The following is a 57,196-nucleotide window of genomic DNA, read 5'->3' as shown; positions in this document are numbered from 1 at the left end:
TGTTCCGCTGTACCCGTCTTTACAATTGCAATTTTAACACTTACATGTTCCTTCTCAGGCTTGACTGTCACCTCTTTAATTGCATTTGTTTCTTTTAACGTTTTATGTATAAACGGATCTACAATCCCTTCCAATGCTTCCACTACCTGCTCTTTTGTTACCATAATTAGCCCAGCCCCCTGTATGAAAAATAACGTATTGTTAATTAAATTTATCTATCTTTATTTTTGAAATAAATGCGTTTACATTTCCAGTATAACATATTTTCGGAAAACTTCGTTAACGAGAGAAACTCGAAAAAATCCTCCTTATTCTGGAGGATTTCCTTTTTCCGTAAAATAACGTAATATACCACGATATATTGCAGCAGCTACTTTTTGTTGGTATTTCTCCGAATTTAACATATATCTTTCATTCACATTCGATAAAAAGCCAGCCTCAATTAAAGCACCTGGTGTTTTGGCATACTTCAATAAATACACGTGAGGAATTGTTTTAGCAGAACGATTCGTATTTTCTAAGCTTGTTCTCAATTCAGCTTGTATAAATTTCGCAGCCCGTTCATTTTCAATCGAAGAACGATAGTAGAAAGTTTGTGCGCCCTTAGATCCACTACTAGTTAGGGCATTTAAATGAATACTCGCAAAAAAGTCTACATCAGGCTTATTAATGATCTCAACACGCTTTTTTAAATCCTCTGCTTTACGTCTACTATATGACTTTGTATCTTTATTAGCTAAATCATAATCTCCTTCACGCGTTAAAATAACTAAAGCACCTTGTTCTTGTAAATAATCTTGTACCTTTTTTGTAATCTCAAGTGTAATATCTTTTTCTACAATATCCTTTCCACCAACAGCCCCTCCGTCTGGCCCACCATGCCCAGCATCTAGTACAATCACTTTCCCTGATAAGGGTAAATTCCAAGCTCGCCACGATTTTGTAATTTGAAATTCTTGTTTAACTAAAAAAAACAAAACAACCGCAGCGAGCGCAAAAGAGATAATTCGAATTCTCTTCATACCTTTCCTCCTCCAGCTAGTCCCTCTAATTACTTATATGGGACAAGAGGAAAGTTTATGCTTGTCTTAGTGTAGCTTTAATCGATATCTTCTTTCGCCTTTTTCATAGCCTTCCTGCCACCACAAGCCGATAAACTGCTGGCAAGATTCAAAAAGCAATTCCTCGTCTTGCAACTTAATTTCACGTATAGTCATACTCGTTAAAAATTGAAATAACGTTTCAGTTAATTGTTGTTCTTCTTCTAAAGCCCTATATTTCACATCAAAGAATGATTCGCCATGATAACCAAATTTACTGTATCTCGCTCCTAATAAATAAGATTCTATCCCTAGTTCAATGCAATAATCTTCATACTGACGATGAAGTTCTTGCATTTGAAAGGCATCACGAATATTTAAACGCAATGTTTTTAATGATAATTCTCGCAGCATCTTCCGCTCGTATTTTAACTGCTTTTCTTTTTGTTTTTCTTGTAAGCTGACAATGACATTCATAGTACTTATAAACCTCCCTAATACGTATTAGTCTAAACTTCTAAAGAAGAAGCATACGTAGGACGGTAGCACTAAAATATTCCAAGCTAAAAAAATTACAAAAGAAGAATTAAACATAAAAAAACCCCAACCAAAATGGTTGGGGTTTGTAGTTCGCAAAAATTAACGTTTTGAGAACTGAGGTGCACGACGTGCGCCTTTAAGACCGTATTTTTTACGCTCTTTCATACGTGCGTCACGAGTTAATAGACCCGCACGTTTTAATGTTAGACGGTATTCTGGATCAGCTTTTAATAAAGCGCGAGAAATACCGTGACGAATAGCACCAGCTTGACCAGTGTATCCACCACCATTTACGTTTACAAGTACATTGTAGTTACCTAAAGTTTCTGTTGCAACTAGAGGTTGTTTCACTACTTCACGTAATGCAGCAAATGGGATATAGTTTTCAAAATCACGACCGTTAATAATAACGCGTCCTTCGCCTGGAACTAGGCGTACGCGCGCTACTGAACTCTTACGACGTCCAGTGCCATAGTATTGAACCTGTGCCAAAGTAAGCCCTCCTTTAATTAATTATCCGCGAAGTTCGTAAACTTCTGGTTGTTGTGCTTGGTGTGGATGCTCTGCTCCAGCATACACGTTTAATTTCTTAGACACTTGACGTCCTAAACGTCCTTTTGGAAGCATGCCTTTAATTGCAAGCTCTAACATTTGTACAGGGTAGTTTGTACGCATTTCTAGAGCTGTTCTTTGCTTAAGTCCACCTGGGTGGTTAGTGTGACGGTAGTAAATTTTATCGTTTAATTTATTACCTGTTAAATGAATTTTCTCAGCGTTAATAATAATTACATGATCACCCGTGTCAACGTGTGGTGTAAATGTTGGTTTGTGTTTACCACGTAAAATGGATGCTACTTCAGTAGATAGGCGACCTAAAGTTTGACCTTCAGCATCAACCACATACCATTTACGCTCAACTTCGTTAGCTTTTGCCATAAAAGTCGTACGCATGTGTTTCCCTCCTCGTTATCTTTTCCATAGAAAAAATCTATTGTTTATCTTAAACACGATTTCCTTCCGGGGCTAATCGTGGTTTTAGAAACAATACCATATGTTATGATATACTTTTGAGTTTCTAATGTCAAGCAAATGTTACACCAGGATTAGTTGTTATAGTTTACCTGCCATAAGTAAAGTCCATGACCTGGAGCCATCTTTCCAGCAAACTGGCGATTTTGTTTCGCTAAAATCTCTGGAATACTATCCGGATCAAGCTTTCCTTGACCTACGCTAAGTAACGTACCAACAATAATTCTGACCATATTATATAAAAATCCATTACCTACAAAGCGAAAAATTAATTCATCGTCTTGCTCAATTAATTCGATTTCATAAATTGTTCGTACTTTATCTTTTTTGTCAGTTTTTGCCGAACAAAAAGAAGTAAAGTCATGCGTTCCAATAAAATAAGGAATCGCTTTTCTTATAGAGTTTATTTCGAGTGGATATGGATATTGATATACGTAATTTCTACGGAATACATCCGCAGTCTTTGATAATAATACACGATAGCGATATTCTTTTTTCTCGACACCGTAACGTGCATGAAATTCTTCTGTTTTCTTCTCTACCTGCCTGATAATAATATCATCCGGCAACATTGTATTTAAAGCATTACTCCATTGCCACTCTTCAAGAGACAAAGGTGTATCAAAGTGTATCACTTGTCCTTTGGCGTGAACGGTAGAATCCGTTCTGCCTGATGCCTGCACACGAACAAGTTCTCCTTTATGCAACTTCTGCAATGCTTTCTCTATTTCTTGTTGAACAGTCCGATGCTGTGGTTGAATTTGGTAACCACAAAAATGAATGCCATCATATGCAACTGTACATTTTATTCTTTCCATTTCTCTATTCTCCATTACGACCGCACCCATGCCAAAATACAAGCTAAACAAAGTAAGCTTACAATTGTTACTGTATCACTTATTTTCCAGCGTAGTTGCCTAAATTTAGTACGTCCTTCGCCACTTTTATATCCACGAGATTCCATCGCAATCGCTAAGTCCTCTGCACGCTTAAAAGCACTGATAAATAATGGAACGAGTAGTGAGATAATAGCTTTCATCCTATCTTTTATCGGTCCCCCGGCGAAATCAATGCCACGTGACGCTTGTGCTTTCATAATTTTACTCGTTTCATCCATTAATGTCGGGATAAAACGTAGTGAAATTGACATCATTAATGCGATTTCATGAACAGGAACTTTTATACGCTTGAACGGCTTTAATAACGTCTCCAACCCATCTGTAATTTCAATAGGTGTCGTCGTTAACGTTAATAATGTCGTCATTAAAATAATAACGAAGAATCGTATAGAAATGTATATCCCTTGCTCTAATCCTTTTTCATGTATCGAAAACCAACCAAGCTGGAATAGTACTTCCCCTTCTTTATTTGTAAAAATATGCAGGAAAAATGTAAAAAGAAAAATCCACAGAATTGGTTTTAAGCCCGAAAGTACATAACGAATCGGCACTTTTGCAAAAAATAAAGCAATGAGTGCATATAAAAATAAAAATCCATATGAAATCGCATTATTTGCTAAGAAAACAACAAATACATATAAAAAGACAATCAACAGCTTCGTACGAGGATCAAGTTGATGAATGAGTGACTGACCTGGAATATATCTCCCAATAATCAACTGCTGCATGATTCATGACCACCTTTTCGTAACACCTGTACAACTTCATGAGTAAGATCCTCTAAAGATAAGGTAGCCTTCGAAATTGAAATACCAAACTTCTCTTCAATTGCACGTTTATACTTTAAAGACATTGGAAGATCCACACCGATTTGTTCTAATTCATCAGCATATGAAAATACTTCCTCTGCTCTTCCTTGCAAAAAGACCGTTCCTTTATGCATGACCACTATTTGATCTGCATACTTAGCGGCATCCTCCATATTATGGGTAACAAGAATGACTGTAAGCCCCTGTTCCTTATGCAAATTGTAAAACATCTCCATGAGCTCGTGCTGTCCTTTTGGATCAAGCCCTGCTGTAGGTTCATCTAATACAAGCACTTCGGGTTCCATCGCAAGTACGCCTGCTATTGCAACACGCCTCATTTGCCCACCGCTTAATTCAAACGGAGAACGTGCTAATAACTCTATGTCCAATCCAACAAGCTGGATTGCATCTTTCGCCTTTTGTTTTGCCTCTTCTTCAGATACACCAAAATTAGTCGGTCCAAAACAAATGTCCTTTTCAACTGTTTCTTCAAATAGTTGATGTTCTGGAAACTGAAAGACAACCCCTACTTTTTTTCGTAGCGGCTTAAGCTTTTTCTCTTTCTTCCCTGCTGAAATTAAATGTTCACCAATTTGAACCGTACCATTTGTCGGCTGCAATAAACCATTTAAATGTTGAATCATCGTCGACTTACCTGAACCAGTATGACCGATAATGGCATAATAGCCCCCACTTGGAAACGACACGTCTACATCATAAAGTGCGCGTCTTTCAAATGGAGTTTTATATTGATAACGATGTTCTACTTTTTGGAATGTAATCTCCAAAGTTCGTTCACCAAGCTTTCCATTGTAAGATGCGTATTTTGCAAGTGAATTTCATTTCTTTTTAATAATTCTGCTATTTTCACCGAAAAAGGTACATCTAATCCAATCTCTTGGAGCATATGAGAGGATTTGAAAATTTGCTCTGGAGTACCTTCCTCTAATATTTCTCCCTTGTTCAAAATAATAATACGGTCTGACTGTGCCGCTTCTTCTAAATCGTGCGTAATCGATAATACCGTAATACCCTTTTGATCAACAAGTTGTCTGACCGTTTCTACTACTTCACGTCTCCCCTGAGGGTCTAACATTGAAGTTGCTTCATCTAGTATTAAAATAGATGGTTGAAGTGCTAAAACACCTGCTATTGCGACTCGCTGCTTTTGTCCACCAGATAACGAATGGGGTTCTTCATTTAAAAAATCTTCCATACGGACAAGTTGCAGAGCTTGTTCTAGTCTTTCTATCATCTGCTCCCTTGGCATTCCGATGTTCTCTAGGCCGAATACAACGTCATCTTGTACTGTCGTTCCAACAAATTGATTATCTGGATTTTGAAATACCATGCCAATTTGCTTTCGAACATCCCATACTGTTTCCTCTGATAAAATCATTGTATCATTTAAAGTAATTTTCCCTGATTCCGGTAAAAATAAGCCATTCAATAATTTTGCAAGTGTAGACTTCCCTGAACCATTTTGTCCAATAACAGATACCCATTCTCCTTCATATAAGGAAAACGAAACATCTTTTAATGCATAAGAGGCTGCCCCAGGATATTGAAATGATATATTTTCTGTCCGAAGTTTCTCTTTTTTCAATACAAGGCACCCTTTCTTTCGTCAAGTTAGCCTATTTTTATACTTAAAAAAAAAGGGCCATGACCAGTTACTTGAAAAGAACTGTCCTGCCCTTTTAATCATCATTATACTAACTCGATAATTACCATTGGTGCTGCGTCTCCGCGACGTGGACCAATTTTTGCAATACGAGTGTATCCGCCTTGGCGCTCAGCATAGCGTGGAGCTACATCAGCGAATAATTTTTGAAGTGCATCTTGACCAGTCTCAGCGTTAGCAACCTCATTACGGATGAAAGCTGCTGCTTGACGACGAGCATGAAGATCTCCGCGTTTACCTAAAGTGATCATTTTTTCCACTACAGAACGAAGTTCTTTTGCACGAGTTTCTGTCGTTTGGATGCGCTCGTTGATAATTAAATCAGTAGCTAAATCACGTAACATAGCTTTACGTTGCGCACTTGTACGGCCTAATTTTCTGTATGCCATTCGTAGTTCCCTCCTTTGTTGATGGGTTTAAATCCTCAGTCGTCTTTACGTAAACCTAAACCTAATTCCTCAAGTTTATGTTTAACTTCTTCTAAGGATTTACGTCCTAAGTTACGAACTTTCATCATATCTTCTTCTGTTTTGTTCGCAAGCTCTTGTACAGTATTAATTCCTGCACGTTTTAGGCAATTATAAGAACGAACAGAAAGATCTAGTTCTTCGATAGTCATCTCAAGAACTTTTTCTTTTTGATCTTCTTCCTTCTCGACCATAATCTCAGCATTTTGTGCTTCGTCAGTTAAACCAACAAAGATATTTAAATGCTCAGTTAAGATTTTGGCACCTAAAGAGATAGCTTCTTTTGGCCCGATGCTTCCATCCGTCCATACATCAAGCGTAAGCTTATCATAATTAGCCACTTGTCCGACACGTGTCTTTTCCACTTGGTAAGTCACACGTGATACTGGAGTATAAATAGAATCAATAGGAATTACTCCTATTGGTTGATCTTCGCTTTTATTTGCATCAGCTGGCGTATACCCACGGCCACGCTTTGCAGTTAAACGCATGCGGAAATGCGCATTTTTTGCTAACGTCGCAATGTGTAAATCTGGATTTAAGATTTCAACATCACTATCGTGAGTAATATCAGCAGCTGTGACAATACCTTCGCCCTGTACATCGATTTCCAACGTCTTCTCTTCATCAGAGTAGATTTTAAGAGCTAACTTTTTCAAGTTTAAGATCATCGTCGTAACGTCTTCTACTACGCCCTCAACTGTTGAAAATTCGTGTAAAACGCCATCGATTTGGATAGCAGTTACAGCGGCACCAGGGAGTGAGGATAAAAGAATACGACGTAAGGAGTTACCCAAAGTAGTACCATATCCACGCTCAAGCGGTTCAATCACGAATTTGCCATACTTAGCATCTTCGTTAAGTTCAACCGTTTCGATTTTCGGTTTTTCGATTTCAATCATTAACTAAACCCTCCTTCAAAACGTCGAAACCCCGGTTAAACAAAGGAAGAACCTCTGTTTAACCGAAAGTCCCCCTTAGGCAGTTCCCGATTGTGCACAACAAGCGATGTTTCTGTACGAAATTTCTCGATAATGCATCATATCCATTATAGACAAAAGGGAAAATTCTATACAGAAAAATTACACACGACGACGTTTTGGTGGACGACATCCATTATGAGGAACTGGAGTAACATCTCTAATTGCTGTTACTTCTAGACCTGCCGCTTGAAGAGCACGAATTGCAGCTTCACGACCAGCACCAGGACCTTTAACAGTAACCTCTAAAGTTTTTAAACCATGCTCCATTGCAACTTTAGAAGCAGCTTCAGCAGCCATTTGCGCAGCGAATGGAGTAGATTTACGAGATCCACGGAAACCAAGTGCACCAGCACTAGACCAAGAAAGTGCGTTACCATGAGTATCTGTAAGTGTTACGATTGTGTTGTTGAAAGTAGAACGAATATGAGCTATACCAGCTTCAATATTCTTTTTCACACGTTTTTTACGAGTGTTTGTTTTACGTGCCATTGTTAGTTCAACCTCCTTTACTTATTATTTCTTTTTATTTGCTACTGTACGACGTGGACCTTTACGTGTACGAGCATTGTTTTTAGAGTTTTGACCACGAACTGGTAAACCACGACGGTGACGAAGACCACGGTAAGAACCGATCTCCATTAGACGTTTAATGTTAAGAGATACTTCACGACGAAGGTCTCCCTCAACTTTAATACGATCGATGATATCACGGATACGTCCTAATTCATCTTCCGATAAATCACGAACTCGTGTTTCCGAAGAAATACCAGCTTCTGTAAGAATTTTTTCAGCAGTTGTGCGACCAATGCCGAATACGTAAGTTAAAGAAATAACAACGCGCTTGTCACGAGGAATATCTACACCTGCGATACGTGCCATTTTGAATGCACCTCCTTCTGATTAACCTTGTTTTTGTTTATGTTTAGGGTTTTCACAAATAACCATTACTTTTCCACGTCTACGAATAACTTTACATTTTTCGCAGATTGGTTTAACTGACGGTCTTACTTTCATGTCTCGAACCTCCTTAAAGATTACGGAGTGCTATATTATTTAAAACGGTACGTAATACGACCACGATTTAAATCGTACGGAGATAATTCTACCGTAACTTTGTCTCCTGGTAAAATACGAATGAAGTTCATACGGATTTTACCAGAAACGTGAGCCAATACGACATGCCCATTCTCTAATTCTACTTTGAACATAGCATTTGGCAACGTTTCAAGAACGGTACCTTCGACTTCAATTACATCATCTTTAGCCATTCAATAGTTCTCCCTTCTTCAAATCAGTAACATTTTACACTGCTCTGAAATCCCGGAGAGCCAGCTACTTATAAAGTGGTAAGGATTTCGTATCCTGCTTCTGTAAGAGCAATCGTGTGCTCAAAATGGGCACACCATTTACCATCTACCGTTACCACTGTCCAGTCATCAGATAGTGTTTTTACATATCGTCTTCCTTGATTCACCATCGGCTCAACACAGATGACCATTCCCGGCTTTAATCTAGGGCCTCTATTTGGTGGACCATAGTGCGGGATTTGAGGGTCCTCATGTAAGTCTTGCCCGATTCCGTGACCAACATACTCCCTAACGATCGAGAACCCATTCTCTTCAGCATGTGTTTGAACCGCATGCGAGATATTTGATAATCTTTCGCCTGGTTTTACTTGTTCTAGACCAAGATACAACGATTTTTCTGTGACATCAAGTAGCTTTTGAACAGATTCAGAAATGTTTCCAACTGGATACGTCCATGCAGAATCACCATGGTACCCATTGTATTTCGCACCAATATCGATACTGATGATATCGCCCTCTTCGAGCTTACGCTTCCCTGGAATCCCGTGTACAAGCTCTTCATTTACAGAAGCACAAATGCTCCCCGGAAATCCGTTGTATCCTTTAAAAGATGGCGTAGCACCATATTTTCGAATCGTCTTTTCCGCTATTTGATCGAGCTCTTTCGTTGTAATTCCTGGAGTAATATGTTGTTTCAACTCTTGATGAGTTAAAGCAACGATCCTGCCAGCTTCTCGCATGATTTCTATCTCGCGAGGAGTTTTGCAGATGATCATTACGCTAAGTCTCCGATGAGAACATCGATATCAGCAAATACTTTATTGATATCTTGCTCACCATTAATGCTTTGTAAGTAGCCAAGCTCCTCGTAGAAATCAAGCAAAGGTTTTGTTTGCTTAATATTTACATCTAAACGATTTGCTACAGTTTCTTCATTGTCATCAGAGCGTTGATATAATTCGCCACCACATTTATCGCACACATCAGCTTTTGCTGGCGGATTGAATTCTAAGTGGTAAGTCGCACCGCATTCTTTACAAATGCGACGGCCTGTAAGGCGTTTTAATAACAACCCTGAATCCACATTAATGTTTAAAACATAGTCGATTTTTTTGCCAAGATCTTTCATAATCTCTTCAAGAGCTGATGCTTGTGCAACAGTTCGTGGGAAACCATCTAATAAGAAGCCTTTAATACAGTCTTCTTGGCTTAAACGTTCACGAACAATTCCAATTGTAACTTCATCTGGAACAAGCGCACCTTTATCAATAAAAGATTTTGCTTGTAAACCAAGTTCAGTTTCAGCCTTCATAGCTGCACGGAACATATCTCCTGTTGAGATGTGAGGGATGTTATACTTGGCAATAATCTGTTCGGCTTGTGTACCTTTACCAGCACCAGGAAGCCCCATTAAAATCAAGTTCATCCTTGTTCCCCCTCAGTACATGAGCATGTAGGGAAGACAGTTCTTCCCACTTACTCACTGCTTGATAAACCCTTTGTAATGGCGTTTTACCAATTGGCTTTCTAGCTGCTTCATTGTTTCTAAAGCAACGCCGACAACGATTAACATACTCGTTCCACCAATCTGTGCAGATGGAGGAAGATTTCCCAATTTCGTAAAGATAACTGGTAAGATTGCAATCGCTGCTAGGAAAATTGATCCCACAAAGGTCAAACGATACAAGATTTTTGTTAGATATTGTTCTGTATTCTTACCCGGACGAATACCTGGAACATATCCACCTTGCTTGTTTAGATTCTCTGACATTTGCTCTGGATTAACCTGAACAAATGCATAGAAATATGTGAAGGCTACAATGAGCGCAACATATATGATCATTCCCACTGGGTGAGAATAGTTAAAGTTTGCAATAATCCACTGCGACACATCATGTTTCGGGAAGAACTGTGCAATAGTTGGAGGCGTAATTAAGAATGAAACAGCAAAAATGACTGGAATAACACCCGCACTATTTACCTTAAGTGGTAAATGAGTGTTTTGTGCTCCAGCATGATTCCCATTCCCTCCTGTTACACGCTTCGCGTATTGAATTGGGATCTTTCTAACAGCCTGTTGAATGAAAATAACACCAACAATAACCGCTAGCACAGCTAGTAAAATCAATGCAACTTTAACGATACTCATGAACAATTGATCTCCGATATTTTGAAACTGTTGTTGATACACTTGAGATATAACACTTGGGATCGCTGCGGCAATACCACCAAAGATAAGAATGGAAATACCATTACCTACACCTTTAGCTGTAATCTGTTCACCTAACCACATTAAAAATGCAGTACCAGCAGTCAGTACCGTAGCAATGTATAAATAAGTGCTCCAACCTGGATTCAAAATTAATTGCCCACCTACCATACCGTTAAAACCGATTGACATACCAAACCCCTGAATAAACGCAAGAACAATTGTAAAGTAACGCGTGAATTGCGTTAGTTTACGACGGCCCATTTCGCCTTGCTTCGACCATTCCGAAAATTTAGGAACAACATCCATCTGCAATAATTGCACGATGATGGATGCTGTAATATACGGCATGATTCCCATCGCGAAGATGGAGAAGTTTTTCAAGGCGCCACCGCCAAATGTATTTAGGATACCTAAGGCATTTAATTGATCTTGTGCTTTCAGTACGTCTCCATTTGTAAATGGCACTGGGATAAACGTGCCAATCCTGAATACGACTAACATCGCTAAAGTGAATAATATTTTACGTCTTATCTCAGCAACGCGCATAAAGTTGGAGATTGTACGAAACATTAGATCACCTCAACTGATCCGCCAGCTGCTTCAATTGCTTCTTTAGCACTTGAAGAGAACTTGTGCGCTTTAACAGTTAATTTTTTCTCTACTGCTCCGCTTGCAAGAATTTTAACACCGTCGTTTAATTTGCTGATAACGCCAGTTTCCAGCAATAATTCAGGTGTTACTTCTGTACCATCTTCAAAACGATTTAACGTTGATAAGTTTACAATAGTAAACTCTTTACGGTTAATGTTTGTGAAGCCGCGTTTTGGTAAACGACGGAATAGTGGAGTTTGACCACCTTCGAAGCCAAGACGAACACCGCCGCCAGAACGTGCGTTTTGTCCTTTATGACCTCTACCAGCAGTTTTACCGTTACCAGAACCGATACCACGACCGACACGGTTACGTACTTTACGAGAACCTTCTGCAGGTTTTAATTCATGAAGTTTCATTCCCAGGCACCTCCTTATATTAATGAGTTATCCTTAAGCTTCTTTTACAGAGATAAGGTGAGAAACTTTGTTGATCATACCAAGAATAGCAGGAGTTTCTTCCTTAACTACAGTTGAATTCAACTTTTTAAGACCTAAAGCTTCTACCGTCGCACGTTGATCTTGTGGACGACCAATTACACTACGAGTGAGGGTAATTTCTAACTTTTTCGCCATTTGTTTTCCCTCCTTAACCTAGTAGCTCTTCTACAGATTTACCGCGTAATTTTGCAACATCTTCAGCGCGCTTAAGTTCGCTTAATCCGTTCACAGTAGCGCGAATCATGTTGATTGGTGTGTTAGAACCAAGAGATTTCGAAAGAATATCTTGTACACCAGCTAATTCTAGTACCGCACGAACAGGTCCACCAGCAATAACACCAGTACCCTCAGCAGCAGGTTTTAAGAATACTTCACCAGCTCCAAAATGACCGTTGATTGTGTGAGGAATTGTTGTACCAACTAATGGTACAGCGATTAGGTTTTTCTTAGCGTCTTCGATAGCTTTGCGGATTGCGTCTGGTACCTCTTGTGCTTTACCAGTACCGAATCCAACATGACCGTTTTTATCGCCAACTACAACTAGTGCAGCAAAGCGGAAACGACGACCACCCTTAACAACTTTCGCGACACGATTTATCGTAACTACACGTTCTTCAAGTTCTAATTTACTTGGGTCAATGCGTTGCATCAATTTTCCCTCCTTTGACCATTAAAATTGTAATCCAGCCTCACGAGCAGCTTCAGCTAGAGCTTTAACACGGCCATGGTATAAGTAACCACCGCGATCAAATACTACTTCTTTAACGCCTTTCTCTACAGCACGCTTAGCAACTGATTCTCCAACTTTCGTAGCAGCTTCAGTATTGCTAGTACCGTTAAGAGCAAGGTCTTTATCAAGAGTAGATGCACTTACTAATGTTACACCATTTACATCATCAATAACTTGAGCGTAAATATGTTGGTTAGAACGGTACACGTTTAAACGTGGACGTTCTGCAGTACCAGTAAGTTTAGCACGTACACGTGCATGTCTTTTCTTACGAGTCGCATTTTTAGCAGCTTTAGTGATCATTCTTGTCACTCCTTTCTTTCACCTAACGGGTTTACTTAGCAGTTTTACCTTCTTTACGACGAACAACTTCGCCTTCGTAACGAATACCTTTACCTTTATATGGTTCAGGAGCACGTACAGCGCGGATGTTAGCAGCAAATTCGCCAACACGTTGCTTGTCGATACCTTTAATTACGATTTTAGTTGGTACAGGTACTTCAACTTCAAGTCCTGCTTCTGGAGTCATTTCTACTGGATGAGAATAACCTACGCTTAAAACAAGTTTATCTCCTTGTTTTTGAGCACGGTAACCAACACCGACTAATTCAAGTCCGCGTACGAAACCTGTAGTTACACCTTCAACCATGTTTCCGATTAAAGCACGAGTTGTACCGTGTAATGCACGGTGTTCCTTCTGTTCAGATGGACGCTCAACTGTTAGTGTATTTTCTTCAATTTTGATAGACATATCAGTTTTGAAAGTACGAGTTAATTCACCTTTAGGGCCTTTTACTGTTACAGTATTGTCTTCTGCAACTGTAATAGTAACACCTGCAGGGATTTCAAGAATCTTTTTACCAATACGAGACATGTGGTCACACCTCCGTTCGTTTTAAATATATATTACCAAACGTATGCTACTACTTCTCCACCAGTTTGTAATTGACGAGCGTCTTTGTCTGTCATTACTCCCTTAGATGTAGAAACAAGAGCGATACCTAATCCGTTAAGTACACGTGGTACTTCATCAGCTTTTGCGTAAACGCGTAAGCCAGGTTTACTGATACGTTTTAATCCAGTGATTACACGTTCATTGTTTGCACCATATTTCAGGAAAATACGAAGGATACCTTGTTTGTTATCCCCAATGTATTCTACATCACGAATGAAACCTTCACGTTTTAAAAGTTCAGCGATCTCTTTTTTGATTTTAGAAGCAGGAACCTCTAATTTCTCATGACGTACCATGTTCGCATTACGGATGCGAGTAAGCATGTCTGCAATTGGATCTGTCATCACCATGTGTTTTACCTCCTTCCCATTTGTGGGTTTTACCAACTAGCTTTTTTAACACCAGGAATTTGACCTTTATATGCAAGTTCACGGAAACAAATACGGCAAAGCTTAAATTTGCGGTATACAGAATGCGGACGACCGCAGCGTTCGCAACGTGTATACTCTTGTACTTTAAACTTAGGAGTACGCTTTTGTTTCGCGATCATAGATTTTTTAGCCACGTTTTCGCCTCCTCTACTTAGCGTTGGCTTCCATTATTTTTGGAATGGCATACCGAATTGTGTTAAAAGTTCACGAGCTTCTTCATCAGTTTTCGCTGTAGTAACGATTACGATGTCCATACCGCGGACTTTACTTACTTTATCATAATCAATCTCAGGGAAAATTAGTTGCTCTTTAACACCTAATGTGTAGTTCCCACGACCATCGAATGATTTCTTAGAAACACCACGGAAATCACGTACACGTGGTAAAGAAACTGATACTAATTTGTCGAAGAACTCATACATTTGTTGTCCGCGTAAAGTTACTTTCGCACCGATTGGCATACCTTCACGAAGACGGAAACCAGCGATTGATTTTTTAGCGCGAGTTACAACAGGTTTTTGACCTGCGATTTGCGTTAATTCTTCTACTGCATTGTCTAAAGCTTTTGAGTTAGATACCGCGTCACCAACACCAGTGTTGATTACGATCTTTTCGATTTTCGGTACTTCCATCACAGATTTATAGTTAAACTTGCTCATTAGAGCAGGAGTAATTTCCTTTTGGAACTTCTCTTTAAGGCGATTCAATGAAGTGACCTCCTTTCTTAAGAAAATTATTTATCTAATAATTCACCAGATTTTTTTGCAATACGAACTTTTTTACCATCTTCTACTTTGAAGCCTACGCGAGTAGGTTCGCCTGTTTTCGGATCTAATACCATAACATTAGAAACGTGAATAGGTGCTTCTTTCGTAATAATTCCACCTTGTGGATTTAATTGAGATGGCTTAGAGTGTTTTTTAACGATGTTAACACCCTCAACGATAACACGGTTTTGCTTTGGGAAAGCCACAAGGATAACGCCTTGTTTTCCTTTGTCTTTACCAGTGATTACCTGAACTTTATCACCTTTTTTTACATGCATCTTAATTCTGCACCTCCTTAGCAAGGCAATACCTTAAATTATAGAACTTCTGGAGCTAAAGAAACGATCTTCATGAAGTTGCTATCACGTAATTCACGAGCTACTGGTCCGAAGATACGAGTACCACGTGGGCTCTTATCGTCTTTGATGATAACCGCTGCGTTTTCATCAAATTTAATATAAGAACCGTCCGGACGACGAGCTCCGCTCTTCGTACGTACCACTACTGCCTTAACAACGTCACCTTTTTTAACAACGCCACCTGGTGTTGCTTGTTTTACCGTAGCAACGATAATATCACCAATATTAGCATATTTACGACCAGAGCCGCCTAATACTTTAATTGTTAAAAGTTCACGTGCACCAGAGTTGTCAGCAACTTTCAAACGAGATTCTTGTTGGATCATGTTATGAAACCTCCCTTCGGACTAAAAATTCCGATTCGTCTATTTAGATAACAACCGCTTCTTCAACGATTTCAACTAAACGGAAACGCTTAGTAGCAGAAAGCGGGCGAGTTTCCATGATTTTAACGATATCGCCAAGTTTTGCTTGGTTTTGCTCATCATGGGCTTTGTACTTTTTAGAATACTTAACACGTTTTCCGTACAAGGAATGAGTTTTGTAAGTTTCAACTAAAACTGTAATCGTTTTGTCCATTTTATCAGACACAACACGACCAGTATAAACTTTGCGTTGGTTACGTTCGCTCACTATGCAAACCTCCCCTCAATTTATCGATTAATTCCGATCTCTCTTTCACAAACTACAGTTTTCATACGAGCAATCGCTTTACGCACTTCACGGATGCGAGTTGGATTCTCTAATTGTCCTGTAGCAAGTTGGAAGCGAAGATTGAACAATTCTTCCTTTAAAGCTTTAACTTTTGTTTCGATTTCGGCAGTGGTTAATTCACGAATATCATTAGTTTTCATTAGATTCACCACCATTTTCTTCACGTTTTACGAACTTACATTTCACAGGTAGTTTGTGAGCTGCAAGACGTAATGCTTCGCGTGCTACCTCTTCAGATACACCCGCGATTTCAAACATAATTTTCCCAGGTTTTACTACTGCTACCCAGCCTTCTGGTGCCCCTTTACCGGAACCCATACGTACTTCTAGAGGTTTTGCAGTGTAAGGTTTAGAAGGGAAAATTTTAATCCATACTTTACCGCCACGTTTCATGTAACGAGTCATTGCACGACGAGCAGCTTCGATTTGACGGTTTGTAATCCATGAAGCAGCTTGTGCTTGTAAACCGAATTCACCGAAAGCAATTTCAGTTCCACCTTTTGCACGACCACGCATTTTACCACGATGCTCTCTACGATATTTTACGCGTTTTGGCATTAACATATTATTTTCCTCCTTCCTCAGAAGCTTTCTTTTTTGTAGGAAGGACTTCTCCACGGTAGATCCATACTTTTACGCCTAATTTACCGTATGTTGTATCAGCTTCAACTGCTGCATAGTCAATATCAGCGCGAAGTGTATGAAGTGGAACAGTTCCTTCACTGTAAGATTCTGCACGAGCGATATCAGCCCCGCCAAGACGACCAGAAACCTGTGTTTTAATACCTTTTGCTCCTGCACGCATAGCACGTTGAATAACTTGCTTTTGTGCACGACGGAATGATACACGGTTTTCTAATTGACGAGCGATGTTTTCGCCCACTAATTTAGCGTTAAGATCAGCTCTCTTAACTTCTAAAATGTTAATGTGTACACGCTTGCCTGTTAATTGGTTAAGAGCTTTACGAAGTGCTTCAACTTCAGTACCACCTTTACCAATTACCATACCAGGTTTTGCAGTGTGAATTGTAACATTTACACGATTTGCTGCACGTTCGATTTCTACTTTAGCAACAGCAGAATCTTTTAAGCGTACAGTAATGTACTCACGGATTTTGATGTCTTCATGTAATAACGTAGCATAATCTTTCTCAGCGAACCAACGAGATTCCCAGTCGCGGATAATACCGACACGAAGACCAATTGGATTAACCTTCTGACCCATCGATTATCCCTCCTTCTTTTCTGATACCACAACTGTGATGTGGCTTGTGCGTTTGTTAATTTGGCTTGCACGACCCATTGCACGTGGACGGAAACGTTTCAACGTTGGACCTTCGTCAACGAAGACTTTTTCAACAACTAGGTTGTTAATATCCATCTCATAATTGTGCTCTGCATTTGCGATTGCAGATTTTAAAACTTTTTCTACAACTGGAGAAGCAGTTTTTGGTGTGTGGTTAAGGATAGCAATCGCTTCACCCACTTGCTTACCTCGGATTAAGTCTACTACTAAACGAACCTTACGAGGAGCAATACGAACTGTTCTCACTACTGCTTTAGCTTGCATTGAAGTGCCTCCTCTCATTATCTTCTAGTTTTCTTATCGTCAGCAAGGTGACCTTTATACGTACGAGTTGGTGCGAATTCACCTAACTTATGGCCAACCATATCCTCAGTGATGTACACAGGTACGTGTTTACGACCATCATATACAGCAATTGTATGTCCGATGAACTGAGGGAAGATTGTTGAACGGCGAGACCAAGTTTTAACAACTTGTTTTTGCTCAGATGCAACTAATTTTTCCATTTTGTTCATTAAGTGATCATCGACAAATGGTCCTTTTTTTAAGCTACGAGCCATTTTGGTGCCTCCCTTCGTGATTGGCGTACGGTTCTTGAAATGAACCGTACTACAATCCCATTATTTTTTACGACGACGAACGATAAATTTATCAGACGCTTTGTTTTTCTTACGAGTCTTGAATCCAAGAGTTGGTTTACCCCATGGAGACATTGGAGACTTACGTCCGATTGGAGAGCGTCCTTCACCACCACCGTGTGGGTGATCAACCGGGTTCATTACAGAACCACGAACTGTTGGGCGCTTACCTAACCAGCGAGAGCGACCTGCTTTACCGATTTTGATAAGTTCGTGTTGTTCGTTACCAACTTGACCGATTGAAGCGCGACAAGCAGATAATACTAAACGTACTTCACCAGAAGTTAAACGTACAAGTACGTATTTTCCTTCTTTACCAAGTACTTGAGCAGACGTACCAGCAGAACGGACTAATTGTCCTCCACGACCAGGCTTAAGCTCGATATTATGAACAACAGTACCTACTGGAATGTTGATTAATGGTAATGCGTTACCGATTTTAATGTCAGCTTCAGGGCCAGACATAACTTCCATACCTACTTCTAAAGTTTTAGGAGCAAGAATGTAACGTTTTTCACCGTCAACGTAGTTAATTAATGCGATATTCGCAGAGCGGTTTGGATCGTATTCGATCGTAGCAACGCGTCCTGGAATTCCATCTTTGTTACGCTTAAAGTCGATGATACGGTATTGACGCTTATGTCCGCCACCTTGATGACGTACAGTAATTTTACCTTGGTTATTACGACCAGCCTTTTTGCTTAAAGGAGCAAGTAAAGACTTTTCTGGTCTGTCAGTCGTGATTTCAGCGAAATCATTCGTAGTCATGTTACGACGACCGTTAGTAGTTGGATTATACTTTTTAATTCCCATCTCAATTTCCCTCCTTCTTTAGTAAGAATTAAACGCCTTGGAAGATTTCGATTTCTTTGCTGTCAGCAGTTAGCTTAACGATTGCTTTACGACGACGGCTAGTAAAACCAGCGTGACGACCAACACGTTTTGCTTTCGGCTTGTAGTTCATGATATTTACTTTGTCTACATTAACACCAAAGATCGCTTCTATAGCGTCTTTAACCTCTGTTTTATTAGATTTAACGTCCACGTCGAACGTGTATTTTTTTTCAGCCATCATTTCCATAGAACGTTCAGTGATAACTGGGCGCTTAATGATATCACGAGGATCTCTCATTATGCAAGCACCTCCTCTACTTTTTCCACTGCCGCTTTTGTCATGATTAGCTTATCATGATGAAGCACATCTAGCACGTTTACGCCATCAGCAGTGATTACTGTTACTCCAGGGATATTGCGAGCAGATAACTCTACAGATTCGTTTGCATCAGCAGTTACGATAAGAGCTTTCTTCTCAACAGTTAATCCTTTAAGTACTGCTACCATGTCTTTTGTTTTTGGTGCATTTAACACTAGGTCCTCAAGAACTACAATGTTGTTCTCAACTACTTTAGTAGCTAATGCAGATTTGATTGCTAAACGACGAACTTTCTTAGGAAGTTTGTACGCATAGCTTCTTGGTGTAGGTCCGAATACCGTACCACCACCACGCCATTGAGGAGAGCGGATAGAACCTTGACGAGCACGTCCAGTTCCTTTTTGACGCCATGGTTTACGACCACCACCACGAACTTCAGAGCGAGTTTTTACTTTGTGTGTACCTTGACGTAAAGATGCACGTTGCATCATTACAGCTTCAAATAGTACAGCTTCATTTGGTTCGATACCGAAAATAGCTTCAGCTAATTCGATTTCACCAACCTGTGAACCAGTTTGGTTATATACAGTAACTTTTGGCATTGGAATTCCTCCTTCCTATTGTGAATTATTTGCTAACCTTCACAGCGCCTTGAACAACTACAAGAGATTTCTTAGCACCTGGAACGTTACCTTTTACTAGTAATAAGTTGCGCTCAGTGTCAACTTGAACGATTTCTAAGTTTTGGATAGTAACTTGGTCTCCACCCATACGTCCAGCAAGTTTTTTGCCTTTGAATACACGGTTCGGAGCAACTGGCCCCATTGAACCTGGACGACGGTGATAGCGAGAACCATGAGACATAGGTCCGCGAGATTGTCCGTGGCGTTTAATAACACCTTGGAAACCTTTACCTTTAGAAATTCCTGTTACGTCAACGATTTCACCTGCAGCGAAAACTTCAACTTTTACCTCTTGACCAACCTCTAATCCGTCCACGTCTGCATCGCGGATTTCGCGAATGAAGCGCTTAGGAGTTGTAGATGCTTTAGCAGTGTGGCCTTGTTCAGGTTTGTTAGTTAACTTTTCACGTTTATCTTCAAATCCTAACTGAATTGCGTTGTAGCCATCAGTTTCAGTTGTTTTCTTTTGAAGAACAACGTTTGGATTAGCAGCGATTACCGTTACTGGGATTAACTCACCGTTCTCAGCAAATACTTGAGTCATACCGATCTTTCTTCCTAAGATTCCTTTGGTCATGAGTTACACCTCCTACATTTTTAAGTTATATGAATTATAGTTTGATTTCGATATCTACACCAGATGGTAAATCTAAACGCATTAATGAATCTACTGTTTGCGGAGTAGGACTCACGATGTCGATTAGACGTTTGTGTGTGCGCATTTCGAATTGTTCACGAGAATCTTTGTACTTATGAACAGCACGAAGAATTGTGTAAATAGTCTTCTCAGTTGGTAATGGGATCGGACCAGAAACTGTTGCCCCAGAACGCTTAGCTGTTTCTACAATTTTCTCAGCTGATTGATCAAGAATACGGTGATCATAAGCTTTTAAACGGATACGAATTTTTTCTTTTGCCATTATTTTCCCTCCTTCGTTCGCCTATTTCTAAAATAGACCTTCTCCATGGAAATTTCCCCACACCATGCCATGGCAAAGCGGCCGGGTGTGTCAGCAACCTTCCACTTCATCGCAGTCAAAGACCAACATTGTCTATTATACAATGTTATTCGTCTAGATGCAAGCATCTTTTTGTTCGCATCTGCTTTTCTCTACTTTTGCTATTATACATGGCACTTTAAAGAATATCAAGTTTTCATCTACTCTTATTCAACTTACAGTTTTTGGGTGTTATTTTCGTTTTATATACTATAGAAGAAACTCATCCAAAAATAGAAAATACATCTCTTTCTTCTATAGTAATAAGCAATAAAAAAACTCAAGGGAGAATCCCTTGAGTTTTTAATAATCTAATTAAAGACTACTCAGCAACGATTGTAGCAACTACACCGTAACCTACTGTACGTCCACCTTCACGAATAGAGAATTTAGTTCCCTCTTCGATAGCGATTGGAGCGATAAGTTCGATAGTCATTTCGATGTTGTCACCAGGCATTACCATTTCAGTACCTTCTGGTAATTGGATGATACCAGTTACGTCAGTTGTACGGAAGTAGAACTGTGGACGGTAGTTAGCGAAGAATGGAGTATGACGTCCACCTTCTTCTTTAGATAATACGAAAACCTCAGCTTTGAATTTAGCGTGTGCTTTTACAGAGCCAGTTTTAGCAAGAACTTGTCCACGTTGGATGTCTTCACGAGCAACCCCACGAAGTAGAGCACCGATGTTGTCTCCAGCTTGAGCTTGGTCAAGAAGCTTACGGAACATTTCTACACCAGTTACAGTTGTAGTAGCATTCTCTTCAGCAAGACCGATGATTTCTACTACGTCACCAACTTTAACGATTCCACGCTCAACACGACCAGTTGCAACTGTACCACGACCTGTGATAGAGAATACATCCTCGATAGGCATTAAGAATGGTTTGTCAGTTTCACGTTCTGGAGTTGGGATGTAAGCATCAACTTCAGTCATTAATTCGATGATTTTTTCTTCCCACTCAGCTTCTCCTTGAAGAGCTTTAAGAGCAGAACCTTTAATTACAGGAATATCGTCGCCTGGGAATCCGTATTCAGATAATAGGTCGCGAACTTCCATTTCTACTAATTCTAATAATTCTTCGTCATCTACCATGTCGCATTTGTTTAAGAATACAACGATGTAAGGAACACCTACTTGACGAGAAAGAAGGATATGCTCACGTGTTTGAGGCATTGGACCATCAGCAGCAGATACTACTAAGATACCGCCGTCCATTTGAGCAGCACCAGTGATCATGTTTTTAACATAGTCAGCATGACCTGGGCAGTCAACGTGTGCATAGTGACGAGTTTCAGTTTCGTACTCAACGTGTGCAGTTGAGATTGTGATTCCGCGCTCTCTTTCTTCTGGAGCAGCGTCGATTTGATCGTATCCGCGTGCTTCAGCACCACCAGCTTTTGCAAGAACTGTAGTGATCGCAGCAGTTAATGTAGTTTTACCATGGTCAACGTGGCCGATTGTACCGATGTTAACATGGGGTTTAGAACGTTCGAATTTAGCTTTAGCCATTCTAAATTCCTCCTTAGTTTATATGGGTTATTTTATATTTAGACTAGAAAGTGAAACTTGCGTCTCACTTTCTAAGCTTACATAAGTAGTTATACTTGAACAATCGATAAAAATCAATTATTCACCTTTATTTTTTTTAATAATTTCTTCAGAAACAGACTTCGGTACTTCTTCATAATGATCAAATGTCATTGAGAATGTTCCGCGTCCTTGAGTGTTAGAACGTAATGCCGTTGCATAACCGAACATTTCAGAAAGTGGAACCATAGCGCGAACAACTTGAGCGTTACCGCGAGCTTCCATACCTTCTACACGTCCACGACGAGATGTTACGTCGCCCATAATGTCACCCATGTACTCTTCAGGAATTACAACTTCAACTTTCATCATTGGCTCAAGAATTACTGGGCTACATTTAGAAACCGCAGCTTTAAGCGCCATAGATGCAGCGATTTTGAACGCCATCTCAGATGAATCGACATCATGGTAAGATCCGTCAACTAACGCAGCTTTGATGTCAACTAGTGGGTAACCAGCTAGTACACCATTTTTAAGTGAGTCTTCAAGACCCGCTCCAACAGCTGGGATGTATTCACGTGGAACTACACCGCCGACGATTTTGTTTTGGAATTCAAAACCTTTACCTTCTTCATTAGGTTCAAACTCAATCCAAACGTGACCGAATTGTCCACGACCACCAGATTGACGAGCGAACTTACCTTCAACTTTCGCAGCAGCGCGGAAAGTCTCACGGTATGCTACCTGAGGAGCACCAACGTTTGCTTCCACTTTGAATTCACGGCGCATACGGTCAACGATGATATCAAGGTGAAGTTCACCCATACCAGCGATGATTGTTTGGCCAGTTTCTTGGTCAGTGTGAGCACGGAATGTTGGATCTTCTTCAGAAAGCTTAGATAATGCTGTACCCATTTTATCTTGGTCAGCTTTAGATTTTGGTTCGATAGCTACAGAGATAACTGGTTCTGGGAATTCCATAGACTCAAGGATAACAAGGCTCTTCTCGTCACAAAGAGTATCACCAGTAGTAGTATCTTTTAAACCTACAGCAGCAGCGATATCACCAGCGTAAACTGTTGAAATCTCTTCACGGCTGTTAGCGTGCATTTGTAGGATACGACCTACACGCTCACGCTTACCTTTAGTTGAGTTTTTCACGTATGATCCAGAGTTTAACACACCAGAGTACACACGGAAGAACGTTAACTTACCAACATAAGGATCAGTCATGATTTTGAATGCTAAAGCTGCGAATGGTTCTTCATCGCTAGACTTACGCTCGATAGCTTCATCTGTATCCGGAAGAGTACCTTTAATAGCAGGTACATCTAATGGAGATGGTAGGTAGTCGATAACTGCGTCTAACAGAATTTGAACACCTTTATTTTTGAATGCAGAACCACAGATTACTGGGAAGAATTCTACAGAAGTTGTAGCCTTACGGATACCAGCTTTAAGCTCTTCTACAGTGATTTCTTCACCTTCTAGGTACTTCATCATCATTTCTTCATCAAGCTCAGCTACCGCTTCAATAAGTTTTCCACGGTATTCTTCAGCTAATTCTTTATGCTCTTCAGGAATTTCGACACGCTCGATGTCTGTTCCTAAATCGTTAGCGTACATGTAAGCACACTCTTCAACAAGGTCAATGATACCATTGAACTCATCTTCAGCACCGATTGGTAACTGAATTGGATGTGCGTTTGCTTGTAAACGATCGTGGATTGTTCCTACAGAGTATAAGAAATCTGCACCAATCTTATCCATTTTGTTAACGAATACGATACGAGGTACACCATAAGTAGTAGCCTGACGCCAAACAGTTTCTGTTTGTGGTTCTACACCAGATTGTGCATCAAGTACTGCTACTGCGCCATCAAGTACGCGTAAAGAACGTTCTACTTCTACTGTGAAATCTACGTGTCCTGGAGTGTCAATGATATTTACACGGTGACCTTTCCATTGTGCTGTAGTTGCAGCAGAAGTAATTGTGATACCACGTTCTTGCTCTTGCTCCATCCAGTCCATCTGAGATGCACCTTCATGAGTTTCACCGATTTTATGAATACGTCCTGTGTAATACAGAATACGCTCAGTTGCTGTTGTTTTACCAGCATCGATGTGAGCCATGATACCAATATTACGAGTGTTTTCTAAAGAGAACTCTCTAGTCATTTGGTGTCTTGCTCCTTCCATATATGGATTGGATTATTTTATTTTAAGTAGCAAAAAAGCCACTTTATATTGTTACATATGCCAGTGTCCAGTACCCTCATTATGTAAAACGAGCGCCCAACGAAAGGGAGAGGCATTCTCCCTCTCCACACTTCCATAAGCGACAAATAAAGCGGTTTATGCTTACATTTATTTTACGTTGAATCCTACCAACGGTAATGAGCAAATGCTTTGTTAGCTTCTGCCATTTTATGAGTGTCTTCACGTTTCTTAACAGATGCACCAGCGTTGTTAGCTGCATCTAAGATTTCGTAAGCTAGACGCTCTTCCATAGTTTTTTCACCACGAAGACGAGCATAGTTTACTAACCAGCGAAGACCTAAAGTTGTACGGCGTTCTGGACGAACCTCAACTGGAACTTGGTAGTTAGCACCACCAACACGACGAGCGCGTACTTCAAGAACAGGCATGATGTTCTTAAGAGCTTGCTCGAATACTTCCATTGGTTCTTTATCTGAACGTTCACGAACGATATCGAAAGCGTTATAAAGAATTGTTTGAGATTTACCTTTTTTACCGTCAACCATCATTTTGTTGATTAGGCGTGTTACAAGTTTAGAATTGTACATTGGATCTGGTAACACGTCACGTTTCGCAACAGGTCCTTTACGAGGCATATTGAGTTCCTCCTTTCATTATAAGTTTATTATTTTTTAGCAGGTTTTGGTCGCTTAGTACCATATTTAGAACGTCCTTGCATACGTTTGTCAACACCAGCTGTATCAAGCGCACCACGAACGATGTGGTAACGTACCCCTGGTAAATCCTTTACTCGACCACCGCGAATTAATACTACGCTATGCTCTTGTAGGTTATGACCGATACCTGGGATGTAAGCTGTAACTTCAATACCGTTTGTTAAACGTACACGAGCGTATTTACGTAACGCTGAGTTCGGTTTCTTCGGAGTCATTGTACCAACACGAGTACACACACCACGTTTTTGAGGTGCAGAGATATCAGTTGATTTTTTCTTTAAAGAATTAAAACCTTTGTTTAACGCAGGTGATTTAGACTTCCATACTTTATCAGTACGACCATTTCTCACTAATTGGTTAATAGTAGGCATTTGATTATCCTCCCTTCGCATGTTTGTATGACCACATATCCAGGTGGTTCATTATTAGTTGAAAACAAAGTTTTTGCAAGGAAGAGCAAATGCTCTCTCCTCACAAAAACAGTTTTAACTTATTATTCCTATTGCTGAAGCTCCCACTTGAATCCCCGAAACTTTTCCAAGCTTACGAACTGATTCAACTTTGGTTATGGGTATGTTATGTTGCAAGGCAGTACGAATGATAACATGGGTTAACCGCACATCAGCATCTTCCGCAATAACAACTTCTTTAACTATACCATTTTTGATTGCTTCCAATGTTCGTTTATGACCAACGACTACATTTTCAGCATTTGACACTTTTTGATAAGACATTTAAATATCCTCCAAAGCATCATTCAGGAGCAACCTTGATTATAGTAACATTTTGTCTCATACAATGTCAACTAGGATCAGCTGTTTTTATACAAAATTTACGACGGAAAATTTTACTGTTCCACATAAACTTCATCGTTTTCTACATTCATGTTATCTTGTGTTGTTTTTACAAGATCCACTTTGCGATAACGATTCATACCTGTTCCAGCAGGAACAAGCTTACCGATAATAACATTCTCTTTCAATCCTAGAAGCTCATCGCGTTTACCCTTAATTGCTGCATCTGTTAGAACACGAGTTGTTTCTTGGAATGACGCCGCAGATAAGAACGAATCTGTCTCAAGTGAAGCTTTTGTAATACCAAGTAGAACCGGTCTAGCCGTTGCTGGTTGTTTACCTTTCAGTAACACCTTCGCATTCGCATCAGTAAACTGATGGATATCTAGTAATGTTCCTGGTAATACATCTGTTTCACCCGCATCACTTACACGAACTTTACGTAGCATTTGACGTACCATTACTTCTACGTGTTTGTCACCAATTTCTACCCCTTGCATACGGTATACTTTTTGAACTTCACGTAATAAGTATTCTTGAACTGCTGTAATGTCCGTTACTTTTAGTAATTCCTTCGGATCAATAGAACCTTCTGTTAACTCTTTACCGTGGCTAATTGGCTGTCCTAGAGTTACTTTCAGACGAGCACCGTAAGGAATAGCATACGTACGAGCTTCAACTTCACCCTGTACAACTACTTCTTGGCGATCTTTAACATCGTTGATCGCTGCGATAACACCGTCAATTTCACTGATAACTGCCTGACCCTTCGGATTACGAGCTTCGAAGATCTCTTGGATACGAGGTAAACCTTGTGTGATATCATCTCCGGCAACCCCACCTGTATGGAACGTACGCATCGTTAACTGTGTACCTGGCTCACCGATAGATTGAGCTGCGATAATACCTACCGCTTCTCCTACTTCTACGTCTGTACCAGTTGCTAAGTTACGACCGTAACACTTCTTACATACACCATGGCGAGTATTACACGTAAACGCTGAACGAATGTTTACAGTTTCAACACCCGACTTTTCAACGATATGAGCAATATCTTCAGTAATTAATTGATTTTCAACAACTAATACTTCACCTGTTTCAGGATGTTTTACAGTTTTTCTTGCAAAACGTCCAACAAGACGATCATATAGTGACTCAATAACTTCATTACCCTCTTTAATCGCACCAATTAGTAAACCGCGATCTGTTCCACAATCATCTTGACGAACAATTACATCTTGTGCAACGTCTACAAGACGACGTGTTAAGTAACCAGAATCGGCAGTTTTAAGTGCTGTATCGGCAAGACCTTTACGCGCACCATGCGTAGAGATGAAGTACTCAAGTACTGTTAAACCTTCACGGAAACTCGATTTGATCGGAAGCTCAATGATACGACCAGATGGATTGGCCATCAGACCACGCATACCAGCAAGCTGAGTAAAGTTCGATGCGTTACCACGGGCACCGGAATCACTCATCATGAAGATTGGGTTGCGTTTATTCAAGGATTTCATCAGCTTTCCTTGGATAACATCTTTTGCATTACTCCAAATAGAGATAACGCGATCGTAACGTTCTTCTTCCGTGATTAAACCGCGACGGAATTGTTTAATTACATTATCTACTTTTGCTTGTGCTTCATGGAGAATTTCATCTTTTTCACCTAATACAAGAATATCTGATACCCCAACTGTAATACCAGCTTTTGTAGAGTATTTAAATCCTAAGTTTTTCATACGGTCAAGCATGCGAGACGTTTCTGTAATTTGGAAACGTTTGAATACTTCCGCAATAATATTACCAAGGATTTTCTTGCTAAATGGTGCCACTTCTTCGCGACTAGCAATAATTTCTTTAATGTTCGCACCTTTTTCAACGAAATATTCCGCTGGTGTTTCTTTTTCAAGGTTTGAGTTTGTTGGTTCATTAATATAAGGGAACGACTCTGGTAAGATTTCGTTAAATATTAATTTACCAACTGTTGTTAATAGAAGCTTACTCTTTTGCTCTTCAGTAAACGTTACATTATTTACCGAACTCGCAGCAACTGCAACACGTGTGTGCAGATGTACATATCCATTTTGGTATGCAAGTATTGCTTCGTTTGCATCTTTGAAGACCATACCTTCACCGATTGCACCCTCGCGCTCAAGTGTTAAGTAATAGTTACCTAATACCATATCCTGAGATGGAGTAACAACTGGTTTTCCGTCTTTTGGATTCAAGATGTTTTGTGCCGCTAACATAAGGATACGAGCTTCTGCTTGTGCCTCTGATGATAACGGAACGTGAACCGCCATTTGGTCACCGTCAAAGTCCGCGTTGTATGCAGTACATACAAGTGGGTGAAGACGGATTGCACGACCTTCTACTAGTGTAGGTTCAAACGCCTGGATACCAAGACGGTGAAGTGTTGGTGCGCGGTTTAGAAGTACTGGATGCTCTTTGATCACAGATTCTAAAACGTCCCAAACTTCAGGGTGTACACGCTCGATTTTACGTTTAGCACTCTTAATGTTGTGTGCTAATCCTTTTCCAACTAACTCTTTCATAACGAAAGGTTTAAACAATTCAAGTGCCATTTCTTTCGGCAATCCACATTGGTACATCTTTAAGTTCGGTCCTACAACGATTACAGAACGGCCAGAGTAGTCAACACGTTTACCTAATAAGTTTTGACGGAAACGTCCTTGTTTACCTTTAAGCATGTGAGATAGTGATTTTAATGGACGGTTACCTGGTCCAGTAACTGGACGGCCACGGCGACCATTATCGATTAATGCGTCTACAGCTTCTTGTAACATACGTTTTTCGTTTTGAACGATAATGCTTGGTGCACCTAAGTCCAATAGACGTTTTAAACGGTTGTTACGGTTAATTACACGACGATATAAGTCGTTTAAGTCAGAAGTAGCAAAACGTCCACCATCTAACTGTACCATTGGGCGTAGTTCTGGTGGGATAACTGGAAGAACCTCTAAGATCATCCAAGATGGGTGATTTCCAGAGTTACGGAATGCTTCTAATACTTCTAGACGTTTAATAGCACGAGTACGGCGTTGTCCTTGTGCTGTTTTTAATTCTTCTTTTAAGAAGTCTACTTCTTTATCTAAATCGATGTCTTGCAGTAATTTTTTAATCGCTTCTGCACCCATAGCAGCATGGAATGTACTGCCATATCGATCACGATATGCACGGTATTCTTTTTCAGAAAGTAATTGCTTCTTATCAAGTGGTGTATCTCCACTTTCTGTTACAACATAAGAAGCGAAATAAATTACTTCTTCAAGCGCGCGAGGGGACATGTCTAAGACAAGTCCCATGCGGCTCGGGATACCTTTGAAATACCAAATATGAGATACAGGAGCAGCTAATTCGATATGACCCATACGTTCACGACGAACTTTTGCACGCGTTACTTCAACGCCACATCGATCACAAACTACACCTTTATAACGTACACGTTTATATTTCCCGCAATGACATTCCCAGTCCTTTTGTGGTCCGAAAATACGCTCACAGAACAAGCCATCTTTTTCAGGCTTTAACGTACGATAGTTAATTGTTTCTGGTTTCTTAACTTCACCGTATGACCAAGAACGAATCTTGTCAGGTGAAGCAAGTCCAATCTTCATATATTCAAAGTTATTTACATCTATCAAGGGGCCTACCTCCCTTTTAGTCTACAGGTTATCCCAATTATTCCTTAGTTGTCTCAACTTCAACATTCAATTTATCTGCTGATTGATGATCATCGTCATCTTCCGTATCACGCATTTCAATTTCTGTATCGTTGATAGACATCATTTTAACGTCCATACCTAAACTTTGCAGTTCTTTAATCAATACTTTGAATGATTCAGGAACGCCTGGTTCTGGAACATTTTCACCTTTAACAATTGCTTCATACGTCTTAACACGTCCAATAACATCATCAGACTTCACTGTTAAGATTTCTTGAAGAGTATAAGCAGCACCATAAGCTTCAAGTGCCCAAACCTCCATCTCACCAAAACGCTGTCCACCGAACTGAGCTTTACCTCCAAGAGGTTGCTGCGTTACAAGTGAGTATGGTCCAGTAGAACGAGCATGAAGTTTATCGTCAACCATGTGCGCAAGTTTGATCATATACATGACACCAACAGATACACGGTTATCGAATGGCTCACCAGTACGTCCGTCATACAGGATTGTTTTCGCGTCATTTGCCATACCAGCTTCTTCAATTGTGCCCCATACATCTTCCTCACGAGCACCATCGAATACCGGTGTTGCAATGTGAATACCAAGGTATCTTGCCGCCATACCAAGATGAAGCTCTAATACCTGACCGATATTCATACGAGATGGTACCCCTAATGGGTTTAACATGATATCGATTGGCGTACCATCTGGTAAGTAAGGCATATCTTCTTCCGGTAAAATACGGGAGATAACACCTTTGTTACCATGACGACCAGCCATTTTGTCACCTTCAGAAATTTTACGCTTTTGAACGATATATGCACGTACAAGTTGATTCACGCCTGGTGGCAATTCATCGCCATCTTCACGGTTAAACACTTTTACGTCTAAGATAATACCGCCACCACCGTGTGGTACACGTAGTGATGTATCACGTACTTCACGTGCTTTTTCACCGAAGATTGCATGTAATAGACGTTCTTCTGCCGTTAATTCTGTTACACCTTTTGGCGTTACTTTACCAACAAGTAGATCTCCATCTTTTACTTCAGCACCGACGCGAATAATACCGCGCTCGTCAAGATTACGAAGTGCATCTTCTCCAACATTCGGGATATCACGTGTAATTTCTTCTGGTCCAAGCTTCGTATCACGAGCTTCTGATTCATATTCTTCAATATGGATAGAAGTGTACACATCATCTTTTACAAGGCGCTCACTCATGATGATCGCATCCTCATAGTTATAACCGTCCCATGTCATAAAGCCAACAAGCACGTTACGTCCAAGCGCCAGTTCACCTAGTTCCATAGAAGGACCATCCGCAAGGATTTCACCTTTTACAACTTGGTCTCCAACACTTACGATTGGACGTTGGTTGTAGCAAGTTCCTTGGTTAGAACGAATGAATTTTTGCATTTTGTAGCGATCTAAGTCGCCTTTTACTGTTTGACCGTCAACGTCTACATAGCGACGTACCCAAACTTCACGTGCTTCTACGCGCTCAACAACACCAGGCTGTTTACAGATTACTGCAGCACCTGAGTCTTTTGCTGATACGTACTCCATACCTGTACCTACAATCGGAGATTCCGGATTTATTAACGGAACCGCCTGACGTTGCATGTTCGCTCCCATAAGTGCGCGGTTAGAGTCATCGTTTTCTAAGAACGGAATACAAGCTGTCGCTGCCGACACTACTTGTTTTGGAGATACATCCATGTAGTCGATGCGTTCTTTATTTGTGACAATGTTTTCACCACGGAAACGAGCTACGATATCTTCATCAAGGAATTCCCCTACTTCAGATAATTTCATATTCGCTTGGGCTACAACATAGTTATCTTCTTCATCTGCTGTTAAATAATCAACCTGCCCTGTTACAAGACCAGTTTCTGGGTCAACACGACGGTATGGCGTTTCAATGAAACCAAACTCATTTACTTTCGCAAACGAAGATAATGAGTTAATCAAACCGATGTTTGGTCCCTCTGGCGTTTCAATTGGACACATACGACCATAGTGAGAGTAGTGAACGTCACGTACTTCAAAGCCTGCGCGCTCACGCGTTAAACCACCGGGTCCTAATGCAGATAGTCTTCGTTTGTGAGTTAACTCTGCTAATGGGTTTGTTTGATCCATGAACTGAGATAACTGAGAACTTCCGAAGAACTCTTTAATAGATGCAATAACCGGGCGAATGTTAATTAACGCTTGTGGTGTAATTGCATTTGTATCTTGAATCGACATTCTCTCACGAACAACACGTTCCATACGAGAAAGACCGATACGGAATTGGTTTTGTAGTAACTCTCCTACAGAACGCAGACGACGATTTCCTAAGTGGTCAATATCATCTGTATCCCCTACTTTATATAGCAAGTTAAAGAAGTAGCTAATAGAAGCAAGAATATCACCTGGTGTGATGTGTTTTATATCACGAGTAATATTTGCATTCCCAATTACGTTTATAGATCGTTCGCCTTCTGATTCTGGAGCATAAATCTTAATAGATTGCAGCTCAACATCGCCTGCTACCACTCCACCCATTGGTTTCGCTGTTTTGAATCCAATGTTTTTCTCTAAGTAAGGTAGAATGCGATCCAGTGTACGACGATCTAAGACTGTTCCTTCTGCCGCTAAAATTTCACCAGTTTCTGGATCCACCAGTGTTTCAGCTAAACGTTGGTTAAACAATCTGTTTTTAATGTGTAGCTTTTTGTTGATCTTATAGCGACCTACATTTGCTAAATCGTAGCGCTTTGGATCAAAGAAACGAGACACAAGTAAGCTCTTTGCATTTTCTACTGTTGGTGGTTCACCAGGGCGTAGACGCTCATAAATTTCAAGCAATGCTTTCTCTGTGCTATCTGTGTTGTCTTTTTCTAACGTATTGCTTAAGTATTCGTTATCACCTAAAAGCTCGGTGATTTCTTGATCAGAGCCAAACCCTAATGCGCGTAACAAAACAGTTACAGGAAGTTTACGCGTACGGTCAATACGCACATATACAACATCCTTAGCATCTGTTTCATACTCTAACCAAGCTCCGCGGTTTGGAATTACAGTAGCAGTAAAACCACGTTTTCCGTTTTTATCCACTTTGCCACTATAGTATACGCTTGGAGAGCGAACTAACTGGGAAACGATAACACGTTCTGCACCGTTAATTACGAATGTTCCAGTCTCTGTCATGAGTGGGAAATCTCCCATGAACACATCTTGTTCTTTTACTTCACCAGTTTCCTTGTTGATTAGACGCACTTTTACACGAAGTGGTGCTGCATACGTCACATCACGCTCTTTGCATTCTTCTACAGAGTATTTAGGTTCACCCAAGCTGTAGTCGATAAATTCAAGCGATAGATTTCCCGTAAAGTCTTCGATCGGAGAAATGTCTTGGAACATTTCTCGCAAACCCTCATCAAGAAACCACTGATAAGAAGAGGTTTGAATTTCGATAAGATTTGGTAACTCTAATACTTCACTAATACGGGCATAACTTCTTCGTTGGCGGTGGCGTCCGTATTGAACTAGTTGACCTGTCAACTGCTTCACCCCTCAAATCATGAGTATTATAAATGCACAAAAAAATTTGTGCAAAATCACAAATAAATACAACTACTGCTATTAGCGTAGTTTTTTTCTCTTAAAGATAGATACGTTGAGTCTTTCTACCTGCTCAAAAAAGAAAAATGGCTTCTATAAGAAAACCATCATTCTGTTTCATAATCTGCTGATTTTACTATCTTTTCCAAGAGAAGCAAAAATATACATCTTTCTCAACGCAGAAAATCATATATTGGCATTGTATAATGTTAACATAGCCAAAAATAACCGTCAACGCTTTTTTGATTTTATGATATAATATCCTTTTTTCTTTTCTACAACTTCAACTTCAGAAAATACTTCTTCTAGTTTTTTCATCGCAGATGGCGCACCTTGTTTCTTTTGAATAACAATCCACAATTCTCCACCTGAAACTAAATACTCCACAGCCTTTTCTAAAATCTCATGCACGATATCTTTACCAGCACGAATTGGAGGATTAGATAGAATAACAGCATACTTGCCATCTACATTTTCATAGACACTACTTTGCAAAATACGTATATTTTCAATTCTGTTATTAGCGGCATTTTCTTTTGCAAGTCCCAAGGCCCTTTCATTCACATCCACCATGTGAATTTCACGATTTTGAAACTCTTTCGCTAACGACAAACCGATTGGACCGTACCCACATCCTACGTCTAACACATTACCTTTAACATCTGGCATTTGAAACGCTTCAATTAAAAGACGAGAACCAAAGTCCACTTCGTTTTTCGAGAACACCCCATGGTCAGATAAAAAAGTAAATCGAGATTCACGAAGTGTAACTTCCCATCGTTTACGATCACTTTTACTAGAAGGGTCGTTAGAAAAATAATGGTCTGCCATATGGCCACCTCTTTTCTTTACAGTTAAAAAAAAAGCTCGCATAAGAGCGAGCTTTTTTTAAAGCACCAAAAGTTAATTACTTAACTTCTACAGCAGCGCCAACTTCTTCAAGTTTAGCTTTCATTTCTTCAGCTTCCTCTTTAGTAACGCCTTCTTTGATTGCTTTTGGAGTGTTGTCAACTAATTCTTTAGCTTCTTTTAAGCCAAGACCAGTGATTTCACGTACAGCTTTGATAACTTTGATTTTTTGAGCGCCAGCACTTGCAAGTACTACGTCAAATTCAGTTTGCTCAGCAGCAGCTTCACCAGCGCCACCAGCTACAGCTACAGGAGCAGCAGCAGTTACGCCGAATTCTTCCTCGATAGCTTTTACTAAGTCGTTAAGTTCTAATACAGTCATAGATTTAACTGCTTCAATGATTTGTTCTTTAGTCATTGTAAATATCCTCCCTTAAATAGGTTTGTATTGTTTTATAGATAACAAGTAATTATCTTTTAAAAAATTAAGCGCCTTGCTCTTCCTTTTGATCTGCAACTGCTTTAGTAGCAAGTGCAAGGTTACGGATTGGAGCTTGAAGAACGCTAAGAAGCATAGAAAGTAAGCCTTCACGTGATGGAAGAGTAGCGATAGCTTTAACCTCATCAAGTGTTACAAGTTTACCTTCGATTACGCCCGCTTTAATTTCTAAAGCTTCATGATTTTTAGCGAAGTCGTTTAATACTTTCGCAGGAGCAACTACATCCTCGTTACTGAACGCGATTGCGTTTGGTCCTGTTAAGAATTCGTTTAACTCAGCCATTTCAGCAGACTCTGCAGCACGACGAGTTAAAGAGTTTTTGTAAACTTTGAACTCAACGCCAGCTTCACGTAAATTTTTACGTAATTCTGTTGCTTCAGAAACTGTTAAACCACGGTAGTCAACAACAATTGTAGATTTACTCGCGCGAAGTTTTTCAGCGATTTCAGTTACAACTTGTTGTTTAGTTTCGATTACTTTGCTCATGTTATTACACCTCCTGTAGATTATATAGAAGATGTACCGAAAGTGCACTAAAAACCTCCATGCCCAACTTGTAGACATGGAGGCATATAGTCACAGAAAAAAGATTCCGCTTCGTATATTAACACCTAGGTAGGAAATTAAGTCGAATCGACTCCTACTGTCTACGGTACACTATTAAAATTCACAACATAAATGATTATATTAAAACTTCTTTATGAAGTCAACTTCCAATTTTTACGCAAGTGTAGAAACGTCTACGCGTACGCCAGGTCCCATTGTAGAAGCAACAGTTGCGTTCTTCATGTAAGTACCTTTTGCAGCAGCTGGCTTAGCTTTTTGTAGCGTGTCAGCAATTGTTTTGAAGTTTTCTACTAATTTAGCATCTTCGAAAGATACTTTACCGATTGGAACGTGGATGTTACCAGCTTTATCAACGCGGTATTCAACTTTACCAGCTTTGATTTCGTTAACAGCTTTAGTTACATCGAAAGTAACTGTTCCAGTTTTAGGGTTTGGCATTAAACCTTTAGGTCCTAATACACGACCAAGTTTACCAACTTCACCCATCATGTCAGGAGTTGCTACTACTACATCGAAATCAAACCAACCTTTTTGGATTTTACCGATGTAATCAGCATCGCCTACGAATTCAGCGCCAGCAGCTTCAGCTTCTTTTGCTTTTTCGCCTTTAGCGAATACTAATACACGTTGTACTTTACCAGTACCGTGTGGAAGAACAACTGCACCACGAATTTGTTGGTCAGCTTTCTTAGGGTCAACACCTAAACGGAATGCAGCTTCTACAGTTGCATCAAATTTAGCTGTGTTTGTTTTCTTTACTAATTCTACTGCTTCTGTTGCAGAGTAAGCAGATGCACGATCAACAAGCTTCGCAGCTTCAACGTACTTTTTACCTCTTTTAGCCATGTTTGTTTCCTCCTTGAATGTGGTTTTAGCGGAATAACCTCCCACGTTTACGCCTTCATTCCGGGAACCCCCGAGGATGTGCGCCCATCCATTTATTTAAAAATGATGATCATTTACGATAATAAAGGTTGCGAATTGGAATTCCAGACCCGCAACCTTTTTTACAAAAAACAAATCGAATTAGTCTTCGATAACGATGCCCATACTGCGCGCAGTACCTTCAACCATACGCATTGCAGCTTCTACGCTAGCAGCGTTTAGGTCAGGCATTTTAGTTTCAGCGATTTCGCGTACTTTATCACGCTTAACAGTTGCCACTTTATTACGATTTGGTTCACCAGAACCAGACTCAATACCAGCTACTTTCTTAAGAAGAACAGCAGCAGGAGGAGTTTTAGTAATGAAAGTGAATGAACGGTCCTCAAATACCGTAATTTCAACAGGGATGATAAGACCAGCTTGATCAGCTGTACGAGCGTTAAACTCTTTACAGAAGCCCATGATGTTAACACCTGCTTGTCCTAATGCTGGACCAACCGGCGGAGCTGGATTAGCTTTACCTGCAGGAATCTGAAGTTTTACCATTTTAATTACCTTTTTAGCCACGAGACACACCTCCTTAAGTCCGTGATGTGGTCAATTGGGCAGTGATTTGCCCTCCCACTTCATATTTTATCATAATGATAAAATCTTTTTCAAAAAACGTCTCCGTTACCGAAGACGTACTGACTTAAAAGATATTATCACTTTTTACAATTCATTTCAAGTTTCATTTTATAATTTTTCAATTTGATGGAAATCAAGTTCAACCGGAGTCTCGCGACCGAACATGTCTACAAGCACGCTAACTTTTTTCTTTTCCACATCAATTTCTTCAATCGCACCTGTATAATCCGCGAATGGCCCCTCATTTACACGCACTGTTTCATGAAGTTCAAATTCGAAATCAACCACTTCATTGTCCATTCCCATATGCTTCATGATGGTAACAACTTCCTCTTCTAATAGAGGCGATGGTTTAGATCCTGAACCAGAAGAACCGACAAAGCCTGTTACACCTGGCGTATTACGAACAACATACCAAGAATCATCAGTCATGATTAGTTCTACTAATACGTAACCTGGGAACACTTTTCTTTTCGTTATTTTTTCTTTACCATTTTTCATTTCTACTTCTACTTCTTCCGGGACAACAACACGGAAAATTTTATCTTGCATACCCATTGATTCTACACGTTTCTCTAGGTTTGCTTTTACTTTATTTTCATATCCAGAATAAGTATGGACAACATACCAACTTTTTTCCATTCATTTAGGACGAGCGTCCTTCCCTCCCTGACGTACATTTTTTTGCGCAAATGAAAAAACCCGTTCACCGGGCTTTTACACAGTTCTTATAAATAACATTATATCATGGATAAGTGCTTCTTATTCAAGAATTAACCAAGAATTAACCGAATTAAAGAAGAAATGCCCATATCAACCACTGCGAAGAAAATCGCAAAGAACACAACTGTCGCGATAACAGTCGTTGTTGATCGGAGTAATTCATCTTTTTTAGGCCAACTTACTTTTTTCATTTCGCGACCTACATCGCCGAAAAAGTTCGTTAAACGCATCTACGGGACCTCCAGTTTATTATTTCAATTATTTATTTTGTTTCTTTGTGAACTGTATGCTTATTGCATGTTTTACAAAACTTCTTTATCTCAAGTCGCTCTACTGAGCTCGTATCTTTCATCGTAGAGTAGTTTCGATTTTTACACTCTTCACATGAGAGTACAACTTTTTTCCTCATTAGTTACACCAACCTTGTAACATTGTCCCTAAAAATGTATCATACAACAAAAGACAATGTCAATGTCATGACTTTCACTCTCTTAACAAAAAGAAAACAGGTGAATTATTTTACACCTGCGTCACTTGCTATGAATTTAAAGTTGTGCTCTCTCTCATCTCCATATATCTTTCTAATTTCCTTTTTACACGCTGCAATGCGTTATCAATAGATTTCACGTGCCTGTTTAACTGTTCTGAAATTTCTTGATAGGAACGACCATCTAAGTATAAAGAGAGCACTTTTCTTTCTAAATCGCTTAATAATTCAGATATTTTAGATTCTATGTCTGTATATTCTTCCTGACTTATAATCATCTCTTCTGGATCAGTTACTTTCGATTCCGAAATAACATCTAATAATGTTCGATCAGATTCCTCATCGTAAATTGGCTTATCTAAAGACACATACGAATTTAACGGAATATGTTTTTGCCTTGTTGCTGTTTTAATAGCGGTAATAATTTGTCGAGTGATACACAGTTCAGCAAATGCTTTGAACGAAGACAGCTTGTCCCCTTTATAATCACGAATAGCTTTAAACAATCCAATCATGCCTTCTTGAACAATATCTTCTCGATCGGCACCCACTAAGAAATAAGATCTTGATTTCGCGCGAACAAAGTTCTTATATTTGTGAATTAAATATTCTAGAGCGTCAGTATTACCTTTTCGAACTAACTCAACGATTGCCTCATCCTCTAAATCACGAAATGTAACGTCGCCTACACTTACGAAGCCTGCTTCCACCCTGATCCCTCCGACCGCTATATATTTAGCAATATTATACAGTAAAAAGATAAAGAGCGTCAATGCTTCAACGCTCTCCTCTTCTTAATTTTTCTAATTTTTCTGTAATATCTTCACTAAATATCTTTCGCATGGCGGGTTGCTTTTCTTTCGTGTCTTTTGTACACCTTCTTACTTGTTGTTCCATCGCTTGCACTTCTAACTCTAATTCACGCGCAGATTTTCGAAGTGCACCTTGCGCAAATATAATCCACTGCTCCGTATAATCCGAAGTTGCAACGTATATTTGTGTATTTATATTTCTAAGCTCAATCGCAAGTTGTTCTATCTTTTCATCTGCAGTTTGATTTTTTCTCGTGAATATTACTTCCACCCGTGATTGTTTCATCTTTTTTTCAATACCATAGACTGTATAGGCATCAAAGACAATCATTACCTTTGTGCCTGTATACCCTTGATAATTCGCCATCTTATCAATAAGTGCGTCTCTTGATGACTGTAAATCTACATCCCGCAGTTTCTTCAAGTCTCCCCAAGCCCCGATAATGTTGTAACCGTCAACGATTAAAATATCGTTCATTTTTTATTTACCAATTTCGTGACGTTTACGATATACCTCATACATTAACAAACTTGCGGCTACTGAAGCATTTAAGGATGTAACTTTACCGACCATCGGTAAAGTAATTAGGAAATCACACTTTTCACCAATAATACGACTCATACCTTTTCCTTCACTACCAATTACTAGTCCGATTGGCATATTACCATCTAAATTACGGTAATCTGTTTTCCCTTTGGCATCTGTACCAGCAATCCAAAGTCCACGTTCTTTTAATTCATCAATTGTACGCGATAAATTTGTTACACGTGCAACAGGAATATATTCAATTGCCCCAGTCGACGCTTTCGCAACTGACGCTGTAAGCCCCACCGCTCTTCTTTTTGGAATAATAACCCCATGAGCCCCTGTTGCATCCGCAGTACGCATAATAGAGCCTAAGTTATGCGGGTCTTCAATTTCATCTAAAATTAAGAAGAACGGATCTTCATTGCGTTTTTCTGCTAATTTAAACAAATCCTCTAACTCAGCATATTGATATGCAGCTACTTGAGCAATTACACCTTGATGATTACCCTCAACCAATTGATCTAATTTTTTCTTTGGTGCGTGTTGCAAAATAACCTTATTCTCTTTTGCTAATGCTAGTACAATTTGCACTTGTCCTTTGGCAGCACCTTCCGCTACCAAAATTTTATTAATATCTCTCCCCGCTCTTAAAGCTTCAATTACAGGGTTACGTCCGATAATATATTCACTACTCATGATGATGTGCTCCCTTCCTTTTCTTCCAAAACGTCAATCGCCTTATATACAATCTCGTCCAATCTTTCACGATTATTCAACAAGTGATGATAACCGATTAGCGCTTCAAAGGCTGTACTATGTCGATATGTTTGTACATCTGTATTTTTTGGAACAGTACCCGAATTCGCATTACGCCCTCTTCTTAATACCGCCTCTTCCTCTTCTGTCAAAAATGCCGTTTCTAATAAATGATAAACAACTTTCGCCTGTGCTTTTGCCGAAACAAAGCCCGTCCCTAAGCGATGTAATTGATTAGGGCGAACTGTCCCCTTTTGAAGGAGGTGATAGCGGATATATTGCTCATATACCGCATCACCCATATATGCTAAAGCTAAGCTGTTCAATTGCTTTGCATCAATCATTCTTATCCTCTTTTCCATCTTGTACCTTGAGCGGTATCTTCTAAAATAATATTACGTCCTTTTAAATCATCGCGAATTTGATCAGATAGTGCGAAGTCACGATTTTGACGAGCTTCAATACGCTTTTGGATTAGTGCTTCAATTTCTTCATCAAGCAACTCTTCTTGTGCTAATTCTAATCCTAAAATACTAAATAATGTTTCAAGTTGTTTTACATACGCTTCAATTACAACTTTAGAAGTATGTTCTTCTAACAAATATTGATTTGCGTGATTTGCTACGTTATATAATTCAGTAATCGCATTAGCCGTATTGAAATCATCATCCATCGCTTCTTCGAATGCAACCTGGAACTTTTCCATTTCAGCTAACCATTTTTCATTATGGTCCGTTAAATCCGTACTACTTTCCATACGATGCTTTAAGTTACCGTAAGCTGTTTTAATTCTTTCTAGTCCATTATTAGTACTTTGCAATAAATCCTCGCTAAAGTTAATTGGGTGACGGTAATGTACCGATAGCATAAAGAACCTGATTAACTGTGGATCATATTGTTTAATGATATCGTGAACTAAAATGAAGTTTCCAAGCGACTTAGACATCTTCTCGTTATTAATATTAATATATCCGTTATGCATCCAATAACGCGCAAATGTTTTTCCAGTCAACGCCTCAGACTGCGCAATTTCATTTTCATGATGAGGAAATGCTAAATCTTGACCACCAGCATGAATATCAATTGTATCCCCTAAATATTTACGCGCCATTGCTGAGCATTCAATATGCCACCCTGGGCGTCCTTTCCCCCAAGGGCTTTCCCAGAAGATTTCTCCTTCTTTCGCAGCTTTCCATAAAGCAAAATCAAGAGGGTCTTGTTTCTTTTCTCCTACTTCAATACGTGCACCGTGACGTAAGTCTGCAATCGGTTGATGTGATAATTTACCGTAACCTTCGAATTCTTTCGTTTTAAAGTACACATCACCTTCTGATTCATATGCATACCCTTTATTCACAAGTTCTTGAATAAATTCAATAATGATATCCATATTTTCCGTTACACGTGGATGAACCGTTGCATGTTTGCAACCTAGTGCCGTTACATCTTCAAAGTAAGCTTCAACAAAACGATCTGCAATTGTTGGCACATCTTCACCTAATTCGTTTGCCGCCTTAATTAATTTATCATCCACGTCAGTAAAGTTAGATACATACTGCACATCATATCCTTTATATTCTAAGTAACGGCGTACTGTATCAAACACCATAGGTGGTCTTGCATTCCCAATGTGAATGTAGTTATACACTGTAGGTCCGCACACATACATCTTTACCTTATTTTCTTCTAATGGCATAAACTCTTCTTTTTGACGCGTTAACGTATTATAAATGTGAATAGTCATTTTTATCCTTCCTTCCTACCTTTACTTCAAGTTGCTTTCTCAATTTATCAAGTTCTACTTCCATAACCTTTAATTTATCAAAAATCGGATCCGGAAGATCAGAATGATTTAATTCTTGACCAATCTTTACTCCATTTTGAATAACGACTCGGCCAGGTATACCTACAACTGTAGAATGCGCAGGAACTTCCTTTAACACGACAGATCCTGCTCCAATTTTAGAATTCTCTCCAATAGTAATAGAACCTAGTACTTTAGCACCTGTTGCAATTAATACATTATCCTGAATTGTAGGGTGCCTCTTTCCTTTTTCTTTACCTGTACCACCTAATGTGACACCTTGATAAATTGTTACGTTTTCGCCAATTTCACACGTTTCTCCAATTACAACCCCCATTCCATGATCAATGAAAAAACGACGACCAATAGTTGCTCCTGGATGAATCTCAATGCCAGTAAAAAAACGGCTAACTTGCGAAATCCAACGTGCCATAAAGAAAAAATTCCTTTTATAAAAAGCATGTGCAATTCGATGGGCCCAAACTGCATGTAATCCAGAGTAAGTTAAAATGACTTCGAAATAACTTCTTGCCGCTGGATCCTGTTCAAAAACGACTTCAATATCTTCCCGAAGCCTCTTAAACATCGATGTTCCCTCCCCTTTATGGGCTGCTTTTTTCGAGTGAACTAACTCCCCACTTCCCCCTAAATCTTTATACAAGGGGATAAAACTTATACTCACACCATTTACATGGTATAAAAAAAAGACGCCTCTGTCATATAGACAGAGACGCCTTTTAAGCGCGGTTCCACTCTGTTTAGGCTAAAGAAGCCTCAAACTCATCCATGATAACGGTTTACACCGCTTCTGTTTACTTTGCGCCCTAAGACGTTCCGCGAAATACTTCGCTGTTCAACAGAAGACTCGAAGGGGCATTTCAAAAATCCGCTTATAAACCACTTCCAGCCTAAGGGTGGTTCTCTCTGTAAAAAGCCTGATTTTTTACTTCTCCTTCTCGTCGCTTTTCCTTATTAGATTTTAGATATACTTATTATATTGCTAAACCTAGAAAATGTTAACCAATTACTTTTTGAATACGATTTAAAACTTTTTCTTTTCCAAGAAGAGCAATAGCGTTAGGAAGCTCTGGACCATGTGTTTGTCCAGTAGTAGCAACACGGATTGGCATAAATAGGTTTTTACCTTTATGTCCTGTTTCTTTTTGAACTGCTTTAATAGCCGCCTTAACTGCCGCTGGCTCCATTGCTTCTAAAGCTTCTAATTGATCGGCAAATGCACGAAGTACTTCAGGTACTTGTTCACCTTTCAATACTTCTTGTCCCTCTTCTTCATGATCAACATGATCTTTAAAGAACATTTCAGAAAGCTCTACAATTTCAGCTCCAAAGCTCATTTGGTCATGATATAAAGCAATTACATCACGAACCCACGCTTGTTCTTGTTCGCTTAAGTTTTCACCTACGCGACCCGCCTTCACTAAATGCGGTAAGCTTAGTTCAACAACCGTATCTAAATCTTGTTTTTTCATATATTGGTTGTTCATCCATTTTAGTTTTTGGGAATCAAATAATGCAGGTGATTTTGATAAACGAGCTGCATCAAACATTTTGATAAACTCATCTTGAGAGAAGACTTCTTCTTCACCTACTGGTGACCAACCTAGTAATGCAATAAAGTTAAAAATTGCTTCTGGAAGATATCCAAGCTCTTTATATTGCTCAATAAATTGAATAATAGATTCGTCACGCTTACTTAGCTTTTTACGGCTTTCGTTTACAATTAAAGTCATATGACCGAACTTCGGGATATCCCAACCGAAAGCTTCATAAATCATCATTTGTTTTGGCGTGTTTGAAATATGATCATCACCACGAAGTACGTGTGTAATCTCCATTAAGTGATCATCTACCGCTACCGCAAAGTTATAAGTTGGAATTCCATCTTTTTTCACGATAACGAAATCACCAAAATCATTTGAATGGAATGCAACTTCATCTTTTACGAGATCTTTAAACGTGTAGTCGCTATCAGCCGGCACACGGAAGCGAATACTTGGAATACGGCCTTCAGCCTCAAATCCTTTAATTTGCTCCTCAGTTAAATCACGGTGGTTTCCTGCATAACGCGGTGTTTCACCACGAGCGATTTGACCTTCACGCTCTGCTTCTAGCTCTTCTTCTGTCATATAACATTTGTAAGCTAAATCACGCTCTAATAAATCTTTATATAATTTTTTATAAATATCTAAACGCTCTGTTTGACGATATGGTCCAAATTCACCATCAACATCAACACCTTCATCCCAGTCCATACCGAGCCATTTCAAGTATTTTAATTGGCTTTCTTCTCCACCAGCAACATTACGTTTCACATCAGTATCTTCAATACGAATAATAAACTTACCATCTTGATGACGAGCAAATAAATAATTAAATAATGCCGTACGCGCATTTCCGATATGTAAGTGTCCTGTTGGACTTGGCGCATAGCGCACTCTCACTTGCTTTTCCATAGTTGGTACACCTTCCAATCTTAATGTCAACACATTCTATAATTGTACACCAAAAAAACGTGATTATCCATCTTACGAATTAAAAACCACTATTTTTTCTGTAATAAAACAACCGCTTGAGAAGCAATCCCTTCTTCTCTACCTGTAAATCCTAATTTTTCTGTTGTTGTTGCCTTTACATTAATATTATCAATAGACGTTTCTAATAGTTCACTAATGCGTTTACGCATGCTTTCAATATGCGGTGCCATTTTTGGCTTTTGGGCAATAATTGTACAATCTAGGTTCCCTAGCTCATAACCTTGTTCACGCACAAATTCCCAAACCTTTTGTAACAATACAGCTGAATCCGCATCTTTAAAGGCAGGATCTGTATCGGGAAAATGTTTTCCAATATCTCCTGCTGCAATTGCTCCTAGACATGCGTCAGCAATCGTATGTAACAATACATCTGCATCCGAGTGACCGATTAATCCTTTTTCATGAGGAATTGTAATTCCACCGATAATTAACGGTCTACCTTCCGCAAATTCATGTACATCAAAACCTTGTCCAATTCGAAACATTCTTTACATCCTCCTCAATCTAAACTACTTTATGAATTCTATATTATATTGCTATCTCTATAAAGAAAAGCCCGGCAACTGCCGAGCTTTTCTTTACTATAATACCATCACTTCTATTTCTTCTGAACATGAAGGAAACTTTCAGCAATTAGTAAATCCTCTGGAGTCGTTACTTTAATATTATAGTAACTCCCCTCTACTACGCCTACTTTCTTCCCTACACGTTCTACGAGACTTGCGTCATCTGTACCAAGAAAACAACTTTGCTTTGCACTTCTATGAGCTTCTAATAAAAGAGGAACAGAAAATCCTTGCGGTGTTTGAACCGCTTTAAGCTGAGAACGTTCTACCGTTTCAACAACAACACCCTGTTCTACTTTCTTAATGGTATCCTTCACTGGCACCGCACAAATGGAAGCACCATATTTCTCTGCTGCAGTTAATACATCTTGCATCATCTTATTCGTTACGAACGGGCGCGCACCATCGTGTACGAGAACATATTCAACACCAATCACATACTGAAGCGCATTATACACACTATCTTGTCTTTCGGCCCCGCCTTGAATAAATTGCACCTGCTTTTCAACCGGGTACTTCTGCATTAACTCCTCAAAATAAGGGCGTTCCTCTTCGTTAATTGCCATGATAATACGTTTACATGCTTTATCTTTTTCAAAAGCACGTAATGTATGCACAATGATAGGTACTCCATTTATAAGTAAGAACAACTTGTTTTTGCCAGCACCCATCCGTTTCCCTTGACCCGCTGCTGGAATAATTAACGTATACATATTAATAATCCTCTACTTATAATGCTTTTTCTAATAATTTACGTTTTGCGAAAATCATACGACCAGCCGATGTTTGCAACACACTTGTAACTAGTACATTAAGTTGCGAACCGACATATTCTCTACCGTCTTCTACTACAATCATCGTGCCATCATCTAAATATGCCACACCTTGATTTTGTTCTTTACCATCTTTCACAACATAAACACTTAATTCTTCGCCAGGGAGTACGACTGGTTTAATTGCATTTGCTAAATCGTTAATGTTTAATACTGTTACTCCTTGTAATTCAGAAACTTTGTTTAAGTTGAAATCATTTGTTACAACAGTTCCACCAGTGATTTTAGCTAACTTTACAAGCTTGCTATCCACCTCTTGGATATCCTCAAAATCGCCTTCATAAATTTCCACCGGAATTGGTAGCTCTTTTTGAATACGATTTAAAATATCTAATCCTCTGCGACCACGATTACGCTTTAAAGCATCAGAAGAATCGGCAATATGCTGAAGCTCTTCTAATACGAATTGTGGAATCACAATTGTTCCTTCTAAAAACTTCGTTTGGCAAATATCCGCAATACGTCCATCAATAATTACACTTGTATCGAGAATTTTCCAATGAGTTGTAGATTTTTCTACCTCTACCTCTTCGTTCTCGCTATTGTTTTTCTTCTTACCTCCACGCTGGGGTAATGTAAATAATCCTAGCAATTCATTTCTCTTTTTAAATCCTACTTGGAATCCTAAATAACCAAGTAAAAGAGTAAAGAACACTTGTAATACTGTACTAATGACTGGAATCGTGAATTCACGAATTGGTATCAAAATTAAATATGCAACAATAAGACCAGAGATCAACCCTAATGTACCAAATAAAACATCCGCTACCGGTGCCTTTACAAGGGCTTCTTCGATATGTTTAATAAGTTGAACAATATAATCCACAAGCCAAAATGTTGTTAAAAATAAAATAATTGCACCAATAATTGCACGAACGTACGATCCCTCAAGCAAAGGAACAGCACCAACGTCCAATACATTAATAACTTTTGGGATTAGAAAAATCCCTAACGCTCCCCCGATCACTAAAAAGAAGAGCTGTACGATCCTTTTTAACATCCAACCACCTCCTACTCATTATTAACCATTGTTTTGCTAATCAAAACGCCGAATGCAAAAGCGGACGTGTTTTTTTGTAAATAGTTTTATTTACCAATATACCATATCATATAACAAAAATGTTCTAGTGTCGTTATATTATGGAATCAATGTAATATTCTTAATTGTGTCTACTCATATAGAGATGCTCTTGAATTCTTTTTAGGCCCTCTCGTATTTTCTTCGCCCTAACTTCCCCAATTCCTTCCACATCATCCAATTCATTAATAGTTGCACGACAAACACCTTGCAATGTTTTAAATCGATTAATTAAATTTTCAATGATAAGTGGTGGAACACGAGAAATTTTGCTTGCGATTCGATATCCCCTCGGTGTCACGCTTTCTTCTAAGCTCATTTGCCCTGGATAGCCGAGCAATTTAACTAAATCGCTATCCTCTAAAAGCTGTGTATTTGCAAGATCTTGTAACTTTTTCAAAATTTGATGGTGATCCTGCGTTTTTTCTTGATAATAATCCTTAATTAATAACGCTGCCTCTGCTTCTAAGTCGGCTAGTAATTCTGTAAGTTGTAAACGAATTAACCTTCCTTCCGTTCCTAACTCATGAATGTAGCTCACTATTTCATTTTTAATACGCAGTACCATTTCAACACTATGTAAAACGTGGACTACCTCGGACATTGTAACGACCTCTTCAAATTCTAGAATGCCCAAATTCGTAATCCCATCATTCCATACAGCTTTATATTTTTCTAACGTTTGAATAGCTTGGTTTGCCTTTGTTAAAATTACACCTATATCTTTTAGTGTATAACGTAAGTTCCCTTGATATAGTGTAATTACGTTACGTCTTTGTGAAATAGCCACAACAAGGCTAGCCGTCTGCTTTGCTACACGCTCTGCCGTTCGGTGACGCATACCTGTTTCAATAGAATCAATGGATGGATCTGGAACTAATTGTGCATTTGCAATTAAAATTTTGCTCCCAGTTTCATTTAAAATAAGTGCCCCATCCATTTTTGCTAATTCATATAAACTAGCCGGTGAGAATGCACAATTAATGTGAAACCCTCCATCAACAATACTTTTAATCTGCTCATTATACCCAAGAACAATTAGCCCTCCAGTTTGCGCACGAAGTACGTTATCTATCCCTTCGCGTAGTGGTGTTCCTGGGGCAACAAGCTGTAGAATATTAATCATACTTTTGACACGTTGCTTGTTTTCCTCCATAGCCTAGCCTCCTAATGTCAAACGAAGCGCTTCTCCTAAATTAGAAACACCTACTACCTCAATCCCATCTGGAATTGTCCATCCTCCCAAATTTTTTCTAGGAATAATAGCACGTTGAAATCCTAATTTCGCTGCTTCTTGTACACGTTGTTCAATTCTTGATACTCTTCTTATTTCTCCAGTTAGGCCTACTTCTCCTATTACCGCATCGGCTGGTGCAGTAGCTTTATCTCTGAAGCTTGAAGCAATACTTAAGGCGACAGCTAAATCGATTGCTGGTTCATCTAATTTCAAGCCACCCGCAACTTTTAAATATGCGTCTTGATTTTGTAACAATAAACCTGTTCTTTTTTCTAGCACTGCCATAATAAGTGAAACGCGGTTATGATCAATTCCCGTCGCCATTCTTCGAGGATTTCCAAAACTAGTAGGGGAGATTAATGCTTGTATTTCTACTAAAACCGGTCTTGTTCCTTCCATGGAAGCAACCACTGTGGATCCTGCAACTCCAACTGGACGTTCCTCAAGGAAAATTTCAGAAGGATTTAGTACTTCTGCAAGACCTAGTTCCTTCATTTCAAAGATACCCATTTCATTTGTGGAACCAAAACGGTTCTTCACAGCTCGCAAAATACGATATGTATGGTGACGATCTCCTTCAAAGTAAAGAACTGCATCAACCATATGTTCTAGCATACGTGGTCCTGCAATTGCACCTTCTTTTGTCACATGTCCGACGATAAAAATAGGAATCCCTTTCGTCTTTGCAAGTTTCATTAATTCCGCTGTACATTCACGTACTTGTGTTACACTCCCTGGGGCTGACGTCACTTCAGGTAAATGTATCGTCTGAATGGAGTCAATAACAACAAAAGCTGGATTCATCTCTTCAATGTGCGCTGCAATTCTCTGTAAATCAGTCTCTGCTACAACAAATAGATTACTACCCTTTACATGCAAACGATCTGCACGCAGTTTGATCTGCTTTGCTGACTCCTCACCTGATATGTATAGTACATCATATGAAGAATCTGCTAATTGCGATGAAATTTGTAATAACAATGTTGATTTCCCAATCCCAGGGTCTCCACCAATAAGTACTAAAGATCCATCTACAATCCCGCCACCAAGTACACGGTTAAACTCTTGAAATTTCGTTTCAATACGCGCCTCAGACTTTGTTTCTACCTCTGTTAAGCGTCTTGGTTTTGTTACTTCTGATTGAATTGCATTGGCATAATTAAGGCGTCTTGATGATACAACTGGTTCCATCTCTTCAACAAGCGTATTCCATTGACCACATCCAGGACATTTCCCCATATATTTTGGCGACTGATAACCACATTCTTGACATGTAAATTTTGTTTTCTTTTTAGCCATATCTTTTATAGTTCACTTCACTTTCATCTACAAACGTTTATCCTTCTCGTACAAGAAAGAGGGCTATCGCGTAGCCCTCTTTGTTTGTCTATACTTATTTTACCTTTTCCGCACTATGAATGACAAATGATTCTCCTTCTATATCAAAGATAACTTTTTGTCCTTTCTCAATAGCACCTTTTAACAGTTCTTCTGATAGTCTATCTTCTACATGTTTTTGAATCGCTCTACGAAGCGGACGAGCACCGTACTCTCGATCAAATCCTTTATCAGCAATTGCTGAAATTGCTCCTTCTGTTAAGTGCAATTCAATCTCTTGTTCTTTTAAGCGATTCACTAACTGATTCACCATAAGAGTTACAATTTCTTGAATATGTTTTTTCTCAAGCATATGGAACACGATAATTTCATCAATACGGTTTAAGAATTCTGGACGAAATGCTTTTTTCAATTCATCCATTACTTTACCTTTCATATCTGAATAATCGCGGCTCTCATCTTGTACGTTAAATCCAAGATGTTTATTACGTTTTAATGCGTCTGCACCCACATTAGACGTCATAATAACAATTGTATTACGGAAATCAACTGTACGTCCTTTAGAATCTGTTAAACGGCCATCTTCTAATACTTGTAGTAAAATATTAAACACATCAGGATGAGCTTTCTCTACTTCATCTAATAAGACAACTGAATATGGCTTACGACGAACTTTCTCTGTTAATTGTCCACCTTCTTCATATCCAACATATCCTGGAGGAGATCCAACTAAACGAGAAGTAGAATGCTTTTCCATGTACTCAGACATATCGATGCGGATCATTGCATCCTCATCACCGAACATAGATTCTGCTAATGCCCTTGCTAGTTCTGTTTTACCTACACCAGTAGGTCCTAGGAAAATAAATGAGCCAATTGGACGTTTCGGATCTTTTAATCCCGCTCTCGCACGACGAACAGCTTTTGCCACAGCTACAACTGCTTCATCCTGCCCAATTAAACGATCATGTAAAATTGATTCCAAGTTTAATAATTTATCTGTTTCTGTTTGTGCAAGTTTAGAAACTGGAATACGTGTCCATGTGGAAACGACATTTGCAATATCTTCTACTGTTACTTCTGAGTTTTCTTGTCCTTGTTTCTCTTTCCACTGACGCTTTGTATCTTCTAACTTTTCACGTAAACGTTGTTCCATATCACGTAAGGAAGCAGCTTTTTCAAATTCTTGGCTTTGTACAGCTGCATCTTTTTCTTTTCTAATTTCCTCAAGCTTCACTTCAAGCTCTTTTAAGTTTGGCGGTGTTGTATAAGAACGTAAGCGCACTTTTGATGCAGCCTCATCAATTAAATCGATTGCTTTATCAGGTAAAAAACGGTCTGTAATGTAACGATCTGAAAGTTTTACAGCCGCATCGATTGCATCATCTGTAATAGATACGCGGTGATGCGCCTCATAACGGTCACGTAAACCTTTTAAAATTTGAACTGATTCTTCTAAGTTTGGTTCATCAACATGAATTGGTTGGAAACGTCTTTCTAATGCCGCATCCTTTTCAATATATTTACGATATTCGTCTAAAGTTGTTGCACCAATACATTGTAATTCACCACGTGCTAAAGATGGTTTTAAAATATTCGATGCATCAATTGCACCTTCCGCCCCGCCTGCACCAATTAACGTATGAAGCTCATCAATAAATAGAATGATGTTACCAGCTTGGCGAATCTCATCCATCACTTTCTTTAAACGATCCTCAAATTCACCACGATATTTTGTTCCAGCAACAACTGTACCCATATCTAATGTCATAACACGCTTATCTCTTAAAGTTTCAGGAACTTCATTATTTACAATTTGCTGTGCTAATCCTTCCGCAATTGCTGTCTTACCTACACCAGGTTCTCCAATTAATACTGGATTGTTTTTTGTTCTACGGCTTAACACTTCAATTACACGTTGAATTTCTTTACTACGTCCAATAACAGGATCTAAACGATTTTCACGTGCAACAACTGTTAAATCACGTGCTAGACTGTCAAGTGTAGGTGTATTCGCATTTGTTGATGAACCACCCTGGTGACCTGAACTAGCTTCATTACTTCCAAGGAGTTGTAACACTTGTTGTCTTGCTTTATTTAGGCTTACACCTAAATTATTTAAAACGCGTGCTGCTACACCTTCACCTTCACGGATTAAACCAAGTAAAATATGTTCTGTTCCAACGTAGGAATGGCCTAGCTTACGAGCTTCGTCCATAGACAACTCAATAACTTTTTTAGCACGAGGTGTGTAATGTACTGTTTGAGAAGCTTCCGTTCCACGTCCAATTAATGCTTCTACCTCTTTTTGAACTTTCTCTGGACTTAATCCAAGAGCAATTAACGCTTTTGCTGCAATTCCTTCACCTTCGCGTACAAGCCCAAGTAAAATATGTTCTGTTCCAATATTATTATGCCCAATGCGAATTGCTTCCTCTTGAGATAAAGCTAATACTTTCTGTGCTCGTTCTGTAAATCTTCCAAACATCATAGAAATCGCCTCCTACTTGCGCTTAATTTTGTTCAATTCGTAATCGCTCACGGATTAAGGTTGCTCTTCGATAATCTCTTTCTTCTGGTCCTAAAGGTCCTCCTGCATATTGTTGCAAAATGCCTGGCTGAGTAAGAACCATTAACTCAGTTAAAATATTTCTCGATATACCTTGTATATATCCTAAGTCAATACCAAGCCGTACATCTGATAAGCAAGTGGCTGCTTCTGCAGATTGAATTAAACGACTGTTAGCTAGTATTCCGTAAGAACGATATACTTTATCTTCAAGCTCAATGCTTGAATTTTGTACAATTAATTCTCTAGCTGTTTTTTCTTGATGGATGATTTGTTGAATGACACTCTTTAAATCTGCAATAATATCTTCTTCTGATTTCCCTAGTGTCATTTGATTTGACACTTGAAATATATTACCTAACGCTTCGCTACCTTCACCGTATATTCCTCTTACTACTAACCCTAATTTTTGAATTACTTGTATAATACGGTTAATTCTTTTCGTTAAAACCAGTCCCGGCAAATGAATCATTACCGAAGCCCTTAATCCTGTACCGACGTTAGTGGGGCAACTCGTAATATATCCAAGCGATTCATCAAAAGCATATTCAACCTGCTCCTCGATCCAATTATCTATTTGATTGGCACTTTGAAGCGCCTCTGATAACTGTAAACCTGAAAATAGGCACTGAATCCTAACATGATCCTCTTCATTAAGCATGATACTTATATGTTCACTTTCTGATAGTAGGCATGCTCCGTATTCTGTTCCTGCAAGATTTGGACTAATTAAATGCTTCTCAACTAAAACTCTCCTTTGAAGAGGATTTAATTCATTCATTTTTAATAGTTCAAACTCCCCAAAAGGTTCTACAGGTTTTTTTATAAACTTCTTCTTAAATAACTCATGAATCTGCTTAGCTTCTTCCTCGTTTTGCATAGTAGAGAATTGATATTTTTTAAAATTACGAGCCAAACGAATTCGACTACTTAAAACAATATCAGAATCAGGGCCATCTCCCTTCATCCATGGACTAATCGCTTCATTCATGATTCTGTCCAGTGACATAGAACTATTATTCCCCCTCTCTATGCTCACTAAGCTGATTTACAAGACCTCGAATTTTATCTCGTACTTCAGCCGCTTTCTCAAATTCCTCTTTCTGTACATATTGTTTCAGATTTAGTTTTAGTTCATCTAATTCTTTCTTTAAGTAGATATTTCCTTCTATACGTTCAGGAATTTTTCCACAATGATCCGTATGCCCACCGTGAAGACGTTTTAACAATGGTTTTAAGTGCCCCTTAAATGTATCGTAACAAGAAGTACATCCAAAGCGTCCCACTTTTGTAAATTGTTCATATGTCATCTTACAATTCGGACATCTTGATATATTTGTATTTGAAAATGCATCTTGCCCTTCTTCAAACATTGCCGGTTCACTATGCAATAATCCGGCTAATAGGTCATGGAATGAAAAATTAGACTGCGGTGATTGAAAGAAAGACGTATAGCCACTTTGTTCTGCACATTGCTCGCAAAGATGAACTTCCGCCTTTTTTCCGTTGATTACTTTTGTATAATGTAAAGTTGCTGGTCTTATATTACAGTTTTGACAAGTCATCGCTATCCCCCACCTTTACAACAGGAACGATCTATCTCATGATACTTTTCATACATTACTAGATTGTTCTCTTTCCTTAATCCATTTAGTAAAAGCACATGTCATCTTTCAAAATCCCTACAATATTAAACTGCATTATCTTAGCTATCATTCTTAACAAAAGTTATATTTATTTATATTTCAGTGTTCTTAACATTGCGCATAATATTCGAGCCCTAAGTTCATCTCGAGAAGGAACATCCATTAATAATACAGAACGATCTAGTACGCTTAACATAAGTTTAGCTTCACGATTTGTTATAATACCCTCTTCTATTAAACGTATAATCATGCTTTCTGCATTTCCTTGTGCAACGCTATGATCAATCATATGAAGCATTTGATCAATAATGTCTATATCATCATGCAGTTTGACTTTTATAATGCGAATGTAACCTCCTCCACCTCGTTTACTTTCTACTACGAATCCTCTTTCTAACGTAAAACGGGTATTGATTACATAGTTGATTTGAGACGGCACACAATCGAATCGATCAGCGACCTCATTCCTCTTGATTTCAATCGCATTATTATTGCTTAAGTCAATAACTTGCTTTAGATATTTCTCAATGATATCAGATATATTTCTCATTTATCCGCCACCTTTATTGACTTTGACTATCTTTGACTTTAATTATATACGTATTAAAAAAATTTGCAACTCTTTTGCTTATTCACTATCCTAGCCACATTTCCCTGTCTTTAATCAAAAGGACGATTCTTTAAGTAAAGATTTTTTAAATTACTATAAATTGTAAAAAAAAACACGAAAAAACACAAGTCAAAAGACTTGTGTTTTTATTTTGCTTGGCGACGTCCTACTCTCACAGGGACAAGGTCCCAACTACCATCGGCGCTAGAGAGCTTAACTTCCGTGTTCGGTATGGGAACGGGTGTGACCTCTCTGCCATCATCACCAAACTGATGAAGGTATATTCCTTCAAAACTAGATAACATTGCTTCATATTATATGGTTAAGTCCTCGATCTATTAGTATTCGTCAGCTCCACATGTCACCATGCTTCCACCTCGAACCTATCAACCTGATCATCTTTCAGGGATCTTACTAGCTTACGCTATGGGAAATCTCATCTTGAGGGGGGCTTCATGCTTAGATGCTTTCAGCACTTATCCCTTCCGCACATAGCTACCCAGCTATGCCCTTGGCAGAACAACTGGTACACCAGCGGTGCGTCCATCCCGGTCCTCTCGTACTAAGGACAGCTCCTCTCAAATTTCCTGCGCCCACGACGGATAGGGACCGAACTGTCTCACGACGTTCTGAACCCAGCTCGCGTACCGCTTTAATGGGCGAACAGCCCAACCCTTGGGACCGACTACAGCCCCAGGATGCGATGAGCCGACATCGAGGTGCCAAACCTCCCCGTCGATGTGGACTCTTGGGGGAGATAAGCCTGTTATCCCCGGGGTAGCTTTTATCCGTTGAGCGATGGCCCTTCCATGCGGAACCACCGGATCACTAAGCCCGACTTTCGTCCCTGCTCGACTTGTAGGTCTCGCAGTCAAGCTCCCTTATGCCTTTGCACTCTACGAATGATTTCCAACCATTCTGAGGGAACCTTTGGGCGCCTCCGTTACACTTTAGGAGGCGACCGCCCCAGTCAAACTGCCCACCTGACACTGTCTCCCGGGTCGATAAGACCCGTAGGTTAGAATTTCAATACAGTCAGGGCGGTATCCCACCAGCGCCTCCACCGAAGCTAGCGCTCCGGTTTCAATGGCTCCCGCCTATCCTGTACAAACTGTACCAAAATTCAATATCAGGCTACAGTAAAGCTCCACGGGGTCTTTCCGTCCTGTCGCGGGTAACCTGCATCTTCACAGGTACTATAATTTCACCGAGTCTCTGGTTGAGACAGTGCCCAAATCGTTACACCTTTCGTGCGGGTCGGAACTTACCCGACAAGGAATTTCGCTACCTTAGGACCGTTATAGTTACGGCCGCCGTTTACTGGGGCTTCAGTTCAGAGCTTCGCTTACGCTAACCCCTCTCCTTAACCTTCCAGCACCGGGCAGGTGTCAGCCCCTATACTTCGCCTTACGGCTTCGCAGAGACCTGTGTTTTTGCTAAACAGTCGCTTGGGCCTATTCACTGCGGCTTTCCGTTAAGAAAGCACCCCTTCTCCCGAAGTTACGGGGTCATTTTGCCGAGTTCCTTAACCAGAGTTCTCTCGCACACCTTAGGATTCTCTCCTCGCCTACCTGTGTCGGTTTGCGGTACAGGCACCTTTTATCTCGCTAGAAGCTTTTCTTGGCAGCGGGGAATCAAAGACTTCGCTCCATAAGGAGCTTCCCCATCACAGCTCAGCCTTCACGATAAGCGGATTTGCCTACTTATCAGCCTAACTGCTTGGACGTGCACAACCAATCGCACGCTTCTTCTATCCTTCTGCGTCCCTCCATTGCTCAAACGATAAAGAGGTGGTACAGGAATATCAACCTGTTGTCCATCGCCTACGCCTGTCGGCCTCGGCTTAGGTCCTGACTAACCCTGAGCGGACGAGCCTTCCTCAGGAAACCTTAGGCATTCGGTGGACGGGATTCTCACCCGTCTTTCGCTACTCATACCGGCATTCTCACTTCTAAGCGCTCCACCAGTCCTTCCGGTCTGACTTCACTGCACTTAGAACGCTCCCCTACCACTGATACCATTGGTATCAATTCGCAGCTTCGGTGGTGTATTTAGCCCCGGTACATTTTCGGCGCAGAGTCACTCGACTAGTGAGCTATTACGCACTCTTTAAATGGTGGCTGCTTCTGAGCCAACATCCTAGTTGTCTAAGCAACTCCACATCCTTTTCCACTTAATACACACTTTGGGACCTTAGCTGGCGATCTGGGCTGTTTCCCTCTTGACTACGGATCTTATCACTCGCAGTCTGACTCCTAAGGATAAGTCATTGGCATTCGGAGTTTGACTGAATTCGGTAATCCGATGAGGACCCCTAGTTCAATCAGTGCTCTACCTCCAAGACTCTTACACTTAAGGCTAGCCCTAAAGCTATTTCGGGGAGAACCAGCTATCTCCAGGTTCGATTGGAATTTCTCCGCTACCCACACCTCATCCCCGCACTTTTCAACGTGCGTGGGTTCGGGCCTCCATTCAGTGTTACCTGAACTTCACCCTGGACATGGGTAGATCACCTGGTTTCGGGTCTACGACCACGTACTAAACGCCCTATTCAGACTCGCTTTCGCTGCGGCTCCGCCTCTTCAGCTTAACCTCGCACGGGATCGTAACTCGCCGGTTCATTCTACAAAAGGCACGCCATCACCCATTAACGGGCTCTGACTATTTGTAGGCACACGGTTTCAGGATCTCTTTCACTCCCCTTCCGGGGTGCTTTTCACCTTTCCCTCACGGTACTGGTTCACTATCGATCACTAGGGAGTATTTAGCCTTGGGAGATGGTCCTCCCAGATTCCGACGGAATTTCACGTGTTCCGCCGTACTCAGGATACATTCAAGAGAGAACGAAGTTTCGACTACGGGGTTATTACCCT

General features: G+C 39.7%; 70 protein-coding genes, 2 rRNA genes and 2 other annotated features (2 of these 74 running past the window's edge). All 72 genes read right to left on the bottom strand.

The features are described 5' to 3' along the window. Positions 1-164, bottom strand: the start of a protein-coding gene (locus MKY90_RS00850; protein WP_063218464.1) for an Mrp/NBP35 family ATP-binding protein. Its footprint begins 904 nt before the window's first position; 164 of the gene's 1,068 nt are visible here — the first part of the coding sequence; the start codon lies at positions 162-164; the stop codon falls past the left edge of the window. 144 nt (positions 165-308) lie between these two features. Then, positions 309-1,022, bottom strand: a complete 714-nt coding sequence (cwlD, locus tag MKY90_RS00845; RefSeq protein WP_002009721.1) for an N-acetylmuramoyl-L-alanine amidase CwlD — start codon at positions 1,020-1,022, stop codon at positions 309-311. A 66-nt stretch (positions 1,023-1,088) separates the two neighbouring features. Further along, entirely contained in the window at positions 1,089-1,517 is a 429-nt protein-coding gene (locus tag MKY90_RS00840; RefSeq protein ID WP_002029335.1) for a DUF2521 family protein, read from the bottom strand. Between the two features lie 162 nt (positions 1,518-1,679). After that, positions 1,680-2,072, bottom strand: a complete 393-nt coding sequence (rpsI, locus tag MKY90_RS00835; protein ID WP_002009728.1) for a 30S ribosomal protein S9 — start codon at positions 2,070-2,072, stop codon at positions 1,680-1,682. Between the two features lie 21 nt (positions 2,073-2,093). Further along, positions 2,094-2,531 carry a 50S ribosomal protein L13 gene (rplM, locus tag MKY90_RS00830; RefSeq protein WP_002029337.1) on the bottom strand — a complete coding sequence of 146 codons (438 nt, stop codon included), beginning with the start codon at positions 2,529-2,531 and terminating at the stop codon, positions 2,094-2,096. A gap of 152 nt (positions 2,532-2,683) precedes the next feature. Beyond that, positions 2,684-3,427 carry a tRNA pseudouridine(38-40) synthase TruA gene (gene truA, locus MKY90_RS00825; RefSeq protein ID WP_002124694.1) on the bottom strand — a complete coding sequence of 248 codons (744 nt, stop codon included), beginning with the start codon at positions 3,425-3,427 and terminating at the stop codon, positions 2,684-2,686. 14 nt (positions 3,428-3,441) lie between these two features. Next, positions 3,442-4,236: an energy-coupling factor transporter transmembrane component T family protein gene (locus MKY90_RS00820; protein ID WP_002124692.1), complete on the bottom strand. Its 795-nt coding sequence runs from the start codon at positions 4,234-4,236 to the stop codon at positions 3,442-3,444. Continuing rightward, complete coding sequence (locus MKY90_RS00815) at positions 4,224-5,105, bottom strand: energy-coupling factor ABC transporter ATP-binding protein (RefSeq protein ID WP_002124690.1); 882 nt, start codon at positions 5,103-5,105, stop codon at positions 4,224-4,226. The genes MKY90_RS00820 and MKY90_RS00815 overlap by 13 nt, the downstream gene beginning before the upstream one ends. Beyond that, the gene (locus tag MKY90_RS00810; RefSeq protein ID WP_002009740.1) at positions 5,081-5,923 is read right to left on the bottom strand and encodes an energy-coupling factor ABC transporter ATP-binding protein; all 843 of its coding nucleotides are present in this window, start codon (positions 5,921-5,923) and stop codon (positions 5,081-5,083) included. Before MKY90_RS00810 ends, MKY90_RS00815 begins: the two co-directional genes overlap by 25 nt. Positions 5,924-6,027: 104 nt before the next feature. Next, positions 6,028-6,390 carry a 50S ribosomal protein L17 gene (rplQ, locus tag MKY90_RS00805; RefSeq protein ID WP_000331490.1) on the bottom strand — a complete coding sequence of 121 codons (363 nt, stop codon included), beginning with the start codon at positions 6,388-6,390 and terminating at the stop codon, positions 6,028-6,030. 35 nt (positions 6,391-6,425) lie between these two features. Next, the gene (locus MKY90_RS00800; protein ID WP_002029340.1) at positions 6,426-7,370 is read right to left on the bottom strand and encodes a DNA-directed RNA polymerase subunit alpha; all 945 of its coding nucleotides are present in this window, start codon (positions 7,368-7,370) and stop codon (positions 6,426-6,428) included. A gap of 180 nt (positions 7,371-7,550) precedes the next feature. Further along, positions 7,551-7,940, bottom strand: coding sequence for a 30S ribosomal protein S11 (gene rpsK, locus MKY90_RS00795; RefSeq protein WP_002009745.1), 390 nt, complete (start codon positions 7,938-7,940; stop codon positions 7,551-7,553). A gap of 24 nt (positions 7,941-7,964) precedes the next feature. Beyond that, positions 7,965-8,330, bottom strand: a complete 366-nt coding sequence (gene rpsM, locus MKY90_RS00790) for a 30S ribosomal protein S13 (protein WP_002009746.1) — start codon at positions 8,328-8,330, stop codon at positions 7,965-7,967. Between the two features lie 21 nt (positions 8,331-8,351). After that, entirely contained in the window at positions 8,352-8,465 is a 114-nt protein-coding gene (rpmJ, locus tag MKY90_RS00785) for a 50S ribosomal protein L36 (RefSeq protein WP_000868344.1), read from the bottom strand. Between the two features lie 35 nt (positions 8,466-8,500). Next, a complete protein-coding gene (gene infA / locus MKY90_RS00780; RefSeq protein ID WP_001029884.1) occupies positions 8,501-8,719 on the bottom strand; it encodes a translation initiation factor IF-1 in 219 nt (72 codons plus the stop codon). 68 nt (positions 8,720-8,787) lie between these two features. Further along, positions 8,788-9,534, bottom strand: coding sequence for a type I methionyl aminopeptidase (gene map / locus MKY90_RS00775; protein ID WP_000582542.1), 747 nt, complete (start codon positions 9,532-9,534; stop codon positions 8,788-8,790). Further along, positions 9,534-10,184 carry an adenylate kinase gene (locus MKY90_RS00770; protein WP_002009751.1) on the bottom strand — a complete coding sequence of 217 codons (651 nt, stop codon included), beginning with the start codon at positions 10,182-10,184 and terminating at the stop codon, positions 9,534-9,536. Before MKY90_RS00770 ends, map begins: the two co-directional genes overlap by 1 nt. Before the next feature lie 54 nt (positions 10,185-10,238). Continuing rightward, a complete protein-coding gene (gene secY / locus MKY90_RS00765) occupies positions 10,239-11,540 on the bottom strand; it encodes a preprotein translocase subunit SecY (protein ID WP_002124688.1) in 1,302 nt (433 codons plus the stop codon). Further along, the gene (gene rplO, locus MKY90_RS00760) at positions 11,540-11,980 is read right to left on the bottom strand and encodes a 50S ribosomal protein L15 (RefSeq protein ID WP_002009754.1); all 441 of its coding nucleotides are present in this window, start codon (positions 11,978-11,980) and stop codon (positions 11,540-11,542) included. The genes secY and rplO overlap by 1 nt, the downstream gene beginning before the upstream one ends. Before the next feature lie 33 nt (positions 11,981-12,013). Beyond that, entirely contained in the window at positions 12,014-12,196 is a 183-nt protein-coding gene (gene rpmD / locus MKY90_RS00755) for a 50S ribosomal protein L30 (RefSeq protein ID WP_002009757.1), read from the bottom strand. 13 nt (positions 12,197-12,209) lie between these two features. Beyond that, positions 12,210-12,710, bottom strand: coding sequence for a 30S ribosomal protein S5 (rpsE, locus tag MKY90_RS00750; protein ID WP_002009759.1), 501 nt, complete (start codon positions 12,708-12,710; stop codon positions 12,210-12,212). 21 nt (positions 12,711-12,731) lie between these two features. Further along, positions 12,732-13,094 (bottom strand): 50S ribosomal protein L18, encoded by a 363-nt coding sequence (rplR, locus tag MKY90_RS00745; RefSeq protein WP_002009761.1) that lies wholly within the window; start codon positions 13,092-13,094, stop codon positions 12,732-12,734. 31 nt (positions 13,095-13,125) lie between these two features. Continuing rightward, positions 13,126-13,665, bottom strand: coding sequence for a 50S ribosomal protein L6 (gene rplF / locus MKY90_RS00740; RefSeq protein WP_002009762.1), 540 nt, complete (start codon positions 13,663-13,665; stop codon positions 13,126-13,128). A gap of 32 nt (positions 13,666-13,697) precedes the next feature. Further along, positions 13,698-14,096, bottom strand: coding sequence for a 30S ribosomal protein S8 (gene rpsH / locus MKY90_RS00735; protein WP_002009764.1), 399 nt, complete (start codon positions 14,094-14,096; stop codon positions 13,698-13,700). A gap of 29 nt (positions 14,097-14,125) precedes the next feature. After that, complete coding sequence (gene rpsN / locus MKY90_RS00730) at positions 14,126-14,311, bottom strand: 30S ribosomal protein S14 (RefSeq protein WP_001085700.1); 186 nt, start codon at positions 14,309-14,311, stop codon at positions 14,126-14,128. Between the two features lie 33 nt (positions 14,312-14,344). After that, a complete protein-coding gene (gene rplE, locus MKY90_RS00725; protein WP_002091528.1) occupies positions 14,345-14,884 on the bottom strand; it encodes a 50S ribosomal protein L5 in 540 nt (179 codons plus the stop codon). Positions 14,885-14,910: 26 nt separating this feature from the next. Continuing rightward, positions 14,911-15,222: a 50S ribosomal protein L24 gene (gene rplX / locus MKY90_RS00720; RefSeq protein WP_000558201.1), complete on the bottom strand. Its 312-nt coding sequence runs from the start codon at positions 15,220-15,222 to the stop codon at positions 14,911-14,913. Between the two features lie 38 nt (positions 15,223-15,260). Next, entirely contained in the window at positions 15,261-15,629 is a 369-nt protein-coding gene (gene rplN, locus MKY90_RS00715; protein WP_000615912.1) for a 50S ribosomal protein L14, read from the bottom strand. A gap of 43 nt (positions 15,630-15,672) precedes the next feature. Further along, complete coding sequence (gene rpsQ / locus MKY90_RS00710; RefSeq protein WP_002091526.1) at positions 15,673-15,936, bottom strand: 30S ribosomal protein S17; 264 nt, start codon at positions 15,934-15,936, stop codon at positions 15,673-15,675. Positions 15,937-15,956: 20 nt separating this feature from the next. Next, the gene (gene rpmC / locus MKY90_RS00705; RefSeq protein ID WP_002091523.1) at positions 15,957-16,157 is read right to left on the bottom strand and encodes a 50S ribosomal protein L29; all 201 of its coding nucleotides are present in this window, start codon (positions 16,155-16,157) and stop codon (positions 15,957-15,959) included. Continuing rightward, on the bottom strand, positions 16,147-16,581 hold the full coding sequence (rplP, locus tag MKY90_RS00700) for a 50S ribosomal protein L16 (protein ID WP_000928969.1): 435 nt from the start codon (positions 16,579-16,581) through the stop codon (positions 16,147-16,149). Before rplP ends, rpmC begins: the two co-directional genes overlap by 11 nt. Before the next feature lies 1 nt (position 16,582). Continuing rightward, positions 16,583-17,242, bottom strand: a complete 660-nt coding sequence (gene rpsC / locus MKY90_RS00695; protein ID WP_002009771.1) for a 30S ribosomal protein S3 — start codon at positions 17,240-17,242, stop codon at positions 16,583-16,585. 3 nt (positions 17,243-17,245) lie between these two features. After that, positions 17,246-17,587, bottom strand: a complete 342-nt coding sequence (gene rplV, locus MKY90_RS00690) for a 50S ribosomal protein L22 (protein ID WP_002009773.1) — start codon at positions 17,585-17,587, stop codon at positions 17,246-17,248. Between the two features lie 17 nt (positions 17,588-17,604). Then, positions 17,605-17,883 carry a 30S ribosomal protein S19 gene (gene rpsS / locus MKY90_RS00685; protein WP_000124452.1) on the bottom strand — a complete coding sequence of 93 codons (279 nt, stop codon included), beginning with the start codon at positions 17,881-17,883 and terminating at the stop codon, positions 17,605-17,607. A gap of 60 nt (positions 17,884-17,943) precedes the next feature. Further along, the gene (rplB, locus tag MKY90_RS00680) at positions 17,944-18,774 is read right to left on the bottom strand and encodes a 50S ribosomal protein L2 (protein ID WP_000511584.1); all 831 of its coding nucleotides are present in this window, start codon (positions 18,772-18,774) and stop codon (positions 17,944-17,946) included. Positions 18,775-18,802: 28 nt separating this feature from the next. Then, positions 18,803-19,093 (bottom strand): 50S ribosomal protein L23, encoded by a 291-nt coding sequence (rplW, locus tag MKY90_RS00675; protein ID WP_001205557.1) that lies wholly within the window; start codon positions 19,091-19,093, stop codon positions 18,803-18,805. Continuing rightward, positions 19,093-19,716 carry a 50S ribosomal protein L4 gene (gene rplD / locus MKY90_RS00670; protein WP_001127261.1) on the bottom strand — a complete coding sequence of 208 codons (624 nt, stop codon included), beginning with the start codon at positions 19,714-19,716 and terminating at the stop codon, positions 19,093-19,095. Before rplD ends, rplW begins: the two co-directional genes overlap by 1 nt. Before the next feature lie 25 nt (positions 19,717-19,741). Continuing rightward, positions 19,742-20,374 (bottom strand): 50S ribosomal protein L3, encoded by a 633-nt coding sequence (rplC, locus tag MKY90_RS00665; RefSeq protein ID WP_000160209.1) that lies wholly within the window; start codon positions 20,372-20,374, stop codon positions 19,742-19,744. A 34-nt stretch (positions 20,375-20,408) separates the two neighbouring features. Next, on the bottom strand, positions 20,409-20,717 hold the full coding sequence (gene rpsJ, locus MKY90_RS00660) for a 30S ribosomal protein S10 (RefSeq protein WP_001040595.1): 309 nt from the start codon (positions 20,715-20,717) through the stop codon (positions 20,409-20,411). A 400-nt stretch (positions 20,718-21,117) separates the two neighbouring features. Beyond that, positions 21,118-22,308, bottom strand: coding sequence for an elongation factor Tu (tuf, locus tag MKY90_RS00655; protein WP_002009778.1), 1,191 nt, complete (start codon positions 22,306-22,308; stop codon positions 21,118-21,120). Between the two features lie 117 nt (positions 22,309-22,425). Beyond that, a complete protein-coding gene (gene fusA / locus MKY90_RS00650; RefSeq protein WP_002113318.1) occupies positions 22,426-24,504 on the bottom strand; it encodes an elongation factor G in 2,079 nt (692 codons plus the stop codon). A 206-nt stretch (positions 24,505-24,710) separates the two neighbouring features. After that, complete coding sequence (gene rpsG, locus MKY90_RS00645; protein WP_001137492.1) at positions 24,711-25,181, bottom strand: 30S ribosomal protein S7; 471 nt, start codon at positions 25,179-25,181, stop codon at positions 24,711-24,713. A gap of 29 nt (positions 25,182-25,210) precedes the next feature. Then, positions 25,211-25,633, bottom strand: coding sequence for a 30S ribosomal protein S12 (gene rpsL / locus MKY90_RS00640; protein ID WP_001142341.1), 423 nt, complete (start codon positions 25,631-25,633; stop codon positions 25,211-25,213). A gap of 114 nt (positions 25,634-25,747) precedes the next feature. Beyond that, positions 25,748-25,996: a 50S ribosomal protein L7ae-like protein gene (locus tag MKY90_RS00635; protein WP_000121833.1), complete on the bottom strand. Its 249-nt coding sequence runs from the start codon at positions 25,994-25,996 to the stop codon at positions 25,748-25,750. A gap of 113 nt (positions 25,997-26,109) precedes the next feature. Next, positions 26,110-29,721: a DNA-directed RNA polymerase subunit beta' gene (gene rpoC / locus MKY90_RS00630; protein WP_002009783.1), complete on the bottom strand. Its 3,612-nt coding sequence runs from the start codon at positions 29,719-29,721 to the stop codon at positions 26,110-26,112. Between the two features lie 37 nt (positions 29,722-29,758). Next, positions 29,759-33,292: a DNA-directed RNA polymerase subunit beta gene (rpoB, locus tag MKY90_RS00625; RefSeq protein ID WP_002113316.1), complete on the bottom strand. Its 3,534-nt coding sequence runs from the start codon at positions 33,290-33,292 to the stop codon at positions 29,759-29,761. 291 nt (positions 33,293-33,583) lie between these two features. After that, positions 33,584-34,183, bottom strand: coding sequence for a class I SAM-dependent methyltransferase (locus MKY90_RS00620; RefSeq protein WP_002124684.1), 600 nt, complete (start codon positions 34,181-34,183; stop codon positions 33,584-33,586). Between the two features lie 76 nt (positions 34,184-34,259). Beyond that, complete coding sequence (gene rplL / locus MKY90_RS00615) at positions 34,260-34,619, bottom strand: 50S ribosomal protein L7/L12 (protein WP_002009788.1); 360 nt, start codon at positions 34,617-34,619, stop codon at positions 34,260-34,262. Between the two features lie 67 nt (positions 34,620-34,686). Then, complete coding sequence (gene rplJ, locus MKY90_RS00610; RefSeq protein WP_002009790.1) at positions 34,687-35,187, bottom strand: 50S ribosomal protein L10; 501 nt, start codon at positions 35,185-35,187, stop codon at positions 34,687-34,689. A 39-nt stretch (positions 35,188-35,226) separates the two neighbouring features. Next, positions 35,227-35,372 (bottom strand) — a sequence feature (ribosomal protein L10 leader region). 49 nt (positions 35,373-35,421) lie between these two features. Beyond that, a complete protein-coding gene (gene rplA / locus MKY90_RS00605) occupies positions 35,422-36,114 on the bottom strand; it encodes a 50S ribosomal protein L1 (RefSeq protein ID WP_002009792.1) in 693 nt (230 codons plus the stop codon). Positions 36,115-36,294: 180 nt separating this feature from the next. Then, positions 36,295-36,720 (bottom strand): 50S ribosomal protein L11, encoded by a 426-nt coding sequence (gene rplK, locus MKY90_RS00600; protein ID WP_001085872.1) that lies wholly within the window; start codon positions 36,718-36,720, stop codon positions 36,295-36,297. A 168-nt stretch (positions 36,721-36,888) separates the two neighbouring features. Next, positions 36,889-37,422, bottom strand: a complete 534-nt coding sequence (gene nusG / locus MKY90_RS00595; RefSeq protein WP_002009795.1) for a transcription termination/antitermination protein NusG — start codon at positions 37,420-37,422, stop codon at positions 36,889-36,891. A gap of 131 nt (positions 37,423-37,553) precedes the next feature. Further along, positions 37,554-37,733, bottom strand: a complete 180-nt coding sequence (gene secE, locus MKY90_RS00590) for a preprotein translocase subunit SecE (protein WP_002009797.1) — start codon at positions 37,731-37,733, stop codon at positions 37,554-37,556. Positions 37,734-37,765: 32 nt separating this feature from the next. Beyond that, positions 37,766-37,912: a 50S ribosomal protein L33 gene (rpmG, locus tag MKY90_RS00585; RefSeq protein ID WP_012260172.1), complete on the bottom strand. Its 147-nt coding sequence runs from the start codon at positions 37,910-37,912 to the stop codon at positions 37,766-37,768. A 128-nt stretch (positions 37,913-38,040) separates the two neighbouring features. Further along, positions 38,041-38,700 (bottom strand): RNA polymerase sporulation sigma factor SigH, encoded by a 660-nt coding sequence (locus MKY90_RS00580; protein ID WP_002009799.1) that lies wholly within the window; start codon positions 38,698-38,700, stop codon positions 38,041-38,043. A 67-nt stretch (positions 38,701-38,767) separates the two neighbouring features. Then, positions 38,768-39,280 carry an NYN domain-containing protein gene (locus tag MKY90_RS00575; protein ID WP_063218466.1) on the bottom strand — a complete coding sequence of 171 codons (513 nt, stop codon included), beginning with the start codon at positions 39,278-39,280 and terminating at the stop codon, positions 38,768-38,770. A 3-nt stretch (positions 39,281-39,283) separates the two neighbouring features. Further along, the gene (gene rlmB, locus MKY90_RS00570; RefSeq protein ID WP_002091503.1) at positions 39,284-40,027 is read right to left on the bottom strand and encodes a 23S rRNA (guanosine(2251)-2'-O)-methyltransferase RlmB; all 744 of its coding nucleotides are present in this window, start codon (positions 40,025-40,027) and stop codon (positions 39,284-39,286) included. Beyond that, positions 40,024-40,431 carry a Mini-ribonuclease 3 gene (locus MKY90_RS00565; RefSeq protein ID WP_002009804.1) on the bottom strand — a complete coding sequence of 136 codons (408 nt, stop codon included), beginning with the start codon at positions 40,429-40,431 and terminating at the stop codon, positions 40,024-40,026. The genes rlmB and MKY90_RS00565 overlap by 4 nt, the downstream gene beginning before the upstream one ends. 2 nt (positions 40,432-40,433) lie before the next feature. Further along, positions 40,434-41,831: a cysteine--tRNA ligase gene (gene cysS / locus MKY90_RS00560; RefSeq protein WP_002091500.1), complete on the bottom strand. Its 1,398-nt coding sequence runs from the start codon at positions 41,829-41,831 to the stop codon at positions 40,434-40,436. Continuing rightward, the gene (cysE, locus tag MKY90_RS00555) at positions 41,812-42,477 is read right to left on the bottom strand and encodes a serine O-acetyltransferase (protein ID WP_002091498.1); all 666 of its coding nucleotides are present in this window, start codon (positions 42,475-42,477) and stop codon (positions 41,812-41,814) included. Before cysE ends, cysS begins: the two co-directional genes overlap by 20 nt. 137 nt (positions 42,478-42,614) lie before the next feature. After that, positions 42,615-42,860, bottom strand: a binding site (T-box leader). Positions 42,861-42,907: 47 nt separating this feature from the next. Next, on the bottom strand, positions 42,908-44,365 hold the full coding sequence (gene gltX / locus MKY90_RS00550; RefSeq protein ID WP_341090082.1) for a glutamate--tRNA ligase: 1,458 nt from the start codon (positions 44,363-44,365) through the stop codon (positions 42,908-42,910). Between the two features lie 89 nt (positions 44,366-44,454). Next, positions 44,455-44,931 carry a 2-C-methyl-D-erythritol 2,4-cyclodiphosphate synthase gene (gene ispF / locus MKY90_RS00545; RefSeq protein ID WP_000488386.1) on the bottom strand — a complete coding sequence of 159 codons (477 nt, stop codon included), beginning with the start codon at positions 44,929-44,931 and terminating at the stop codon, positions 44,455-44,457. A gap of 113 nt (positions 44,932-45,044) precedes the next feature. After that, entirely contained in the window at positions 45,045-45,725 is a 681-nt protein-coding gene (gene ispD, locus MKY90_RS00540) for a 2-C-methyl-D-erythritol 4-phosphate cytidylyltransferase (protein ID WP_063218467.1), read from the bottom strand. A 16-nt stretch (positions 45,726-45,741) separates the two neighbouring features. Further along, positions 45,742-46,845, bottom strand: coding sequence for a PIN/TRAM domain-containing protein (locus MKY90_RS00535; protein ID WP_002063406.1), 1,104 nt, complete (start codon positions 46,843-46,845; stop codon positions 45,742-45,744). Between the two features lie 160 nt (positions 46,846-47,005). Then, positions 47,006-48,079 carry a DNA integrity scanning diadenylate cyclase DisA gene (disA, locus tag MKY90_RS00530; protein ID WP_000392162.1) on the bottom strand — a complete coding sequence of 358 codons (1,074 nt, stop codon included), beginning with the start codon at positions 48,077-48,079 and terminating at the stop codon, positions 47,006-47,008. A gap of 3 nt (positions 48,080-48,082) precedes the next feature. Then, complete coding sequence (gene radA, locus MKY90_RS00525; RefSeq protein ID WP_002009817.1) at positions 48,083-49,459, bottom strand: DNA repair protein RadA; 1,377 nt, start codon at positions 49,457-49,459, stop codon at positions 48,083-48,085. 94 nt (positions 49,460-49,553) lie between these two features. Next, complete coding sequence (gene clpC, locus MKY90_RS00520; RefSeq protein WP_002063405.1) at positions 49,554-51,989, bottom strand: ATP-dependent protease ATP-binding subunit ClpC; 2,436 nt, start codon at positions 51,987-51,989, stop codon at positions 49,554-49,556. 22 nt (positions 51,990-52,011) lie between these two features. Beyond that, the gene (locus tag MKY90_RS00515) at positions 52,012-53,076 is read right to left on the bottom strand and encodes a protein arginine kinase (RefSeq protein ID WP_002169332.1); all 1,065 of its coding nucleotides are present in this window, start codon (positions 53,074-53,076) and stop codon (positions 52,012-52,014) included. Positions 53,077-53,083: 7 nt separating this feature from the next. Next, a complete protein-coding gene (locus MKY90_RS00510; protein WP_063218468.1) occupies positions 53,084-53,632 on the bottom strand; it encodes a UvrB/UvrC motif-containing protein in 549 nt (182 codons plus the stop codon). 169 nt (positions 53,633-53,801) lie between these two features. Further along, positions 53,802-54,263, bottom strand: coding sequence for a transcriptional regulator CtsR (ctsR, locus tag MKY90_RS00505; protein WP_002029353.1), 462 nt, complete (start codon positions 54,261-54,263; stop codon positions 53,802-53,804). A 213-nt stretch (positions 54,264-54,476) separates the two neighbouring features. After that, positions 54,477-54,592 (bottom strand): 5S ribosomal RNA (rrf, locus tag MKY90_RS00500). A gap of 49 nt (positions 54,593-54,641) precedes the next feature. Then, positions 54,642-57,196, bottom strand: a 23S ribosomal RNA gene (locus MKY90_RS00495); it runs 367 nt beyond the window's last position.

Source organism: Bacillus sp. FSL P2-0099 (genome assembly GCF_038007445.1).
GTDB classification, from domain to species: domain Bacteria; phylum Bacillota; class Bacilli; order Bacillales; family Bacillaceae_G; genus Bacillus_A; species Bacillus_A mycoides.
The sequence above is the reverse complement of the archived record's forward strand: the minus strand, read 5'-3'. Positions and strand labels throughout refer to the sequence as shown.

Excerpts from the sequence above, each read along its gene's own strand:
- cwlD (WP_002009721.1), bottom strand. The coding sequence starts at position 1,022 with ATGAAGAGAATTCGAATTATCTCTTTTGCGCTCGCTGCGGTTGTTTTG.
- MKY90_RS00840 (WP_002029335.1), bottom strand. The coding sequence starts at position 1,517 with ATGAATGTCATTGTCAGCTTACAAGAAAAACAAAAAGAAAAGCAGTTA.
- rplM (WP_002029337.1), bottom strand. The coding sequence starts at position 2,531 with ATGCGTACGACTTTTATGGCAAAAGCTAACGAAGTTGAGCGTAAATGG.
- truA (WP_002124694.1), bottom strand. The coding sequence starts at position 3,427 with ATGGAAAGAATAAAATGTACAGTTGCATATGATGGCATTCATTTTTGT.
- MKY90_RS00820 (WP_002124692.1), bottom strand. The coding sequence starts at position 4,236 with ATGCAGCAGTTGATTATTGGGAGATATATTCCAGGTCAGTCACTCATT.
- rplQ (WP_000331490.1), bottom strand. The coding sequence starts at position 6,390 with ATGGCATACAGAAAATTAGGCCGTACAAGTGCGCAACGTAAAGCTATG.
- MKY90_RS00800 (WP_002029340.1), bottom strand. The coding sequence starts at position 7,370 with ATGATTGAAATCGAAAAACCGAAAATCGAAACGGTTGAACTTAACGAA.
- rpsK (WP_002009745.1), bottom strand. The coding sequence starts at position 7,940 with ATGGCACGTAAAACAAACACTCGTAAAAAACGTGTGAAAAAGAATATT.
- rpsM (WP_002009746.1), bottom strand. The coding sequence starts at position 8,330 with ATGGCACGTATCGCAGGTGTAGATATTCCTCGTGACAAGCGCGTTGTT.
- rpmJ (WP_000868344.1), bottom strand. The coding sequence starts at position 8,465 with ATGAAAGTAAGACCGTCAGTTAAACCAATCTGCGAAAAATGTAAAGTT.
- infA (WP_001029884.1), bottom strand. The coding sequence starts at position 8,719 with ATGGCTAAAGATGATGTAATTGAAGTCGAAGGTACCGTTCTTGAAACG.
- map (WP_000582542.1), bottom strand. The coding sequence starts at position 9,534 with ATGATCATCTGCAAAACTCCTCGCGAGATAGAAATCATGCGAGAAGCT.
- MKY90_RS00770 (WP_002009751.1), bottom strand. The coding sequence starts at position 10,184 with ATGAACTTGATTTTAATGGGGCTTCCTGGTGCTGGTAAAGGTACACAA.
- secY (WP_002124688.1), bottom strand. The coding sequence starts at position 11,540 with ATGTTTCGTACAATCTCCAACTTTATGCGCGTTGCTGAGATAAGACGT.
- rplO (WP_002009754.1), bottom strand. The coding sequence starts at position 11,980 with ATGAAACTTCATGAATTAAAACCTGCAGAAGGTTCTCGTAAAGTACGT.
- rpmD (WP_002009757.1), bottom strand. The coding sequence starts at position 12,196 with ATGGCGAAAAAGTTAGAAATTACCCTCACTCGTAGTGTAATTGGTCGT.
- rpsE (WP_002009759.1), bottom strand. The coding sequence starts at position 12,710 with ATGCAACGCATTGACCCAAGTAAATTAGAACTTGAAGAACGTGTAGTT.
- rplR (WP_002009761.1), bottom strand. The coding sequence starts at position 13,094 with ATGATCACTAAAGCTGCTAAAAATGCGACTCGTAAGAAAAGACATGCA.
- rplF (WP_002009762.1), bottom strand. The coding sequence starts at position 13,665 with ATGTCTCGTATTGGTAAAAAGATTCTTGAAATCCCTGCAGGTGTTACT.
- rpsH (WP_002009764.1), bottom strand. The coding sequence starts at position 14,096 with ATGGTGATGACAGATCCAATTGCAGACATGCTTACTCGCATCCGTAAT.
- rplX (WP_000558201.1), bottom strand. The coding sequence starts at position 15,222 with ATGCATGTAAAAAAAGGTGATAAAGTTCAGGTAATCACTGGTAAAGAC.
- rplN (WP_000615912.1), bottom strand. The coding sequence starts at position 15,629 with ATGATCCAACAAGAATCTCGTTTGAAAGTTGCTGACAACTCTGGTGCA.
- rpmC (WP_002091523.1), bottom strand. The coding sequence starts at position 16,157 with ATGAAAACTAATGATATTCGTGAATTAACCACTGCCGAAATCGAAACA.
- rplP (WP_000928969.1), bottom strand. The coding sequence starts at position 16,581 with ATGTTAATGCCAAAACGCGTAAAATATCGTAGAGAGCATCGTGGTAAA.
- rpsC (WP_002009771.1), bottom strand. The coding sequence starts at position 17,242 with ATGGGTCAGAAGGTTAATCCAATTGGTCTTCGTGTCGGTATTATCCGC.
- rplV (WP_002009773.1), bottom strand. The coding sequence starts at position 17,587 with ATGCAAGCTAAAGCAGTAGTGAGAACAGTTCGTATTGCTCCTCGTAAG.
- rpsS (WP_000124452.1), bottom strand. The coding sequence starts at position 17,883 with ATGGCTCGTAGCTTAAAAAAAGGACCATTTGTCGATGATCACTTAATG.
- rplB (WP_000511584.1), bottom strand. The coding sequence starts at position 18,774 with ATGGGAATTAAAAAGTATAATCCAACTACTAACGGTCGTCGTAACATG.
- rplW (WP_001205557.1), bottom strand. The coding sequence starts at position 19,093 with ATGAGAGATCCTCGTGATATCATTAAGCGCCCAGTTATCACTGAACGT.
- rplD (WP_001127261.1), bottom strand. The coding sequence starts at position 19,716 with ATGCCAAAAGTTACTGTATATAACCAAACTGGTTCACAGGTTGGTGAA.
- rplC (WP_000160209.1), bottom strand. The coding sequence starts at position 20,374 with ATGACCAAAGGAATCTTAGGAAGAAAGATCGGTATGACTCAAGTATTT.
- rpsJ (WP_001040595.1), bottom strand. The coding sequence starts at position 20,717 with ATGGCAAAAGAAAAAATTCGTATCCGTTTAAAAGCTTATGATCACCGT.
- tuf (WP_002009778.1), bottom strand. The coding sequence starts at position 22,308 with ATGGCTAAAGCTAAATTCGAACGTTCTAAACCCCATGTTAACATCGGT.
- fusA (WP_002113318.1), bottom strand. The coding sequence starts at position 24,504 with ATGACTAGAGAGTTCTCTTTAGAAAACACTCGTAATATTGGTATCATG.
- rpsG (WP_001137492.1), bottom strand. The coding sequence starts at position 25,181 with ATGCCTCGTAAAGGACCTGTTGCGAAACGTGACGTGTTACCAGATCCA.
- rpsL (WP_001142341.1), bottom strand. The coding sequence starts at position 25,633 with ATGCCTACTATTAACCAATTAGTGAGAAATGGTCGTACTGATAAAGTA.
- MKY90_RS00635 (WP_000121833.1), bottom strand. The coding sequence starts at position 25,996 with ATGTCTTATCAAAAAGTGTCAAATGCTGAAAATGTAGTCGTTGGTCAT.
- MKY90_RS00620 (WP_002124684.1), bottom strand. The coding sequence starts at position 34,183 with ATGGCAGACCATTATTTTTCTAACGACCCTTCTAGTAAAAGTGATCGT.
- rplL (WP_002009788.1), bottom strand. The coding sequence starts at position 34,619 with ATGACTAAAGAACAAATCATTGAAGCAGTTAAATCTATGACTGTATTA.
- rplJ (WP_002009790.1), bottom strand. The coding sequence starts at position 35,187 with ATGAGCAAAGTAATCGAAACTAAACAACAAGTTGTAACTGAAATCGCT.
- rplA (WP_002009792.1), bottom strand. The coding sequence starts at position 36,114 with ATGGCTAAAAGAGGTAAAAAGTACGTTGAAGCTGCGAAGCTTGTTGAT.
- nusG (WP_002009795.1), bottom strand. The coding sequence starts at position 37,422 with ATGGAAAAAAGTTGGTATGTTGTCCATACTTATTCTGGATATGAAAAT.
- secE (WP_002009797.1), bottom strand. The coding sequence starts at position 37,733 with ATGCGTTTAACGAACTTTTTCGGCGATGTAGGTCGCGAAATGAAAAAA.
- rpmG (WP_012260172.1), bottom strand. The coding sequence starts at position 37,912 with ATGAGGAAAAAAGTTGTACTCTCATGTGAAGAGTGTAAAAATCGAAAC.
- MKY90_RS00575 (WP_063218466.1), bottom strand. The coding sequence starts at position 39,280 with ATGAACGATATTTTAATCGTTGACGGTTACAACATTATCGGGGCTTGG.
- rlmB (WP_002091503.1), bottom strand. The coding sequence starts at position 40,027 with ATGAGTAGTGAATATATTATCGGACGTAACCCTGTAATTGAAGCTTTA.
- MKY90_RS00565 (WP_002009804.1), bottom strand. The coding sequence starts at position 40,431 with ATGATTGATGCAAAGCAATTGAACAGCTTAGCTTTAGCATATATGGGT.
- cysS (WP_002091500.1), bottom strand. The coding sequence starts at position 41,831 with ATGACTATTCACATTTATAATACGTTAACGCGTCAAAAAGAAGAGTTT.
- cysE (WP_002091498.1), bottom strand. The coding sequence starts at position 42,477 with ATGTTTAAGAGGCTTCGGGAAGATATTGAAGTCGTTTTTGAACAGGAT.
- gltX (WP_341090082.1), bottom strand. The coding sequence starts at position 44,365 with ATGGAAAAGCAAGTGAGAGTGCGCTATGCGCCAAGTCCAACAGGACAC.
- ispF (WP_000488386.1), bottom strand. The coding sequence starts at position 44,931 with ATGTTTCGAATTGGACAAGGTTTTGATGTACATGAATTTGCGGAAGGT.
- ispD (WP_063218467.1), bottom strand. The coding sequence starts at position 45,725 with ATGTATACGTTAATTATTCCAGCAGCGGGTCAAGGGAAACGGATGGGT.
- MKY90_RS00535 (WP_002063406.1), bottom strand. The coding sequence starts at position 46,845 with ATGTTAAAAAGGATCGTACAGCTCTTCTTTTTAGTGATCGGGGGAGCG.
- disA (WP_000392162.1), bottom strand. The coding sequence starts at position 48,079 with ATGGAGGAAAACAAGCAACGTGTCAAAAGTATGATTAATATTCTACAG.
- radA (WP_002009817.1), bottom strand. The coding sequence starts at position 49,459 with ATGGCTAAAAAGAAAACAAAATTTACATGTCAAGAATGTGGTTATCAG.
- clpC (WP_002063405.1), bottom strand. The coding sequence starts at position 51,989 with ATGATGTTTGGAAGATTTACAGAACGAGCACAGAAAGTATTAGCTTTA.
- MKY90_RS00515 (WP_002169332.1), bottom strand. The coding sequence starts at position 53,076 with ATGTCACTGGACAGAATCATGAATGAAGCGATTAGTCCATGGATGAAG.
- MKY90_RS00510 (WP_063218468.1), bottom strand. The coding sequence starts at position 53,632 with ATGACTTGTCAAAACTGTAATATAAGACCAGCAACTTTACATTATACA.
- ctsR (WP_002029353.1), bottom strand. The coding sequence starts at position 54,263 with ATGAGAAATATATCTGATATCATTGAGAAATATCTAAAGCAAGTTATT.